At 70.9% G+C, this 54829-nt stretch carries 60 protein-coding genes (2 of these 60 only partly in view); 34 read left to right on the forward strand and 26 right to left on the reverse strand.

What is annotated here, in order from left to right; all coding sequences use genetic code 11:
• From AB0E94_RS26865 to AB0E94_RS26890, 6 genes are all read right to left on the reverse strand, one after another.
• Nucleotides 1-1082, reverse strand: the 5' portion of a protein-coding gene (locus AB0E94_RS26865) for an ABC transporter permease (protein WP_360331088.1). It extends 109 nt beyond the left edge of the window; 1082 of the gene's 1191 nt are visible here — the first part of the coding sequence; its start codon is at nucleotides 1080-1082; the stop codon falls past the left edge of the window.
• Nucleotides 1079-1762, reverse strand: a complete 684-nt coding sequence (locus AB0E94_RS26870) for an ABC transporter ATP-binding protein (protein WP_360331091.1) — start codon at nucleotides 1760-1762, stop codon at nucleotides 1079-1081. Before AB0E94_RS26870 ends, AB0E94_RS26865 begins: the two co-directional genes overlap by 4 nt.
• Entirely contained in the window at nucleotides 1759-2952 is a 1194-nt protein-coding gene (locus AB0E94_RS26875; RefSeq protein ID WP_360331094.1) for an efflux RND transporter periplasmic adaptor subunit, read from the reverse strand. The genes AB0E94_RS26870 and AB0E94_RS26875 overlap by 4 nt, the downstream gene beginning before the upstream one ends.
• A 6-nt stretch (nucleotides 2953-2958) precedes the next feature.
• A complete protein-coding gene (locus AB0E94_RS26880; RefSeq protein ID WP_360331096.1) occupies nucleotides 2959-3531 on the reverse strand; it encodes a hypothetical protein in 573 nt (190 codons plus the stop codon).
• Between the two features lie 115 nt (nucleotides 3532-3646).
• Nucleotides 3647-3973 carry a hypothetical protein gene (locus AB0E94_RS26885; RefSeq protein WP_360331098.1) on the reverse strand — a complete coding sequence of 109 codons (327 nt, stop codon included), beginning with the start codon at nucleotides 3971-3973 and terminating at the stop codon, nucleotides 3647-3649.
• 78 nt (nucleotides 3974-4051) lie between these two features.
• A complete protein-coding gene (locus AB0E94_RS26890) occupies nucleotides 4052-4492 on the reverse strand; it encodes a deaminase (protein ID WP_360331101.1) in 441 nt (146 codons plus the stop codon).
• A 97-nt stretch (nucleotides 4493-4589) separates the two neighbouring features.
• On the opposite strand from AB0E94_RS26890, the gene AB0E94_RS26895 reads away from it, so the two are divergent.
• Entirely contained in the window at nucleotides 4590-5549 is a 960-nt protein-coding gene (locus tag AB0E94_RS26895) for a serine hydrolase domain-containing protein (protein WP_360331103.1), read from the forward strand.
• Here the strand turns inward: AB0E94_RS26895 and AB0E94_RS26900 are convergent.
• Nucleotides 5538-6050: a DUF1990 domain-containing protein gene (locus AB0E94_RS26900; protein WP_360331106.1), complete on the reverse strand. Its 513-nt coding sequence runs from the start codon at nucleotides 6048-6050 to the stop codon at nucleotides 5538-5540. The genes AB0E94_RS26895 and AB0E94_RS26900 overlap by 12 nt on opposite strands.
• A gap of 143 nt (nucleotides 6051-6193) precedes the next feature.
• On the opposite strand from AB0E94_RS26900, the gene AB0E94_RS26905 reads away from it, so the two are divergent.
• Both AB0E94_RS26905 and AB0E94_RS26910 read left to right on the forward strand, forming a co-directional pair.
• A complete protein-coding gene (locus tag AB0E94_RS26905) occupies nucleotides 6194-7873 on the forward strand; it encodes a serine/threonine-protein kinase (protein ID WP_360331109.1) in 1680 nt (559 codons plus the stop codon).
• A 20-nt stretch (nucleotides 7874-7893) separates the two neighbouring features.
• Nucleotides 7894-8388, forward strand: coding sequence for a DUF6529 family protein (locus tag AB0E94_RS26910; protein ID WP_360331111.1), 495 nt, complete (start codon nucleotides 7894-7896; stop codon nucleotides 8386-8388).
• 1 nt (nucleotide 8389) lies between these two features.
• On the opposite strand, the gene AB0E94_RS26915 is transcribed toward AB0E94_RS26910, so the two are convergent.
• Nucleotides 8390-9175, reverse strand: coding sequence for a cyclase family protein (locus tag AB0E94_RS26915; RefSeq protein ID WP_360331114.1), 786 nt, complete (start codon nucleotides 9173-9175; stop codon nucleotides 8390-8392).
• Between the two features lie 77 nt (nucleotides 9176-9252).
• Here AB0E94_RS26915 and AB0E94_RS26920 point away from each other — a divergent pair, with 77 nt between their 5' ends.
• The 3 genes from AB0E94_RS26920 (at nucleotide 9253) to AB0E94_RS26930 (ending at nucleotide 12189) form a co-directional block, all read left to right on the forward strand.
• Entirely contained in the window at nucleotides 9253-9990 is a 738-nt protein-coding gene (locus AB0E94_RS26920; protein ID WP_360331117.1) for a hypothetical protein, read from the forward strand.
• Nucleotides 9991-10014: 24 nt separating this feature from the next.
• Complete coding sequence (locus AB0E94_RS26925) at nucleotides 10015-11295, forward strand: hypothetical protein (RefSeq protein ID WP_360331120.1); 1281 nt, start codon at nucleotides 10015-10017, stop codon at nucleotides 11293-11295.
• A gap of 99 nt (nucleotides 11296-11394) precedes the next feature.
• Nucleotides 11395-12189, forward strand: coding sequence for a hypothetical protein (locus AB0E94_RS26930; RefSeq protein ID WP_360331122.1), 795 nt, complete (start codon nucleotides 11395-11397; stop codon nucleotides 12187-12189).
• 76 nt (nucleotides 12190-12265) lie between these two features.
• Here the strand turns inward: AB0E94_RS26930 and AB0E94_RS26935 are convergent, their stop codons facing one another.
• Both AB0E94_RS26935 and AB0E94_RS26940 read right to left on the reverse strand, forming a co-directional pair.
• Nucleotides 12266-12880, reverse strand: a complete 615-nt coding sequence (locus AB0E94_RS26935) for an FMN reductase (RefSeq protein WP_360331125.1) — start codon at nucleotides 12878-12880, stop codon at nucleotides 12266-12268.
• Nucleotides 12877-13971 carry an LLM class flavin-dependent oxidoreductase gene (locus AB0E94_RS26940; protein WP_360331127.1) on the reverse strand — a complete coding sequence of 365 codons (1095 nt, stop codon included), beginning with the start codon at nucleotides 13969-13971 and terminating at the stop codon, nucleotides 12877-12879. The genes AB0E94_RS26935 and AB0E94_RS26940 overlap by 4 nt, the downstream gene beginning before the upstream one ends.
• A gap of 503 nt (nucleotides 13972-14474) precedes the next feature.
• Here AB0E94_RS26940 and AB0E94_RS26945 point away from each other — a divergent pair.
• Nucleotides 14475-14855: a hypothetical protein gene (locus tag AB0E94_RS26945; protein WP_360331130.1), complete on the forward strand. Its 381-nt coding sequence runs from the start codon at nucleotides 14475-14477 to the stop codon at nucleotides 14853-14855.
• A 1-nt stretch (nucleotide 14856) separates the two neighbouring features.
• Here the strand turns inward: AB0E94_RS26945 and AB0E94_RS26950 are convergent, their stop codons facing one another.
• The 3 genes from AB0E94_RS26950 to AB0E94_RS26960 form a co-directional block, all read right to left on the reverse strand.
• A complete protein-coding gene (locus AB0E94_RS26950) occupies nucleotides 14857-15291 on the reverse strand; it encodes a hypothetical protein (protein WP_360331132.1) in 435 nt (144 codons plus the stop codon).
• Between the two features lie 139 nt (nucleotides 15292-15430).
• Entirely contained in the window at nucleotides 15431-15790 is a 360-nt protein-coding gene (locus AB0E94_RS26955; protein ID WP_360331135.1) for a hypothetical protein, read from the reverse strand.
• A 118-nt stretch (nucleotides 15791-15908) separates the two neighbouring features.
• The gene (locus tag AB0E94_RS26960) at nucleotides 15909-16409 is read right to left on the reverse strand and encodes a hypothetical protein (RefSeq protein ID WP_360331138.1); all 501 of its coding nucleotides are present in this window, start codon (nucleotides 16407-16409) and stop codon (nucleotides 15909-15911) included.
• A gap of 278 nt (nucleotides 16410-16687) precedes the next feature.
• On the opposite strand from AB0E94_RS26960, the gene AB0E94_RS26965 reads away from it, so the two are divergent.
• The 4 genes from AB0E94_RS26965 to AB0E94_RS26980 all read left to right on the forward strand — a co-directional run bounded on the left by AB0E94_RS26965 (nucleotide 16688) and on the right by AB0E94_RS26980 (nucleotide 21227).
• Nucleotides 16688-16813: a hypothetical protein gene (locus tag AB0E94_RS26965; protein WP_360331141.1), complete on the forward strand. Its 126-nt coding sequence runs from the start codon at nucleotides 16688-16690 to the stop codon at nucleotides 16811-16813.
• 86 nt (nucleotides 16814-16899) lie between these two features.
• The gene (gene lanKC / locus AB0E94_RS26970; RefSeq protein ID WP_360331143.1) at nucleotides 16900-19473 is read left to right on the forward strand and encodes a class III lanthionine synthetase LanKC; all 2574 of its coding nucleotides are present in this window, start codon (nucleotides 16900-16902) and stop codon (nucleotides 19471-19473) included.
• Nucleotides 19463-20011 carry a flavoprotein gene (locus AB0E94_RS26975; RefSeq protein WP_360331146.1) on the forward strand — a complete coding sequence of 183 codons (549 nt, stop codon included), beginning with the start codon at nucleotides 19463-19465 and terminating at the stop codon, nucleotides 20009-20011. The genes lanKC and AB0E94_RS26975 overlap by 11 nt, the downstream gene beginning before the upstream one ends.
• Nucleotides 20004-21227 carry an MFS transporter gene (locus AB0E94_RS26980; protein ID WP_360331149.1) on the forward strand — a complete coding sequence of 408 codons (1224 nt, stop codon included), beginning with the start codon at nucleotides 20004-20006 and terminating at the stop codon, nucleotides 21225-21227. Before AB0E94_RS26975 ends, AB0E94_RS26980 begins: the two co-directional genes overlap by 8 nt.
• Nucleotides 21228-21277: 50 nt before the next feature.
• Here the strand turns inward: AB0E94_RS26980 and AB0E94_RS26985 are convergent, their stop codons facing one another.
• The 4 genes from AB0E94_RS26985 to AB0E94_RS27000 form a co-directional block, all read right to left on the reverse strand.
• Complete coding sequence (locus AB0E94_RS26985) at nucleotides 21278-22558, reverse strand: ThuA domain-containing protein (RefSeq protein ID WP_360331152.1); 1281 nt, start codon at nucleotides 22556-22558, stop codon at nucleotides 21278-21280.
• A gap of 108 nt (nucleotides 22559-22666) precedes the next feature.
• Nucleotides 22667-24220: a GAF domain-containing protein gene (locus AB0E94_RS26990; RefSeq protein ID WP_360331155.1), complete on the reverse strand. Its 1554-nt coding sequence runs from the start codon at nucleotides 24218-24220 to the stop codon at nucleotides 22667-22669.
• Between the two features lie 150 nt (nucleotides 24221-24370).
• Nucleotides 24371-24862 carry a transcriptional regulator gene (locus AB0E94_RS26995; RefSeq protein WP_360331157.1) on the reverse strand — a complete coding sequence of 164 codons (492 nt, stop codon included), beginning with the start codon at nucleotides 24860-24862 and terminating at the stop codon, nucleotides 24371-24373.
• Between the two features lie 149 nt (nucleotides 24863-25011).
• The gene (locus AB0E94_RS27000; RefSeq protein WP_360331159.1) at nucleotides 25012-25800 is read right to left on the reverse strand and encodes a hypothetical protein; all 789 of its coding nucleotides are present in this window, start codon (nucleotides 25798-25800) and stop codon (nucleotides 25012-25014) included.
• 121 nt (nucleotides 25801-25921) lie between these two features.
• On the opposite strand from AB0E94_RS27000, the gene AB0E94_RS27005 reads away from it, so the two are divergent.
• Nucleotides 25922-26380 (forward strand): hypothetical protein, encoded by a 459-nt coding sequence (locus AB0E94_RS27005; protein WP_360331162.1) that lies wholly within the window; start codon nucleotides 25922-25924, stop codon nucleotides 26378-26380.
• 286 nt (nucleotides 26381-26666) lie between these two features.
• Nucleotides 26667-26996 carry a hypothetical protein gene (locus AB0E94_RS27010; protein ID WP_360331163.1) on the forward strand — a complete coding sequence of 110 codons (330 nt, stop codon included), beginning with the start codon at nucleotides 26667-26669 and terminating at the stop codon, nucleotides 26994-26996.
• Between the two features lie 7 nt (nucleotides 26997-27003).
• Here the strand turns inward: AB0E94_RS27010 and AB0E94_RS27015 are convergent, their stop codons facing one another.
• From AB0E94_RS27015 to AB0E94_RS27035, 5 genes are all read right to left on the reverse strand, one after another.
• Complete coding sequence (locus tag AB0E94_RS27015; RefSeq protein WP_360331165.1) at nucleotides 27004-27429, reverse strand: cupin domain-containing protein; 426 nt, start codon at nucleotides 27427-27429, stop codon at nucleotides 27004-27006.
• A gap of 18 nt (nucleotides 27430-27447) precedes the next feature.
• The gene (locus AB0E94_RS27020) at nucleotides 27448-28818 is read right to left on the reverse strand and encodes an FAD-binding oxidoreductase (RefSeq protein ID WP_360331166.1); all 1371 of its coding nucleotides are present in this window, start codon (nucleotides 28816-28818) and stop codon (nucleotides 27448-27450) included.
• Nucleotides 28819-29158: 340 nt separating this feature from the next.
• Complete coding sequence (locus AB0E94_RS27025; RefSeq protein ID WP_360331169.1) at nucleotides 29159-29344, reverse strand: SPOR domain-containing protein; 186 nt, start codon at nucleotides 29342-29344, stop codon at nucleotides 29159-29161.
• A gap of 460 nt (nucleotides 29345-29804) precedes the next feature.
• Nucleotides 29805-30815, reverse strand: coding sequence for an LD-carboxypeptidase (locus AB0E94_RS27030; protein ID WP_360331171.1), 1011 nt, complete (start codon nucleotides 30813-30815; stop codon nucleotides 29805-29807).
• A gap of 121 nt (nucleotides 30816-30936) precedes the next feature.
• The gene (locus AB0E94_RS27035) at nucleotides 30937-31233 is read right to left on the reverse strand and encodes a hypothetical protein (RefSeq protein WP_360331174.1); all 297 of its coding nucleotides are present in this window, start codon (nucleotides 31231-31233) and stop codon (nucleotides 30937-30939) included.
• Between the two features lie 124 nt (nucleotides 31234-31357).
• Here AB0E94_RS27035 and AB0E94_RS27040 point away from each other — a divergent pair, with 124 nt between their 5' ends.
• Genes AB0E94_RS27040 through AB0E94_RS27055 form a run of 4 tightly spaced genes read left to right on the forward strand, consistent with a single transcriptional unit; the run spans nucleotide 31358 to nucleotide 35860 of the window.
• A complete protein-coding gene (locus AB0E94_RS27040) occupies nucleotides 31358-32683 on the forward strand; it encodes a hypothetical protein (protein ID WP_360331177.1) in 1326 nt (441 codons plus the stop codon).
• An 11-nt stretch (nucleotides 32684-32694) separates the two neighbouring features.
• Nucleotides 32695-33327, forward strand: coding sequence for a response regulator transcription factor (locus AB0E94_RS27045; protein WP_360331301.1), 633 nt, complete (start codon nucleotides 32695-32697; stop codon nucleotides 33325-33327).
• 47 nt (nucleotides 33328-33374) lie between these two features.
• Nucleotides 33375-33917, forward strand: a complete 543-nt coding sequence (locus AB0E94_RS27050) for a D-alanyl-D-alanine carboxypeptidase family protein (RefSeq protein WP_360331179.1) — start codon at nucleotides 33375-33377, stop codon at nucleotides 33915-33917.
• Nucleotides 33918-33928: 11 nt separating this feature from the next.
• Complete coding sequence (locus AB0E94_RS27055) at nucleotides 33929-35860, forward strand: ATP-binding protein (RefSeq protein ID WP_360331181.1); 1932 nt, start codon at nucleotides 33929-33931, stop codon at nucleotides 35858-35860.
• Here AB0E94_RS27055 and AB0E94_RS27060 read toward each other — a convergent pair.
• Nucleotides 35857-36309: a GNAT family N-acetyltransferase gene (locus AB0E94_RS27060; protein ID WP_360331183.1), complete on the reverse strand. Its 453-nt coding sequence runs from the start codon at nucleotides 36307-36309 to the stop codon at nucleotides 35857-35859. The two genes, AB0E94_RS27055 and AB0E94_RS27060, sit on opposite strands and share 4 nt — an antisense overlap.
• 106 nt (nucleotides 36310-36415) lie before the next feature.
• Between AB0E94_RS27060 and AB0E94_RS27065 the strand changes: the two genes are divergently transcribed.
• Together AB0E94_RS27065 and AB0E94_RS27070 are read left to right on the forward strand one after the other, a co-directional pair.
• Nucleotides 36416-36886 carry a hypothetical protein gene (locus AB0E94_RS27065; protein ID WP_360331185.1) on the forward strand — a complete coding sequence of 157 codons (471 nt, stop codon included), beginning with the start codon at nucleotides 36416-36418 and terminating at the stop codon, nucleotides 36884-36886.
• Nucleotides 36883-37200 carry a transcriptional regulator gene (locus AB0E94_RS27070; RefSeq protein WP_360331188.1) on the forward strand — a complete coding sequence of 106 codons (318 nt, stop codon included), beginning with the start codon at nucleotides 36883-36885 and terminating at the stop codon, nucleotides 37198-37200. The genes AB0E94_RS27065 and AB0E94_RS27070 overlap by 4 nt, the downstream gene beginning before the upstream one ends.
• Here AB0E94_RS27070 and AB0E94_RS27075 read toward each other — a convergent pair.
• Complete coding sequence (locus AB0E94_RS27075; protein ID WP_360331191.1) at nucleotides 37193-37522, reverse strand: hypothetical protein; 330 nt, start codon at nucleotides 37520-37522, stop codon at nucleotides 37193-37195. The genes AB0E94_RS27070 and AB0E94_RS27075 overlap by 8 nt on opposite strands.
• A gap of 73 nt (nucleotides 37523-37595) precedes the next feature.
• The gene (locus AB0E94_RS27080) at nucleotides 37596-38612 is read right to left on the reverse strand and encodes a hypothetical protein (protein ID WP_360331194.1); all 1017 of its coding nucleotides are present in this window, start codon (nucleotides 38610-38612) and stop codon (nucleotides 37596-37598) included.
• 126 nt (nucleotides 38613-38738) lie between these two features.
• On the opposite strand from AB0E94_RS27080, the gene AB0E94_RS27085 reads away from it, so the two are divergent.
• The 6 genes from AB0E94_RS27085 to AB0E94_RS27110 all read left to right on the forward strand — a co-directional run bounded on the left by AB0E94_RS27085 (nucleotide 38739) and on the right by AB0E94_RS27110 (nucleotide 44652).
• Nucleotides 38739-39116, forward strand: a complete 378-nt coding sequence (locus AB0E94_RS27085; protein ID WP_360331304.1) for a helix-turn-helix transcriptional regulator — start codon at nucleotides 38739-38741, stop codon at nucleotides 39114-39116.
• Nucleotides 39113-39529: a VOC family protein gene (locus AB0E94_RS27090; protein ID WP_360331197.1), complete on the forward strand. Its 417-nt coding sequence runs from the start codon at nucleotides 39113-39115 to the stop codon at nucleotides 39527-39529. Before AB0E94_RS27085 ends, AB0E94_RS27090 begins: the two co-directional genes overlap by 4 nt.
• Nucleotides 39530-39584: 55 nt before the next feature.
• On the forward strand, nucleotides 39585-39920 hold the full coding sequence (locus AB0E94_RS27095) for a VOC family protein (protein WP_360331200.1): 336 nt from the start codon (nucleotides 39585-39587) through the stop codon (nucleotides 39918-39920).
• Between the two features lie 25 nt (nucleotides 39921-39945).
• Nucleotides 39946-42288 carry an excinuclease ABC subunit UvrA gene (locus AB0E94_RS27100; RefSeq protein ID WP_360331203.1) on the forward strand — a complete coding sequence of 781 codons (2343 nt, stop codon included), beginning with the start codon at nucleotides 39946-39948 and terminating at the stop codon, nucleotides 42286-42288.
• Between the two features lie 19 nt (nucleotides 42289-42307).
• Nucleotides 42308-43258, forward strand: coding sequence for a hypothetical protein (locus AB0E94_RS27105; protein WP_360331206.1), 951 nt, complete (start codon nucleotides 42308-42310; stop codon nucleotides 43256-43258).
• A 101-nt stretch (nucleotides 43259-43359) separates the two neighbouring features.
• The gene (locus AB0E94_RS27110) at nucleotides 43360-44652 is read left to right on the forward strand and encodes a hypothetical protein (RefSeq protein WP_360331209.1); all 1293 of its coding nucleotides are present in this window, start codon (nucleotides 43360-43362) and stop codon (nucleotides 44650-44652) included.
• Between the two features lie 117 nt (nucleotides 44653-44769).
• Here AB0E94_RS27110 and AB0E94_RS27115 read toward each other — a convergent pair whose 3' ends face one another.
• Nucleotides 44770-45552, reverse strand: coding sequence for an MBL fold metallo-hydrolase (locus tag AB0E94_RS27115; protein WP_360331211.1), 783 nt, complete (start codon nucleotides 45550-45552; stop codon nucleotides 44770-44772).
• Between the two features lie 465 nt (nucleotides 45553-46017).
• On the opposite strand from AB0E94_RS27115, the gene AB0E94_RS27120 reads away from it, so the two are divergent.
• The 9 genes from AB0E94_RS27120 to AB0E94_RS27160 form a co-directional block, all read left to right on the forward strand.
• Nucleotides 46018-47481 (forward strand): APC family permease, encoded by a 1464-nt coding sequence (locus AB0E94_RS27120; protein WP_360331214.1) that lies wholly within the window; start codon nucleotides 46018-46020, stop codon nucleotides 47479-47481.
• A 25-nt stretch (nucleotides 47482-47506) separates the two neighbouring features.
• Nucleotides 47507-48460 (forward strand): hypothetical protein, encoded by a 954-nt coding sequence (locus AB0E94_RS27125; RefSeq protein WP_360331217.1) that lies wholly within the window; start codon nucleotides 47507-47509, stop codon nucleotides 48458-48460.
• Nucleotides 48461-48465: 5 nt separating this feature from the next.
• Nucleotides 48466-49731 carry a histidine decarboxylase gene (locus AB0E94_RS27130; RefSeq protein ID WP_360331220.1) on the forward strand — a complete coding sequence of 422 codons (1266 nt, stop codon included), beginning with the start codon at nucleotides 48466-48468 and terminating at the stop codon, nucleotides 49729-49731.
• Between the two features lie 31 nt (nucleotides 49732-49762).
• Nucleotides 49763-50296, forward strand: a complete 534-nt coding sequence (locus AB0E94_RS27135) for an AAA family ATPase (RefSeq protein WP_360331223.1) — start codon at nucleotides 49763-49765, stop codon at nucleotides 50294-50296.
• Between the two features lie 114 nt (nucleotides 50297-50410).
• Nucleotides 50411-51010 carry a lysophospholipid acyltransferase family protein gene (locus AB0E94_RS27140; protein ID WP_360331226.1) on the forward strand — a complete coding sequence of 200 codons (600 nt, stop codon included), beginning with the start codon at nucleotides 50411-50413 and terminating at the stop codon, nucleotides 51008-51010.
• A 163-nt stretch (nucleotides 51011-51173) separates the two neighbouring features.
• Nucleotides 51174-52712 (forward strand): ABC transporter substrate-binding protein, encoded by a 1539-nt coding sequence (locus tag AB0E94_RS27145; protein WP_360331228.1) that lies wholly within the window; start codon nucleotides 51174-51176, stop codon nucleotides 52710-52712.
• Nucleotides 52709-53674, forward strand: a complete 966-nt coding sequence (locus AB0E94_RS27150; protein WP_360331231.1) for an ABC transporter permease — start codon at nucleotides 52709-52711, stop codon at nucleotides 53672-53674. Before AB0E94_RS27145 ends, AB0E94_RS27150 begins: the two co-directional genes overlap by 4 nt.
• Before the next feature lie 238 nt (nucleotides 53675-53912).
• A complete protein-coding gene (locus AB0E94_RS27155; protein WP_360331233.1) occupies nucleotides 53913-54767 on the forward strand; it encodes an ABC transporter permease in 855 nt (284 codons plus the stop codon).
• On the forward strand, nucleotides 54764-54829 hold the beginning of the coding sequence (locus tag AB0E94_RS27160) for an ABC transporter ATP-binding protein (RefSeq protein ID WP_360331236.1). It continues 1164 nt past the right edge of the window; 66 of the gene's 1230 nt are visible here — the first part of the coding sequence; the start codon lies at nucleotides 54764-54766; its stop codon lies off the right edge, out of view. Before AB0E94_RS27155 ends, AB0E94_RS27160 begins: the two co-directional genes overlap by 4 nt.

Below are 54829 nucleotides of genomic sequence, written 5' to 3' on the forward strand. Positions count from 1 at the left end.
GCGGCCGGCGGGATGACCAGCGGCCAGTCCTGTAGGGCGGCGTAGCCGGCGACGGCCAGCGCGCCGATCAGTACTCCGGCTCCTCCGCCGAGGGTCGACAGCACGATCGACTCGGTGACGAACTGGATCCGGATCTGGCCGCGGTGGGCGCCCAGGGCTCGGCGCAGGCCGATCTCGCGTCGTCGTTCCAGCACCGAGATGTACATCGTGTTGGCCACGCCGATCCCGCCGACCAGCAACGCGACGCCGGCCAGCCCGAGCAGCAGGGAACTGAACGTCTGCTGGACGGCCTGCTTGGCGGCCAGTGCGTCGGAGGGCCGGCTGACCAGCACGTCGCCGGGATGTCGCGGGTTGGCGGTGGCGGCCAGCACCGAACGGACCGCGGCCACCTGGGTGTCGGTGGTCTGCACGTAGATCCGGGTGGGCCGCCCGTCGAAGCGCAGCCACCGGGTCGCCGCCTCCCAGCCGATCATCGCCGACCGGTCGATCTCGGGTGACAACGGCACCGGCTCGAGGATGCCGATCACGGTGAATCGGTGCCGGCCCAGATGCACCTGGAGGGGCCGGGACAGGTCGACGTCGTCGAAGCCGAGCCGTTGGGCGGCGGTCGAGCCGAGCACCACGGTCGGCAGGCGTTCCATCGCCGGATCGAGGAACCGGCCGGTACGGACACGGCCGTCCAATGCCGCCAGCAGGTTCGACTTGGTGGCGACCACCGCGATGGCGTTGAACTCGCCCGCCGCGGTCCGGTCGGAGCGGGTGACGTTGAGCCCGAAGTCGCCGGTCGCGCTGGCCACCGTCACCGGAGCGATCCGCGACACCATGTCGAGCGCCTCGACGGGCAGTTCGACCGGCGGCTCGTGGTTGGGTGCCGGCGTCACCTGCAACCGGTTGGTGCCCAGAGCGGCCAGCCTCTCGTCGAGTGCCCGCCGGCTGGACGCGGGGATGCCGGTGACGAGCACCAATGTGGCGATGCCGATGGCGATGCCGAGCGCGGAAAGGGCCGCGCGGGTCCGGCGGGCGCGGAGGCCGACGAGTCCGAGGGCGACGATGTCGGCGGGTGACAGGCGGGCGGCCCTCATGAGGGGCACCGGCCGGTGTCGGTGATGACGCGGCCGTCGCGAAGCTCGACGCGGCGGGGCAGAGCGGCGGCGATGTCCCGGTCGTGGGTGATCACGGCGATCGTGGTGCCTTCGGCGTTGAGCTGGACCAGCAGGTCGAGCACGGCCCGGCCGGTGGCGGTGTCGAGCGCCCCGGTCGGTTCGTCGGCCAGCACCAGCGCGGGCCGGTTGACCAGAGCCCGGGCGATCGCCACCCGCTGGCGTTCGCCGCCGGACAGTTGATGCGGGTGGTGGCGTGCGCGGTGGGCCAGACCGACCCGGTCCAGTGCGGCCAGCGCCCGCGCGTGGCGGTGCCTGCGATGCACACCGGCGTAGAGCAGGCCGGTGGCGACGTTCTCGGTGGCGGTCAGCCCGTCGGTCAGGTGGAACTGCTGAAACACGAAGCCCAGCCACCGCCCCCGCAGCGCCGACAGGTGCCGGTCGGACATCGAGGTGACCTCGTGCCCGCCGATCCACACCTGCCCCTCGGTCGGCCGGTCCAGCGTGCCCATGATGTTGAGCAGGGTGGACTTGCCCGACCCGGAGGGGCCGAGGATCGCCACGAACTCACCCTCGTCGATCCGCAGCGATACGTCGCACAGGGCCGTCACGTCCTGCCCGTAACGCCGTGTCGCGTTCCGGGTCTCCAGTACCGCGGTCACGAGGTGGTCACCACCCGCATGCCGGCGTCGAGGCCGGTGCCGGTGATCTCGACCATCCCGTCGGCGAACAGGCCCACCGTCACCGCAGTCAGGGAACCACCGGATATCTGTACGCCGTACCCGCCGCCGCTGAGGGCCAGCAGCGCACCGACCGGGACGGCGAGCACGTCGCTCCGGGCGGTGCCGGCGAACCGGACCTCGACGTCGGCCGAGCTGATGGTCTTGATCGTCGACGCCTTGTCGACCGCGATGACGACCTGAACCTTGGGGCTGTCCAGGCCCGCGCCGTCGCCGGACGGGGTCTGCACGTTGCCGCTCACCGAGGTGACGGCGCCACCTGTGGTCGTGCTGTCCGGCAACACGATCCGCACCTTCTGACCGGCTCGGAGGTCACCGGCCCGGCTCGCGTCGATGTCTACTGTCACCACTTTGGCCTGGTCACTGACCGCCATCAGATTGCCCGTCGCGTCGTCGCCGAGCTGGGCCGCGGCCGCGCCGACCCGCACCGCGCCGGAGAGCACCACGACATCGCCGAGGGTCAGCGTGCCGTCGGCCGGCCGTACGCCCCGGGCCGTCTGCCAGCGTTTCACGGCGTCCTTGAGGGTTGCGGTGAAGACCGCGTCCCGCGCGGTCACGACGGTTCGGTACGACGACGCCGGCAGCCCGGACGACGACGCCTCCGGCGCGGAGGCGCCCGGCTCGGGGATGTCGTCGGCTCCGCCTGGAGCGGGCGACCCCTGGACGGTGACCGTGGTGCCCGGCGCGGGCTGCTCGCCGATCCGGTAGCCCAGCGCCCGCAGGTTGTCGGCCAGCACCCGAATGTCGCGGCCGAGCATGCCCACCGTGTCGATGTCGCGGAACATCGGCGACGACCCGTACAACAGCATTACCGGCCGGTCACCGACCCGGTAGAGCACTTCACCCCGGGCGACTGTCCGGCCCGGTTTCGGTAGCCAGGTGAGCACGCCGGGGGCGACCCCGCGCAGGGTGCGTTGTCTGCGGTAGCCGACTGTGCCGGTCTCGGTCCAGTAGTCGGACAGGTCGGTGCGCACGATCTCGGCGGTGGCTGCCGTCGCCGGCGACGGCCGGACCGCATCCGGTTCATTCCCGGCCCGCGACCGTACGGTGTAGGCCGCCCCGCCCAGTGCCATCACCCCGGTGGTGACGATGATGAGTATCCTCTTCCGCACGGCGTGCTACTTCTGCGTGAAGGCGGAGATCTCGCACTGACGCTGGAACTCCATGCCCTCGTCGCTGTTCGCTTTCGCGATGTTGGCCTTCGTGTCGACAGCCCAGAGACTGGCGTCGTCGCCCGTGCCCCGGATCTCCATCTTGATGCCGTGACTCTCGATGCACGCCTTCTCCTCGCGGAGGTCGTCGGCGTAGTTCGCGTTCTGCTGCGGGTCGAGTTCCGGCGCGTTCAGCGGCTCCTGGTCGGCGCAGGCGTCCACAGCCGGCTGATACTTCTTCGAGTCGATCTTGTAGCTCAGCAGGGGCCCGCCGTCGCTCCCGTCCGGCATCGTCTTCGACGGCACGCCGTTGCGTGTCCAGCAGGCGTAGTAGGCGTCGTAGGCCCGGTCGATCTCCTCCTTCGTCGCACCGAGCGGGAGCTGGCGTACCGCCGCGTTGTTCGCACTGGTGGTGCCGGGCGTCGCGGACGTGGCCGCGCCCGGGATCGCCGCCACCTGTGGCTCCGGCTGATCCGGCTGGTCACCGCACGCGGCGAGGGACAGCAGCAGCGTCGCCGGGATGATCGTTTTCATGCTCATCGTTCGCATGACGCCAGCCTGATCATCGCGTGTTAGGCATTTGTTAGCGGTCCACCCGGCCCGGAGACTCGGGTCGGTGCCGGTGATCCATCCGCCGGAAGATCACCGTGAGTGATCAGAGGGTGGCGCGGAACTCCGGCCAGTGGCCCCAGAAACGCTCGACCTCCTCGATCACCGACTGGAGCCCGGCGGCGATCTCGCGGGGGACCGGGGTGCCGTCGTCGAACTTCGGCGCGGATGGCAGATAGTAGAGACCACCGCGTACACCAGGCTCGACGCCCAGGGTCAGGATGCGTCCGTCCATCTCGAACTGGGTCGCGAACCGGCGGCTGCGAACGATCGCGCCGGTGTGGTGACGCGCCTCGCGGGGCTGCAACGCCTGGACCGTCATGATCTCCTCCTCACGAACCAGGACCTGGCCCTGGTAACAGTGAGTACGCATGGAGCGGTTGAGACGTTCAGCCCTCGGCGTCCCATTTTCTGTTCGGTGTCTGCGGTCGGGGGCCCCTGGCCGTACCCGCTAAAGGGCTAAATGGGCGTTGGCCGCCCGCGCTGCCGCAGCGTGCCCGGGCAGCTCGACCACCTCGACGCCCGCTGCGATCAGCAGCGCGACGCCTTCGCAGGTGACGAAGAGGTCGGGTTCGCGCCAGGCGATGACGACCCGCGGAATGCCGGCCGCGATGATCAGGCCGGTGCAGGTGGCGTGCGGGCGGCTGGCGCGTTTGGAGCAGGGTTCGAGCGTGCTGTACATGGTGGCGGTGCGCAGCCGGGTGCGGCCGTCGGCGCGCTGGAGGGCCGACTCCTCGGCGTGGACCTGCGGGTCGGAGTCGCGGGACCAGCCGTTGGCGAGCTCGATGCCGTCACCGTCGACGATGACCGCGCCGACCGAGAACGCCGACGTGGACGCCGGGCAGCGGTTGGCCAGCTCGATCGCGCGGCGCATCCACCGATGGTCGTCCAATGCTGCTCCCCGTCGTGCGACCCTTGGCTCGAAATCAGCACACTACTCCCGGCGACCCGCCCGCCCGGCGTTGTGCCCGCCTCCCAGAATGGACGCCGTGACTGATCTTGCCGAGCTGACCCGCCAGGCCGTCCAGAAGCTGGAACCGAACCGTCACGGGGTGGTCGTCGCCGCGCTGGCCGGTGACCGCACCGAGGTTCAGGCGTCCGGCCGGCTGACCACCGGGTCACGGCTGGAGATCGGCTCGGTGAGCAAGGTGTTCACCAGCCTGGTCCTGGCCCGCCTGGTCGAGGCCGGCGAGGTGCGGCTGGACCAGCCGCTGAACGACTTCCTGCCGGCGCCGGCCGGGATCACCCTGCGGCATCTGGCCACCCACACGTCGGGGCTGCCACGGCTGCCGAAGGGGATGCTGCTCAAGGCGCTGCTACGGCCGAACACTCCGGATCCGTACGCCGGCTGCACCGCCGACTACCTGATCGAGAACCTGTCCCGGATCCGCCCGGCCACCCCGGGCACCCGGTTCCGGTATTCGAACCTGGGCGCCGGCCTGCTCGGGCTGGCGCTGTCCCGGCACGCCGGTCTGTCCTACGGCGACCTGGTGGCCCGCGAGATCACCACCCCGCTCGGGCTGACGAGCACGGCGGTCGGCGGCCCGGTCGAGCCGGAGCACGACGCGAAACAGCGCCCGGTGCAGCCGTGGAACCTGGCCGACCTGGCCGGGGCGGGCGGCCTGCGCTCGACCACGACCGACCTGATCGCGTTCGCCCGCGCGCATGTCGAGGAGTCACCGATCACCGCGGCGGTGGGGCTGGCGCTCGACGTCGAGCACCGGGTCAACCCGTTCCTGACCGTGCGGCTGGGCTGGATGGCGCAGCGGCTGCACGACAAGCTCGGCGGCCACCTGCAGATCTACCACAACGGGCAGACCGGAGGGGCGTTCGCGTTCGTCGGGTTCGACCCGGAGAAGAAGGTGGGGGTGGTGGTGCTCAGCGACACCGCCCGGATCGTCGACGGCCCGGCCCGGGAACTGCTGCGCGAGCTTCAGTCAGGGGCGTGACAGCCGGCGCATCGACCTGACGTACCGCTGGGTGGCGATCTCCTGAGCCAGTGTGGTCAGCGGGCCGCCGAGCCGGGCCAGGGCGCTCGCCGGCCGGGAGAACGCGGTGATCCGGAACCGGATCCGCCCGGCCCCGGTCAGGTGCAGCACGAACGCCTCCTCACCGCGCTCCGGGTGCCCGTCCAGGGTGCCGTAGGCGAAACCCTGCCGGTCGGGCTGGTCGATCCGGTACACGACCCGGCACGGCGCGGTCAGCCGCAACGGCCCGGCCCCGATCCGGATCACCACCGGCAGACCGGGCACGGCCGGCGCGCGGGTGCCGACGGTCAGCCCGGCGCCCCGGTGCATCCCGAACGTCAGCAGCGCCTCGGCGGCCCGCTCGAACACGTCCCGCCCGGCGCCGACCTCGACGTCACGCAGCACGTGCCGGTACCCGGACGGCAGCGGGGCGTCCCGGGTCGCGCCGACCTCGGCATACGTGAACGGGCCGTCCAACAGCACCACCTCACCCTAGAGAACCCTCGCCATTGATCAGCGTCTTATAGAAGAATGCAATTCGCGAGTGGAGCGCTGAACCGCAGAAAGATCGACATGGTTATGACAGTCGGTGGGGCTTAGCTGATCTATTGGCAAGGGGTACGGGGATGGCCGCTCACGAACCGCTCGGCAGGGAGTACCTGCTGCACGAGGAGATCGGCCGCGGCGCCGTTTCGGTGGTGCGGCGCGCGACCAGCAGGCACGGCGGACCGCCGCTGGCAGCCAAACTGCTGCGCCCGGAGCTGGCCGGTGACCACCGGGTCCGTGAGCTGTTCCTCCGCGAGGAGGCGGCCCTGCGTGCCCTGAGCCACCCGGCGATCGTGCGCCAGCGTGACCTGATCGTCGAGGGCGGCACCCTGGCCCTGGTCATGGAGTACGTGGACGGTCCCAACCTGCGCCGCTACCTGTCGATGCGGGGCGGCCGGCTCACCCCGCCGGAGGTCGTGGTGGTGGCCGCGCAGACCGCCGCCGCGCTGGCGTTCGCCCACGAGCGGGGTGTCGTCCACCTCGACCTCAAACCGGAGAACCTGCTGATCGTGCGCGGGTCCACCCCGCCGGAGATCCGGATCACCGACTTCGGCGTGGCCGTGCTGCTCGGCGGCGCACACCACTCGGTGGCCGGTGGCACGCCCGGCTACACGGCGCCGGAGATCTTCCAGGGCGGCCCGCCGACCCCGGCCGCCGACGTGTGGTCGCTCGGCGTGCTGCTGCTGGAGCTGACCACCGGCCGGCCCGACGGCGATCCGTCAGCGCTGCCCGGCCCGCTCGGCCCGGTGGCCCGCGACTGCCTCGCCGCCGACCCGCGCCGCCGTCCGCCGGCCGCCCGGGTGGCCGCCTACCTGCGGCAGTTCGCGGTGCAGGCGCAGGGCCTCCCGCCGGTCGTGCCGGTGTCCGGGCATCCGATGGTTGACCAGGAGCCGGTCACGCTGGCACTCGGCTTCCCGCCGCCGCAGCTGCCGCAGCCCACGTACCCGCCGCCGGCGCCGCCGCAGCCGCCCAGGGTCGCGTTTGTGGGGCCGCGGGACACCATCGGGACTTGGGCCGGGCAGCTGCCCCCACATGAAAGCAGGCCGCCGAAACGGGCCCGCTGGCGCCGCGGGCCGCTGATCACCCTGGCCGCCGCGATCGCGGTCGCCGCCGTGGTGACCGGGCTCAACCTGACCACCCAGGCCGACGCGCGCACCGGCAACCTGGTCACCCAGGTCAGCATCCCGCCCGCGGTCACCCCGCTCGACAAGGGGACCGAGACACTGCCGCCCACCAACGACGTGGCGCTGCCGCCGCTGAACACGCCGGCCGCCGAACGGCTGCGGGTCACGATGGCCGGCAAGGTCGACGACGGGGCGGGCACCCTGGCCATCTCGATCCGCGACGGGCAGGCGATCGCGTACATCTGCGACGGCGACCGCCTGGAGGCCTGGCTGAAAGGTACCGCGAAGAACGGGCTGCTCAGCCTCACCGGCAAGAACAACACGAAGATCTCCGGCCTGTTCGACGCCCGCCGCGCGGCCGGTGAGGTGACGTTCGAGGGCAAGGCGCACCGGTTCGAGATCGGCGTGGTCCGCAAGCCGTCCGGGCTGTACCGGCTGAGCAGCCAGGTCGGCGGGGCCAAGGTCAACGGCTCGTGGATCGTGCTGCCGGACGGCCGCCAGGTGGGTGTGCTGCTGCGCGGCGAGACCCCGGGCCCGGCGCCGGTGCTGGACCTGACCGGGCGCAGCACCACGATCGACGGCGCCACGGTCACCGGCGCGACCACCATCGACGTGGACACCGGGGAGGGATTCTGAGGCCCCGGGTCTGGTTGCCCGTGGTCGCCGGCGTCGGGGTCGCGGTGGGCCTCGGCGTGTACGGGCGGCTGCACGACCCGGTCGGCACGTCCGACGTGGAGACGTTCCTGCGGATCCAGACCCTGAAAGCGTGGCTGGCCACCGGGGTGGCGGCGTTCCTGGCGGTGCAGCTGCTGACGGCGCTGGCGATCTACGGTGTGGTGCCGGGCGCGGCGTGGGTGGGGGCGGTGCACCGCTGGTCCGGCCGGATCGCCCTGCTGCTGTCGATGCCGGTGGCGGTGCACTGCCTCTACACGTTCGGCCTGCGGTCGGACACGCCCCGGGTGCTGGCGCATTCGCTGCTCGGCTGTCTGCTCTACGGCGTGTTCGTGACGAAGATGCTGCTGCTCAGCCGGCCCGGCGACGGTCGTGGGTGGGGTCTGCCGGTGGCCGGTGGGCTGGTGCTGACCGCGGTGGCCGGGTTGTGGCTGACGTCGGCGCTGTGGTTTTTCACCACGATCGGGTTGAGCTGGTGAATCACCAGGTGGCCAGCACCCGGGCCTGCCCTCCGGAACCGCCTTCGTAGGGGATCAAACCCACGAAGATCGTTGCTCCGGTACGGGGAAGCCGGTCCAGTCCGGCCAGGTTCTCCAGCCCGTACCGGTCGGCGCCGGTCAGGGCCAGGTGCGTGTCGAAGGTCTCCGAGACGCCCGGGTCGATGCTGAGCGTGTCGACGCCGAGACTACGGATCCGGCGGCGGGACAGCAGCCACTCGCAGGCGTCCGTGCCGAACCCGGGAAAGTGGAGGGTGCCTGCCGCGTCGGTGCCCCGGTAGGCGTCCGCGTCCCCGATCCGCGAACCCCACCCGGAGTACATCAGGACCGCTGCGCCGTCCGGGATCCGCCCGTGCCGCCGCTCGAACTCCCGCAGGTCGTCGACGGTCACCTCGGTGTCCGGGTCGCGGGCCGCCCGCCGGGCGATGTCGACGACCACGGCCGGCAGGATCAGCTCGTCGGGCCGCAGCTCGGTGGCGACCCGCCCGCCCGCGGTGAAGTGGCCCGGCGCGTCGACGTGGGTGCCGATGTGCTCGATGATCCGCCACTCCTGCATGTAGTAGCCGTCGTCCTCGACGGTCGTGACGGTCCGCCGGAACGCCTCCTCACCCGGACTGAACGCCGGGAACGTCTCGGACAGCGGATAGGTGAGATCCCGCAGCCCACGGCCGGAGCGGGCGGCGGCGGGCTCAGCGGTCACGGCGGTGGCGGCGAGCCCGGCGATTCCGGCGAGCGCGGCCCGCCGGGTGACTTTGTGTTGAGTGCACATGAGCACATCGTGCCGGATGAGAATCGCTCGGGTGACGGCGTTTTGACCCCCGGACCGTCGGTTGTCACGGTGTTGCGGTGTCCCTTCTGCTCACGTTGTTGCTGGCGCTCGTCCCGGCCGAGGCGGCCCGCCCGAACGCCGACTCCGTCCAGGTGACGGCCGACGCCGTCTACATCGGCGCCCGGCTTCTGCCGTCCGAGGACCGGGTGTGGGCGGTCAGTAGGGACGCCGGCGCGACCTGGACGGCCGCCGCGGAGCCGGACCCGGCGGCGGTCGAGCCCATCAGCTCCCCGGAGTGCTCGCTCGGGCGGGTCTGCTACCGGACGGTGTGGCGCAGTGGGCTCCACGTGTTCAGCAGTTTCCACGGCCGGCCGTGGGCCGAGGCCTGGGGTGTCGGCGAGGAACAGCGGCGCCTGCTCTACCGGGACTACGCCGACGCCCGGCACCTCGGCGAGCTCGACTCGGGGGCACTGGGCGTTCAGGACGTGCCGGGCGGTCACGTGGTGGTGGTCGCCAACGGGCGGGACGGGTTCGCCGTCCGGGATCCGACCGGCCGGTGGGCGCGAGTCGGGTTCCCGGCGCTGTTCGACGACGCCGCGCCGCTGCCGCTGCGCCCCGGACCGGATCCGGCGCGGCGGGCGATCCTGGTCACCCTGCTGGCGTTGCACGCCGGTCTGGTGATGGCCGTGGCGGTGACCGGCGGCATCCGGCCCGGCGGTGCCTCGCGGCCCGGACTGTCGCCTGCGTCGCCGGGTAGCCCGGGTGCTCTTCGTGGCCGTACATCCAAAGGTTTTGATCCCGGGATCTCACCGTGACCCACCGCTGACAGTGTGTCGAATGTGAACGCTGCTCGGGGGAAGGCGCTCGCCTGGCTGTGTCATCCGGTGACGGTGACCGCGCTGGCGCTGCTCGTCATCAATGATCATCTACTGAAGTCCGCCTGGCCGGGATGGGTGACCGGCAAACTCAGCGACGTCGCCGGCATGGTGCTCGCGCCGCCGCTGCTCGCGGCCCTGGCGGGCCTCATCGCGCCGCGAGCGCCGTTCCGGCCGGTTGCGGTCGCCTCGATCGTCACGGTGGGTGGCGGGTTCCTGTTCGTCAAGCTCTGGGTGTACGGGGCACAGCTCGCGTCCGCGGCCTGGAGCCTGTTGACGCCCTCGCTCGTCCGGGCCGACCCGTCCGACCTGCTGGCCCTGCCGGCGCTGTGGCTGGCCTGGTGGACCGCCCGGCGGCCGCTGACCGGGGTGCCGGCCCGGCGCTGGTCGCGCGCGTTGCGGCTGGCCGTGGTCCTGCCGGTGGCGCTGTTCGGGGTGGCCGCGACCAGCAACACCGAGCCGGAGACCCCGGTCGCCGAGCAGGTGGCGGTCGGCGACGACGGCGCGATCTACCTGAACTACTTCCATGACTACCCGGAGAAGCCGGAGGCGGTCAGCACGGACGGCGGCCGCACGTGGCAGCGCATCGAGGAGCCGGAGCCGGTTCCGTGGACCTCGTTGGTGCGGCCGGCTTTGTCCGGGCAGCCCGCGCCGCCCGCACCTTCGCCCTCGGTCTCCTGGCCGGCCGCGGCCCCGCCCTGTTCCGGTTCGGTCCCGGTGGTCTGCTACCGGGTGGTGCCCGGGCAGCTCGCGGTGCAGAGCGACACGGGTGACGCCAGCTGGCCGGAGAGCTGGCGGATCGACGGGCCGTTCCGGGCCGGGCTGCTCCAGCGGTACGACGTGCGGAGCCTGGCCTCGACGATGCTCGCGGTGGCGGACGTGCCGGGCGGCCACGTGGTGGTGGTCGCGAACGGCTTGGACGGGTTCGCGATGCGCGACGCCGGCGGCGTGTGGACGCGGATCGGCTTCCCCGGCTACGCGCCGGCCCAGGCGCTCACGGCTGCGGAGCCGCCTCTCGACTTCACCGGCCTCTCGATCGGGATCCTGATCGTCGGTCTGTCCCTGACCGCTCTCCTGATCTGGCGGCTCAGTCGCGTCTGGGGATGGTTGTTCGCCCCGCAGGCGGCAGTCGCCGGTCTGCTGCTGACCGACGTCGATTCCGGCGCCGTCGTGGTCTCGGTCCTGGCCGTGGTGGCCGGCTGCGTGGTGATCGCCTGCGCCGCCCGCAACTATGACCGGCCTTGAACGACGAATGGTCGCCGCCTGGTTCGGCGATAGCGGACGGTCGCTACGATCGGCGCCACTACGCGGCCGACCGTCGCCGCCCGTGACCGAGGGGCCGCCGTGGACGACACCGCCGTCACCCTGCTCGCCATAGCCGCGGCGCCCGGCGCCATCGCCGCCGTCTTCGGCGCGACCGCCGCACGCCGGCAGAGCCTGAGCCGGCGGTTGCGGCAAGCCGTGCCGATGACCTGCCGGGAACTGGCCGCCACCGACCGGGCGCCGAAACTGGTTCTGATGGCCGGACGGCTCCAGCCCGGCCCGACCGGGCAGCTGACCTCACCCGTCACCCAGCGACGATGCCTGTGGTGGCGGGTCGACGAGACGCATACCTACGAGCAGGAACTCCGTACGTACACGACGAGTCCGGTGACCCACCGCAGCCAGGCGGTCGTGGAGATGCACGACGAGACCGGCTCGGTGCTTCTCGACGGTCAGCTGTTCGACCGGTTCCTGGAGGTGTACGACATCGACAACCCGACCGGGTTCCGGCTCGCGACCCACGACATCGTGGAGGGCAACCGCGGCGGTCGCGGAAAACTCCTCCTCCGCCTCGGTGAGCTCGGCATCTGCGACTTCGCCGACAACCCGCCGCCGAAGTTCACCTTTCACGAGATGCGGGTCGACCAGTACAGCCGGATCACCGTGCTCGGCGCGCCGGTCCGCGACGGCGACAGTTGGCGGCTGACCGCGCGGCACGGCGGAGGCAGCTCCACCCAGAGCCTGGAGACCCTGCTCGCCGAGGCCGACCGTGAGGCCGGGGGTCTGTTCCGCTTCGTCCGGGTGTTCACCCTGATCGCCGCCACGCTGGCCGCACTCGCCGGGCTCGCCCAGCTCGCCGCGATCCTCGGGCAATGATGGCGCGACGTGTTGCAATCAGATCGGCGCGGGTATCCGGAATCTTCCGGTGGCCCGCGCCGATCGTCGCTGGTGTTCAGAGGTTCTTCAGCATGTCCTCGAAGTTCGCGGTCAGGGCGAACGGGTCGGTGACCACGGCGGGTTCGCGGCGCTCGACCTCGCGGGCGAGTTCGGCGGCGGCCCGGTCGATGCGGGCGCGCAGTGGGCCTTCGACCGAGTTGGCGCCCCAGTCGTCGCTGGCGGCGAAGACCGAGGTGGGGATGATCGCCGCCCGCAGGTAGGAGAAGAGCGGCCGCAGGGCGTGCTCCAGCACCAGCGAGTGACGGGCCGTGCCGGCGGTGGCGGCGAGCAGGACCGGCTTGTCAGCCAGGGCGTCCTTGTCGAGGACGTCGAAGAACGACTTGAACAGTCCGCTGTAGCTGGCCGAGAACACCGGGGTGACGGTGATCAGGGCGTCGGCGGCGGTGACCGCTTCCTGGGCCTGTTTGAGCGCGGTGCCCGGGAAGCCGGTGAGCATGTTGTCGGTGATCTCGTGGGCCAGGTCGCGCAGTTCGATGAACTGGACGTCGAGGGTGACGCCGAGCCGGGCGGCCGCGCCGACGGCCGCTGCCGACAGTTGGTCGGCGAGCAGGCGGGTCGACGACGGCTGGCTCAGGCCCGCGCTGATGACGACGAGCTTGCGCTGTTTCATGCGGTCACTTCTTCCTTGGCCTTACGGGCCGCGAGAAGGGAGGCGTGGGTGGGGGCGTCCGGCACATGGGCCGGCTTCCGTGCGGCGAACTCCTTGCGCAGCACCGGGACCACCTCGCCGCCGAGCAGGTCGAGCTGCTCGAGGACGGTCTTGACCGGCAGGCCGGCGTGGTCGAGCAGGAACAGCTGGCGCTGGTAGTCGCCGACGTACTCGCGGAAGCCGAGGGTCTTGTCGATGACCTGCTGCGGGCTGCCGACGGTCAGCGGCGTCTCGCGGGTGAAGTCCTCCAGCGACGGGCCGTGGCCGTACACCGGGGCGTTGTCGAAGTAGGGCCGGAACTCCTTGACCGCGTCCTGGCTGTTCTTACGCATGAACACCTGCCCGCCGAGGCCGACGATGGCCTGGTCGGCGGCGCCGTGCCCGTAGTGCTCGAAGCGCTGCCGGTAGAGCTGGACCATCCGCTGGGTGTGCGACGCCGGCCAGAAGATGTGGTTGGCGAAGAACCCGTCGCCGTAATAGGCGGCCTGCTCGGCGATCTCCGGGCTGCGGATCGAGCCGTGCCAGACGAACGGCGGGATCTCGTCGAGCGGGCGCGGGGTGGAGGTGAAGCCCTGCAGCGGGGTGCGGAACTTGCCCTGCCAGTCGACGACGTGCTCGCGCCACAGCTTGTGCAGCAGGCTGTAGTTCTCGATGGCGAGCGGGATGCCGGCGCGGATGTCCTTGCCGAACCACGGGTAGACCGGGCCGGTGTTGCCGCGGCCGAGCATCAGGTCGACGCGGCCGTCGGCGAGGTGCTGGAGCATCGCGAAGTCCTCGGCGATCTTCACCGGGTCGTTGGTGGTGATCAGCGTGGTCGCGGTGGACAGCTGCAACGTCGAGGTCTGCGCGGCGATGTAGGCCAGCGTGGTGGTCGGCGACGAGGAGAAGAACGGCTCGTTGTGGTGCTCGCCGAGCGCGAAGACGTCGAGGCCGACCTCCTCCGCGTGCTTGGCGATGGTGACGATGTCCTTGATGCGCTCGGCCTCGGTCGGGGTCCGGCCGGTGGTCGGGTCCGTCGTGATGTCGCTGACGCTGAAGATTCCGAACTGCATGACCGGCTCCTGGACTGATCGGCCGGGAAACCTGCTTCCCGGACTGCCCCGCACAACGCGTTTGACTCGGCAACTATTTCAGATTCAAACAAGTTGGGCTGCGGCGGGGGTCACACCCGGCGGCGTTCAAGCCGCCGAGCCGGCCGAATCTGGACAGACTCGCGGCTGTGATGCGGTGTCGCCCTGCACGTTGCCGAGGCCGCTGCGGCGGGCGACCAGGTCCAGCCGGGATCTCGCCGCTTTCGAGCAGGCGGCAGGCGAGGGTGACTCGCTCGCCGGTCAGCCAGGCCAAGGATGTCGTGCCCAACCCGGCCCGGAACCGCCGGTTCATCGAGGGCCTCGCACACGCCGGCCTGAGGGGGTAGATGGAACTCTGGTGGAACACCGAAAGGGCATGAAAACTTCTTTCCGCGTACGTCTCCTGGGTGCGCTCACCGCGCTGGTGACCACCGGCAGCCTCCTGACCGGCACGGCGGGCCCGGCCGCTGCCGTGGCTCCCCCCCTTGGTGCACAAGTGCAACTACGACAACGAGACGTTCAACGCGTGCCTGACCCTGATCCGGCCCGACTACTTCTACACCTGGGTCAACATCGTCGCTGGCCTGGACATGATCATGGACGGCGGCCGGGCCCAGGAGATCGTCAACCGCTGCGGCGGCGAGATCGAGGCGTCGCTTTGGTACGGCAACGTGCGCAAGCGGTGGATGCTACGGCGCGGGGACTGGCCGGCGGCCGGCTCGGGCGGGCTCGGCCTGGAGATGTACACCGACGTGGTCCCGGACGAGGACCTGGAACGGTACGACGTCTACGCCGTCATCGGCTACAAGGACTGCCTGCAGGGCCGGAACGGCGTGTGGGTATACAAACGGACCGGCATCGCGTAGCTCACGGCTTCGGGAGACAGACGCAGTAGCGGCCGGTCCGCACCCGTCGGTGCAGATGCTCCCGGAGGAGCGGGTCGGACCGGCCGATGCTGCAGATCGCCCGGCGGATCGCCTTGCCTACCGCCACCCGAGCCCGCTCCTCGTCGGTGACGAAACCCTTCACCCGGCCACCGAAGCCGGATGCGGCGGCCAACTCCTGCTCCTGGGCCAGCTTTTCGCTGCGGGCGGCGTCCCCGGCCGCGTCGCTGGCCTCGATCTGCGCGGTCAACTCCGACAGCCGGCGCCGGTACTCGCGGCGGGCGGCCTCGTCGAGAACCGGCTGCGGGACCCGCGGCTGCGCACCGCGGTCCCACTCGCCGGGAAGCAGATGTGCAGGCCGGACAGGTGCCGGTTCAGCAGCCGCCAGCCGACGACGTTGCTGTACGCGGCGAATCACCTACCGGACACCGGGTCGTGGTGCCCCTGGTCGGATTCGAACCGACGACCGTCCGCTTTAGAGGCGGCTGCTCTGCCATTGAGCTACAGGGGCTACGCGGTGACCACGGCCCGCCGGGTCGTGGTCACCATTGTTTACATCAGTGCCGGGCGCCGGCGGAAAGGCACCCGGTGTGACCGCGCCAGTCGTGCAGCCGCACGATCAGAGCCTGCAGCCGGTACACCTGGGCATCGACGTCCTGCGCGGTGAAGCCGGCACCCACCTCGGTCAGGTACTTGACGGCGGTGATCCCAGCCGGGGCGGGCAGTCCCCAGCCGTTGCGCAGCAGCCCCGCGGCGGCGTGCATCTGCCGGGACAGCTTGCTCATCCGGCGGGCGGGTCCGCCGGTGACGGTCCCGGCGACGGTTTCGGTGTGAGTGGCCAGGCTGGTGAGAATGCCGGCGGTCTCCAGGCAGGCCGGGTCGACGGTACGGGACCCGGTGGTGGCGATCCTGGTCATGGTGGTCTTCTCCTCGGACAGAGTGTGGTCCAGCGGCGCGGATACGGGCCGTGGACGAAACGAAAGCGGGGAACGTTGTTGTGAGAAGGGAGCGTCTGGGCGACTCTGGGCCCGGCCGTTACGGCGGCTCACGTCCGCGGACCATCAGATGTGCGGCACGCACACGCACACGACGGTCGGCGGGATTCCCGAGGTCGGCGGCCTCGTCCCACAACTGCGCACCGGTGATCCCAGAGCGGACGGTGTCCGCGGCGAGCTTCGCAAGCCACCGCCGGCGCGGACCGCACACGGCTGCGGCGGGGACCGCGGCGAGCAGAGGAAGACGCTGCAGGCCCGCGGCATCGCCGGTGGTCGCGACGGCGGTCGGTTCCCACAACAGATCCGGTTCGGCGAACCAGGCGGTGCCGGTGATGGTTCCCGACGCGGCGGGATGACCTCCGTGCGAGCGGATGACCTCGATCAGGTCACCGACGCCGATGGTGTGGAGAACGAAGGTGGTCGCGTCCCAGCGGTGATCAGGCAGGGCGGCAGCGATCAGCGCGGTGACGTGGCTGCTTTGAACGGCAGCGGCAACCGGGTCGAGGTCGGAGCTGACGGCGACACGGAGCAGTCCGCTCAACGTGTCGAGACCGGCTGGAACCTAGTAATCGTGGGTCATGGGACGGATGGTACCGGCCGGGTGCAACCGGGCAAGGGGCCTACCGCCCGCCGACGCGGCGCCCACCGGGCGGAACCAAGAGTCCCGCCGTCACCGGCGAACGGTCGGCGCCGAGAGTGAGGGCGCGGCGCCCGCGCCGGCGGGCGCTATTCCCGGCGGAGGCGGGTCGGCCGCCCTCCTCCTGGGACACCCGTGCCACCAAGACTGGAGGCCGGAACGAAGGGAGGTGACCAACCATGATGAACACGGTTCTTTCGCTGGTGAGCCTGGCGAACGACGACGACGAGTCCGGCTTCCTCAACATCATCTCCGGCAACAGCGGCGACTCGTACGGATGTGGCAGCGGCGACAGCCGCGGCTGCTGATCCACCCCACCTGACCTCCGGGCCGGCTGCTGCCGGCCCGGAGGTGCTTTTCCCGCCACGATCGACAGCGCCCCGGGGGTTCTCTCATGCGCCGGTTCACCGACTACCGCACCTACACCGTCGCCGACAGCCGCTTCTACGAGGAGTTCGGGCGGGCCGACCTGCCGTACGACCTCGAACGCGACATGCGCGCGATGGCCTCACCCGACGACGAGGTCGTCGTCAACGGCGTCTGGGTCGTCTGCCGTCCGGCGGGCCTGCCGCCGCTGCGCGAGCACGGCTGGAAGATCCACGTGTCCGTCGTGCCGGACCAGGCCCGGCGGGCGATCCAGCTGCTGGCCGGCGAGTACCGCCGCCAGCCGTTCCATGTCAAGTGGCTGCGGGACCACGAGATGGTGGTCGCGGCGACCTCCCGGGCGTGGCCCACCGGACAGGTCGGCAAGATCGTCACCATCTATCCACGGGACGCCGAGGCCACCCGGGAGCTGCTGGCGCGCCTCGCGTCGCTGCTCGACGGGATCGAAGGGCCCTACATCCTGACCGACCGGCGTTACGGGGGATCGTCGTGCCTGTACTACCGGTACGGCCAGCACGCCGGCGGCAGGGGCACGCGCCCCGACGGGTCGCGGTCGGCGGTGCTGCGAGGGCCCGCGGGCGAGGAGTGGGAGGACACTCGCGAGCCGGTCTACCGGACGCCGCCCTGGGTGGACGAGTTGTTCGACGCCCCCGCAGCGCCGGCGGAGGACGACGGCCCGGTCATCAACGGCTACCGGATCACCAAGATGCTCAGCCACGGCGGCGCCGGCGGCGTGTACCTGGCCGAGCGGCTCGCCGACGGGACCTCGGCGGTGCTCAAGGAGTCACGCCCGCACACCGCGTTCGCATTGGACGGCTCGGACCGGCACACCCGGCTGCGGCGCGAGTTCGACGCCCTCACGTTGCTCGCGGACACCGGGGTGGCGCCGCGCCCGTACGGGCTGTTCACCGCGTGGGAGCACCTGTTCCTGGCGCAGGAGTTCATCGACGCGGTGCCGCTGGGCCGGTTCATCGCGGCCAACCGTCCGCGGTCGCACGACGACGAGACCGCCGTCGCGGCCTACAACGATCTGATCGACAAGGTGGTCGCCGGGGTGCGCGCGGCGGTGCGGACCTGCCACGAGCACGGCATCGGCTTCGGCGACCTGTCGCCCAGCAACATCTTCGTCCACCCGGAGACGTACGAGGTGCGGCTGATCGACTTCGAGTCCAGCCGGTCGCTGAGCGACTGGGGCTCGGGGCTGCCGGTGACGCCCGGGTTCGTCCCTCCGCAGAAGTCCGCCGCGTGGCAGGACGGGCGCGCGTTCGACGCCGTCGGCGTCGCCTCGGTCGAGATCGCGATGATCTCCAACCGCAACCTGCTGCGGGCCCTCGACGACGGCGCCCTCGTCCGGTCCACCGTGTACGCCGCGACCCTGATGCGCCGGCCACTGGGCGACCTGTTCGACCGGCTGGAGATGAACGCGGACGACACCGGCCCGCTCCCGATCGACGTGGTGGTCAAGGAATCGGTGCGCTTCATCGAGAACGTCATGACGACCGAGCGCAGCGACCGGGTGTTCCCCGCGGACCCGTCGGTCTTCACCACCAACGCCTGGTCGGTGGCGTACGGCGTGGCCGGCGTGGCCCGGGCGCTGCACCGGCTCACCGGGGCGCTCCCGCCCGCCCTGGAGCAGTGGCTCGACCGCGCCGACGGTGTGGCCGCGCTGCCGCCCGGTCTCTGCTACGGCCTGGCCGGGGTGGGCTGGACCCTGCTCGACGTCGGCCGCCCGGACCAGGGGCGGGACCTCCTGGACCGGGCGCTGACGGCGGACCCGGCGACACTGCCGGCCGACGTGGCCACCGGCGTCGCCGGGCTGGGGACCGCGGCACTCGCCGGCTGGCTGCGCACCGGCGACCGGGCGTACGTGGACCGGGCAGCAGGCCTCGGCGACCACCTGATCGACACCGCCCGCGACTCCGGGACCGGGCTGTACTGGCCGCAGCCCGGGGTCCGGCGCCATCCCAACGGCTACGCGTTCGGGTCGTCCGGCGTGGCGGTGTTCCTGCTCTACCTGCACCGGGCCACCGGAGAGTCCCGGTACCTGCACGCGGCACGCCGCGCGCTGTCCTACGAGGTCGCTCAGCTCGCACCTCGCGCGGACGGCGGGGTGTGGCTGCCCGGCCGGGCCGGCAGTTCGGTCTTCGAGCCGTACTGGGAGTTCGGTGGCTCCGGCTTCGGCGGCGCCCTGGCCCGCTTCTGCGCGGCGACCGGCGACGAACGGCTGCGCGCGAAGCTGGACCTGCTGGTCCGCAGCATCGTGACCGGGCTGGCGGTCAACGGCGGGCTCTACCTCGGCATGGCCGGCATGGCCAACTTCGCACTCGACTGCGACCATCTGCTCGGCAGCACACGGGAGAACCCGTACCGGGAGCTGGCATCGCAGATCACCCCGCCGATCCTCGCCCTCGCCTGTGAGCAGCCCGAGGGGATCGCCTTCCCGGGTAACGGTCTGCTCCGCTTCAGCACCGACTTCGCCACCGGCAGCGCCGGCATCGCGCTGGTGCTCGACCGGGTGCGGCGCGGCGGTCCGGACGTCAACTACACCCTCGACGAACTCCTGGAGCCCGCCGATGAGGGATGACGCGCTTTCGGTGATCGTCTGCGGCGCCAGCGCCGCGATGGACGCTCCGGACTACCTGATCGAGCTGCGGCGCCGGACGCCCGGACCGCTGCGGGTCCTGCTGACCGCCGGCGCCGAGCGGTTCGTCACCCGGCAGGTCGTCGACTGGCTGGCCGACGAGGCGTACGGCAGCGACGCGGTCGACCTCAACCCCACCGAGTTCGCGCTGCGGTCCCGGGCGGTGATCGTGCTGCCGTGCACCGCCAACATGCTGGCGAGCGCGGCGCTGGGCCTGGCCGCCACACCGGCGCAGACGGTCGTGCTGACGGCCCGCTCACCGGTGCTGTTCTTCCCGAACGTGCACGAGCGGATGTGGGCGCGGGCGAGCACCCGCAGACACGTCGCCACCCTGCGCGGCGACGGCCACGTGGTGGTCGATCCGGCCGAGCGCGAGGCGTACCTGATGTGGAGTCGCCAGTGGGGCCCGGCCCGGGTCCTGCCGTCGCCGCGTGACGTCGCCAAGATCGTCCTCGATCATCTGAGCGACGACGATGGCTGATCAACAGGTACAGCGGTGGACCCTGCTGCGGTACCCGGACTACGGACGACTGTGGCTGGGGCACGGCCTGTCCCTGCTCGGCGGTCACATGAGCACGCTGGCGCTGCCGTTGCTGGTACTGGACCAGACCGGCTCGGCGACGGCCGCCGGGCTGGTCGGCACCGTTCGGATGCTGGCGTACCTGGTCAGCAGCCTGCCGGCCGGGGCGCTCGCCGACCGGCTGCCACGCCGAGCCGTGCTGGTGCTGGCCGACGCCGTACGGGCGGCCGTCATGCTGGCGGTCGGGGTGGCACTGTGGTCCGGCTCGCCGCCTCCCATGGTCCTGCTGATCGGCGCCGGCGTGGTCGACACGGTCGTCTCGGCGGTCGCCGGCCCCGCGGGCACCGCGACCCTGCGCCACCTGGTCCCGGCCGCGGACCTGGCCCGGGCGGTGGCCCTGGACACCGGCCGCGGCCTCGCCCTCGGCCTGATCGGACCGCTGCTCGGCGGCGTCCTCTATCAGCTGGCGCCGGCGTTGCCGTTCCTGCTCGACGCGGTCACATACGGATTCTCACTGGTGTTGATCCTCGCCATCCGGCGAGATCTCGGCGGCGGCCGGTCCGACGGGGCGACGCTGCGGTCGGACATCGTGGACGGTGTCCGTTTCGTGGCCCGCTCACGCTTCATCGTGTTCTACATGGTGTGGGCGGCGCTGATGAACTTCGCCACCGCCGGCATCACGTTCGGTCTCGTGGTGGTGATCGGCCCGGCGGATGCGGCGGGGCTCGGCGCGGCGATGACCGTGCTGGCCCTCGGCGGCATCGCGGGCACGGCGATCGCCCCGCGACTGTCCGGTTGGGATCAGCAGACGCTGGTCCGGCTGTCCACCGCCTCTTCGGTGCTGGTCGGGGTGGTGATCACGCTGGTGCCGCATCCGGTGGTGATCGTGGCGTGTATCGCGGCCCGGTCGCTGCTCGCCCCGGCTGCCGGGATCCACTTCAACGCACGGGTGTTCGCCCTGGTGGCGGACGCGATGACCGCCCGGGTGCAGAGCACGATGTATCTCATCGGGGGAGCCTTCTACCCGTTCGCCACGCTGGTCAGCGGTTGGCTGTGCGAGTGGCGCTCGCCGTCGTTCGCCTTCGCGGTCTTCACCGTGCTGCTGGGCGGGGTCATGGCACTCACGCTGCTGCCGTCCCTGCAGGCGCAGGCGGTGACGCCGCCGCGATCTTGTTGATTTCAACCGGACCAGGTGTGCCGGAAGTCAACAAGATCGCGGGGAGGGCGTCAGCCGAGGCGGAAGCTCTGGGCTGCTGTTCCGTTGCAGGTGTACTGGACGAGCTGGACGCTGTCGGCGGTGCTCGCCGCCGGGACGTCCAGGCACTTGCCGCTGTTGCGGTTGACGAAGTGGTAGTAGCCGCCGCCCTCGGCGACCGGCTGCCATTGCTGGTTGCTGCCTCCGCCGTACGCCCAAGTCTGGATCTTGGCATTGTCGGCCGTGGAAACGCCCGTCACGTCGATGACCTGGGCCGAGTTGCCGCGGTTGTTGATCCGGACGTATCCGCTGCCGGCGCTGGCGAACTGGTACTGCTGCGCGTTCGAGCCGTTGCAGGTGTACTGCTGGATGGCGGTGCCGTTGATGGTGCCGGCCGCGCGGGCGTCGACGCACTTGCCGCTGTTCTTGCTGATCACCGGGTACCAGGCGGCCGGGTCGATCGGGCTGTCAGTGGGTGGCGGGGTGGTCGGGGTGCCGCCGCCCAGCCACTGCAGGCCCTGGATCAGCCACTGGTTCTGCTGCGCGCTGTCGAACGTCGACGACGTACGCGTGTTGGTCTCGTAGTTCATGCCGTTGTGGCCGAAGTTGGCGTACAGCATCTTGTAGTTCTTGTTGGTCCACAGGATCGGGTAGTAGCCGCTGCGCCACTGCTGGTTGGGGTCGGTGCCGACCGGGAAGGTGGACGCGTCGAGCGAGGCCAGGATGTCGATGTTCGGGTTCTGGCGCAGGTCGTTGCTCCACGAGTACCACTCGCTGACCGACGACTGGATGGTCGCGGGCAGCCCGGCCGTGGACGGGTGGTTCCGGTTGTCGATCCGCAGGGTCTCGGCGGTCGGGCCCCACGTGTTGGTGGCGAAGTTCCCCGAGCCCAGGAACGTGTTGTAGTACCAGCTCCACGAGCTCGCGCTGGTGGTGAAGGCGCTCACGTGGAAGCCGAGGAACCCGCCGCCGTTCTGCATGTAGGTCTGGAACGCGGCCCGGCGCTCAGCGGGCGGCCCGTCGTCCAGGAACATGATCACCTGGTAGCCGGCCAGGCCGGTGGCGCTCAGCCGGCTCCAGTCGGTGGTGGCCTCCCAGGTGAAGCCGTGCTGGGCGCCGGCTTTCGGGAACCAGTCCCGGGCTTCCTTGTCGAAGTCGATGTGCGCGGCGTCCCAGGTGCCGTTGTAGAAGGCGAGCACCTTGAACGGGGCCGCGGCGACGGCCTGGACGGAGTTCACGACCAGGCCCGTCGCGATCGCGGTGAGCAGGGCCAACGACGCCACCAGGGCGCGTTTGAGCAGCTTTGTGGCCAACGTGGATACCTCGGGGATTCAAAGGGGAGCTTGATTTCCATCCTCAGGTATCGATGCCCGGCCTCGCAAGGTTAACAGTCCTAATAGTTAAAACATCTTCCTAACGGCTCAGTTCAGGATCGCGCCGGTCACCGCGACCTGCTCCTTGAGAACCCCGCTGATCAGCCGCTGGGTCTGGTTGATCTCGTCGACCGCCTGGTGGATCTGCGCCAGCGAGGAGGTGACCGCGTCGACCTTCTCCTGAATCGCGTTCACCTTGGCACTGACCTCGTCGGTCGCCCGCTCGGTCTCGGTCGACAGCTCCTTCACCTCACCCGCGACCACGGCGAACCCCTTGCCCGACTCGCCGGCCCGGGCCGCCTCGATCGTGGCGTTCAGGGCGAGCAGCTTGGTCTGCGCCGCGATCGTCTGAATCGCCCGCACCACGTTGTTGATCTCGGTGCTGGCCTGGCCGAGCGCCGCCACCTGCTCGTTCGCCGACGCCGCCAGGCTCTCGCTGTTCTCCGCCACCGCCGACGCCGAGCTGACGTTACGTTCCACCTCGGCGATCGAGTCGAGCAGCTCCCGGCCCGCCTGGTGCAACTGCTCGGTCGACGCGAACCGCTCCAGCGCCTGCCCGACCAGGAACGCCGTGTTGCGCAGGGCGCTCTCCCGTCCCGGGTACATGATCAGGGTCCGGGTGGCGAAGAAGTCCATCGTGCCGACGATCCGGCCGCCGACCCGGATCGGCAGGCACACCCCGGACTTCACCCCGACCGCCTGCGCCGCCGGGCGCCGCACGCAGTCGGTCAGCTCACCGAGGTCCTCGACGAACACCAGATCACCACGGTCCCAGGCCCGGCCGGACAGGCCGACCCCCCGGGCGAACGACGCGGTCATCGTCACCTGCCGGAACTCCGCGCCGGCGTCACCCGACTCCAGGGCGAACCGCAGCACATCCGCGCTCTCGTCGAGCGCCCAGAACGAGCCGTACTGCCAGTCGAAGTCCTTGCGGATGGTGTCCAGCGCCGACCGCAGCGCCTCCTCACGGCTGCCGGCCTGGGTCATCTGGCGGATCACCGTGGAGAGCGCCTCCACGTCCTGCGCGGTCTTCTCCTGCTGAACCAGCTCGTGCAGGCGGACCAGCGTGCCCGACGCCAGCACGCCGATCGCCCGCAGCGCCGACAGCCGGCCGGCCGACGGCTCCAGCTCCTCGGTGGTGAAGAAGTCCATGGTGCCGACCACCTTGCCGGCCTCGATGATCGGGAAGCAGATGCCGCTGCGCACTCCGGCCCGCAACGCCTCGGGGGCACGCACGCAGTCCGTCACCTCGGCGAGATTACGGACGAAGACCAGGTCGCGGGTACGCCATGCGCGCCCCGACAGGCCCACCCCTTCAGCGAACGACGCGGCCAGCGTGACTTTCCGGAACTCCTCGTTGACCGTCCCGCAGTCCTGCGCGAACCGCAGCACCCGGGAGTTGTGGTCGAGCTGCCAGTAGGAGCCGTACGCCCATCCGAACCGCTCCCGCACCAGCCGCAGGATGGCCCCGATCGCCTCGTCCGGCGAACCCACCTTCTCCATCGCCTGCACGATCTCGGTGACCGCTTCGACATCGGCCGCCGCCTCGGCGAGCTCCGACTGGAGCCGGTTGATGGCGTGCGGCTTACGCGGTCCGAACATGCAGTCTCCCCCAGATGAAGAGCGGCCCGGCGCCGCCCAGCTTCACCTTCGGGCCACGGCCGCCGCTCATGAGCGCGACGCCCCAACCCGGAAAAGGTCAGGGCAACGGCCCTGCAACGTTGCGGCGGGCCGGTCACCGCATGAGGGCGGTCAGGCGGGCGGGCCGGCGATGATCAGGGCGGAGATCGCGAGCCAGCCGATGTGCCAGGCCTGGTCCAGCTCGAACAGGCCGGTGCCGGGTCCGCTCGTGGCGGGCCCGGCCGGCCGGACCACACCGACGTGGTCGAGGTAGCCGCCACGGCCCAGACGACGGCCGAGACGGATCAGCGGGGTGCGCAGGTCGGCGATGAAGTGGGTGACCGCGTTCACCGCGATCCCCACGACGAGCCAGCCCGGCTCCAGCGGCAGCCGCAGCCACCAGGCGGCGCCGAGCAGGAAGATCGACGTGGTCGCGGTCCACGACATGACGTGTTTCGCGCAGTGCCAGAGCGCCACCGACCGTACGCAGCCTTCGTTGTCGAGGCCTTTGCCGTACGCCTGACCGCTGGTCTGCACCCAGTGGTCGCCGATGTAGTGCCCGGCCAGCATCACCCCGAACGCCACCGCAGCGGTGACCGCCCTGACCAGATCTTCGTGCTCCATGCCGCGATCCGCCTCCGCCGAGAGTGCCGTCCCATAACCCACTCCAGCACTACGACGCGGCTGGAACCCGCAAACGTGTCCGCGCACACTGCGTCACGTCCGTCACCCCACAAACCTTAAAACCTTCAAAACCCCCATGTGGTACGGGATCAGGCGCCCTGCCACCCGCGGACCCGGTGGACCCGAGCCGTTTTCGGGTAGCGGCCGCCCGGAGACCGTCCGCCGGTCTCGAAGATGTCGACCATCAGGATCATCGGATAGTCCGGGGCCTGCGCGAACCTTCCGACCACCATTCCTTCGCAGCCGATCACCGTGCCGCCGGAACCCCAGATCGCGGTCCACGTGTGCGGGCGAGCCGCGCCGACGGGCACCCGCACCTCGGTCATGTCGGTGCGCAGCCGGTCGTCGTGGTGCGCCTTGATCCCGGTCCGTGCGGTCGTGGCGTGTTCACCGACCGCCTCGGCGTCGATCTCGAAGACGCAGATCTCGCCGCTGTCGCGTGGGCCGAGGTGTTCGCTGCCGACCAGCCACACGGCGAGCATGGTGCCCGGGGCGACGGCGGCGCGCACCGTCACGTCGACCCGGCCGGCCGACGGCGTCCAGAGCAGGCGGGTGGTGTCGGCGGTGCGCACGGTGAGCCCGTCCGGCCGGTGCCGGTGGGTGCCGTGGACGGTTCCGGCCGTACCCGCGAAATTGCCTGTCTGGATGTTGGAGACCCGCAGCGGAGCGTCCTCGGGCCGCCAGTCCGGCTGGTCGTCGTCGATCCGCAGCAGCAGGCCGTCGCCGTCGAGCTCGTAGCGGGCCCGGGACCGCTCGGGGGTGCTCCAGTGCGGCAGGTAGTGATCGATCCAGAAGTCCTCGCGCAGGCTCGGGCCGGTGAAGTCGTCGGCGAGGTCCGGAGCGCGGGACGGCGGCGCGGGCAGCGCGTCGAAGGTCACGTCACATCCCACCACACCTGCCGTTCAGTGACGGTGCGTGACTCCCAGAATGCAGACGACTGCGTCACATCCGGATGGGGGCGGACCGGGTTCGCGGTAAGGGGCAGGTAGCCTCCCGGTCATGCGACCAATGACCACCGCGGCCGTCGTCACCAGCACCCTTCTGGCGATGTCCGGCTGCGCCACCAGCGGACAGTCCGTCGATCCGGCCGCCACCGCGGCCCCGGCGGTGACCATCAGCGGCCTGGACGAGGCGACCGCGACCGTCTGCGGCATCGCCAACCAGGCCACGCTCGGTGAGGGCGGTTACGACTTCGACGTCGCCACCGCCAACCAGATCGTGACTGTCGGCAATACGTCGAAGAGCACCGTGATCACCTCGGCGGCCAACGTGCTGTCGGTCTCGACCCGGCAGGCGCAGGCCTCGGCCGGGCAGCCGGAGGAGGCCGCTCACCTGGCCGAGCTGCGCACCGCGATCCTGAAGTTCCAGACCATCTGCCAGGACGTGGATGCGCTGGTCGGCAGCATCGAGCAGAGCGAACACGCGGTCGACGACGACTCGGTCAAGTCGACCCGCTGACCGCCCGATCGTGAACCCCCGGCCCACACCACGGCCCGGGGGTTTTCCTGTTCCGGCGGCCTTTCGGCCGGCGACTGTCCACTGTCGATCGATGCCGGTCATCACGATCGACCGGCGCGCCCTACCTGACATGGCCCCCGACGTGCTGATACGGTTCCGGGCGCTCACCCGGAAGGAGTCGTTTGTTCGATGAGGATGATCGGCTGTCCGGCCCATGTGAGCGGAACCGGTGTGGCGGTAATTTCACCGTCCACACGTCACCTGGCCTTGGGGGAGTGCCTTGCAGGTGAACGACCCGGCCCGGGACGCGTTACAGCAGGTGGAGAGCGCCGCACACCTGTACGCGGCGGGCGAGGACGAGATAGCGGCGTTCCGCGAGATCCTGTCCCGGCAACATCCGAACGACCGTGGCACCTACGCGTGCGCCGCCCTGGACCGGGTGATCACCGACATCGCCTTCGACCACCGGACCGAGTGCGACGGCGGACCCGACTGCCGGACCTGCGCGGGCATGCGTGACGCGCTGACGATCGCGGTGGCCAGCGTCCGGTCGATGATCGCCGACGAGATGACCTGGCGGAACCGGCGGAACCGGCGCTGGTTCTGGAACCGCTGACCGGCCGTCACTGCATGCGGAAGTCGGCGAAGTCGAACCCGGGCGCGACCACGCAGCTGACCAGGACCGGTTCCGTTCCGGTCGGCTCGGCGGCCTGCCAGACGCCCGGCGGGATCAGCACCTGCGGCTCCTGACCGGCGGCGATGTCCGGCCCGAGCAGCACCTCGTCACCGTCCGCGGGCTGCTCACCGGCGCCGCCCCGGCGCAGCAGCAGCGGCCCGCCGGAGTGCCAGAACCACAGCTCGGCCGAACGCACCACATGCCAGGCCGACCGCTCGCCCGGGTGCAGCAGGAAGTAGATGGCCGTGGCGGCGTGCCGGGGACCGCCGTAACCCTCCGGCTCGAACGTGACGGGTGAACGCCAGGTCTCCCGGTACCAGCCGCCCTCGGGGTGCGGTTCCAGACCGAGGCGTTCGACAAGATCAGACGGCATGGACCGGATCCTATGCCTTCAGAGGGTGTACGGTGTACGGAACAGCCCATTCGGGTCGACGACGGCCTGGAGGCGGCGCAGCCGTTCGACGTGCGGGCCGTGATAGCGGGCCGGATCGGCCGGCCCCGGCTCCAGGTAGTTGACGTAGCGGCCGGACGACCACGACGCCACCGCGCGATGCCCGGAGTCGATCCACGTGTAGCCGTCGGCCACCGAGGCCGGACTCGCGGCCGGCAGGTCGACCAGCCACTGCAGCATGCAGCTCGCGCCGTGCCACGGGAACGCGTTGGCGTCGGCCGCGACCCGGGCCGGCGCGCCGGTCATCCGTTTGAGCTTGGCCAGGCCCGGCCGGCGGCTCGCGGCCCGCGCCTGCACTACGGCGATCAGCGCGTCCACTCCGGCGGGTGGCACCGTGCCGGTGAAGATCTCGCTGCCGATCACATGCGTGCCCCGTGCGGCTCCGGCCGCCCGGTCCTGGAGCAGCCGTACATGCGGCTTGCTCTCGAAAGCCGTCGTGGCGGGCTCCCGGCCGATCGCCCGGACCAGTTCGGCCGCCTCGGCCGGGGCGTCGCCGTCGAGGACGTACCCGCCGATGCGCACCGACAGCGTCCCCGTCGCGTCGGAGACGAACTGGCACGCCGACCAGCAGTTGTCCGGCGCCGCCGCGTTCCTGGCCTGCCAGCCGGCGGCGACCGCGGCGGCGTCCGCCCACGCGAAGGTGAGCAGATAGGTGCCGGTGGTCCCGGCCGGATGGGTGCGCATCCGCCACGATGTGACCACCCCGAACCGCCCGCCGCCGCCACCGCACAGCGCCCAGAACAGCTCCGGTTCCCGCTCGGCGTCCACCGTCCGGGAGTTGCCGTCGGCGGTCACCACGTCTGCGGCCACCACGTTGTCGCAGGTCAGGCCATAGGCTGAGGCGGCCGCTCCGATGCCGCCGCCACACGTCAGCCCGCTGATGCCGACACTCCCGCAGGTGCCCGCCGGCACCGACACCCCGTGCACGCCGAGCCCGGTGTACACATCGATCAGCGGCGCGCCGCCACCGATCGTCGCGGTTCCGGTGGCCGCGTCGTACTCCACGCCCTTCATCGCCCGCGTGTCGAGAACCATCCCGGCCGCGGTCGTCGACGCCCCGACATAGGAGTGCCCGCCACCTCGCGGAACGATCGGCAGCCCCATCCGGACCGCGAACCCCACCCCCGCGACCACGTCGGCCGGCCCGGCACACCGCAGCACCGCCGGCGGCAGCACCGTGTCGAACCGTGGCGAGAACAACCGCCGTGCCTCGTCATACCCCGCGCCGCCGGGCAGTTCGAGGCTCCCCTCGAGCCCGTCGGCGAGTGCCTGCCAGTCGGCGGCGGTGGGTTCGGGCCCCGGCCTGCCCATACCCGCCCGTGCATCCGTCGGCGCGGCCCCGCCGGCCTTCGCGGGAGCCCACTCTTGGGCGGCCCACTCGACTTTCGGCGCGGCCAGACCGACAAGCCCAGCCCGAAACAGCCCACGACGGGACAACGGCATGCAAACATCCTGACATAACTCGTTATTCCCGTCCCAGCTTTCCCCTCGACCCGCCCGCGACCCGTCCGCGCTCCGCCCGCGCCCCGTCCGCGGTCCGCCTGCGCTCCGCCCGCGCCCCGTCCGCGGTCCGCCTGCGCTCCGTCCGCGTTCCGTCCGCGGTCCGCACGCTGCTCCCGTGCCGTCCGTGTGCCGCCCGCGAGCCGCTCAGTCAGCCGAGGCCGCCGTCCGGCAGGCGCTCGCCGGTGGCGGCCGCCACCCAGTAGAGCTGCTTGTGCCCACGGGCTTCCATCTCAGCCGCCACCTCTTCGGCCTCCACCCGGGACGCCCGCCGAGTCACCACGAACCGATTCCCGTTGTCATCCTGCCGCCACACCACCCAGCCCACATCAGTCACAGCCCCATCCTGCCGCCCACCCGCCAGCCGTCGCTCACGTCGGTATCGGGGTGCCGATGACCATGGTGGGCGACGGCTGAGCCCGCGAGCCGTCGCTCACGTCGGTTTTGGGGTGCGGATGACCATGGTGGGCGACGGCTGAGCCCGCGAGCCGTCGCTCACGTCGGTTTTGGGGTGCGGTTGGCCGTGGTGGGCGACGGCTGAGGCTGCGAGCCGTCGTTGACGTGGGTTTTGGGGTGCGGATGGCCGTGGTGGGCGACGGCTGAGGCTGCGGGCCGTCGCTGACGTGGGTTTTGGGGTGCCGGTGGCCGTGGTGGGCGACGGCTGAGGCTGCGAGCCGTCGTTCACGTCGGTTTTGGAGTGCGGATGACCATCGTGGGCGACGGCTGAGGCCGCGAGCCGTCGCTTACGTCGGTATTGGGGTGCCGATGACCATGGTGGGCGACGGCTGGGGTGGGAGTCAGTGGACTGCGGGCTCGACGGTGAGGGTTCCGGTGTCGGCGTTCAGGTGGGCGGGGACTCCCAAGGGGACTGCCATCTGGGTTCGGCCGTGGCCGATCGGCAGGTTGGCCAGGACCGGGATGCCACTGCTGTTCAGGTGTTCGGCCAGGACCTGGTCGGCGCCCGGGCAGGCGGTGAACGAGCCGACGGCCACTCCGGCCAGGCCTTCGAACCAGCCGGAGCGTTTCAGCTGGACGATCATCCGGTCCACTCGGTAGGCGGCCTCGTTCACCTCTTCGATCAGCAGGATCGCGCCGGTGAGGTCGGGCTGGTGGCGGGTTCCCGTGGTTGCGGCCAGCAGGGTCAGGTTGCCGCCGAGCAGTGTTCCGTGTGCCTGGCCGGGATGGTGGACGTTCATCGGTGCGTCGTCGGTGGCGGGGAGCGGTGGAGTGGCGGTCCGGCTCGGGTCGGGGGCCGCGGTGAGTGTCCGCGAGGTGTCGATGGGCGTCGGCGGGGCGGCGGTGAGTGTCCGCGAGGTGTCGATGGGCGGGGGTGCGGTGAGGGTCAGTGGGGTGGTGGTTGTCAGGGACTGGCGGGCGGCGGCTGTGGTCGGTGGGTCGTTCAGCAGGGTGCTTCCGGTTGGGCCGTGGACTGTGGCCAGGCCCGCCTCGTGCCACAGGGCCAGGTGCAGGGCGGTGATGTCGGAGAAGCCGATCACCAGTTTCGGGTCGGCTCGGACCGCGTCGTAGTCGAGGTGGTCGACGATTCGCTGGGTGCCGTAGCCGCCCCGGAGGCACAGGATTCCGCGGACCTCCGGGTTGCGGAAGGCTGCTTCCAGGTCGGAACGGCGCTCGTCGTCCGTACCGGAAAGGAAAGATCGCCTGCCTAGAGCGTGCGGGCCGCGGTGAGTTCGCAGCCCCCAGGTTTTCAGGATCTCGGCCGCGTCGGTGGCCTGGGATTCGGTGACCGGACCGGCTGGGGCGACCAGGGCGACCAGGTCGCCCGGTGCGAGACGGCGCGGCCGGATCATCGGGCCGGCGGGGGAGAAAGCGGCCGGATCATCGGGCCGACGAGGGAGAAGGCGACCGACCCAGAGGTGGCCGCCGGCAGAAAGAAAGCGGCGGCCGCCGGCGGGGGAGACGGCGGCGGGTTCAGCGGCGGTCGGCGGCGGCGTAGGAGACGGCGGCGGTGACGGCGGAGACCGCGATCACCGACGGCCACGAGCCGATCCGGCGGGCCAGCGGGTGGGAGACCGCGAACGCGCCGACATACGTCGCGACCAGGGCGCCGGTGGTGACCGGGCCGGTGCGGCGGGCCCACTGACGGCCGGCCAGGATGCCGCCGGCGGCGAGCACCGCGCCGCCGAGCGGGCGGATGCCGGTGCGGCGGGCGATCTGCCAGCCGCCGATCAGGGAGCCGGCGGTGATGACCGCGGTCGGTACGCGCATGATCCTGACCGTACACCGGGAGCCGGCGGGTGGATCGAGGGCCGGCCGGCAGCGGGGCGGTAAGTGAGGGGGGCGAGCGAACACGGGGCGGCGCGGCGGCCGCCGGTCCGACATGATCACCGGCATGAATCAGTGGCGGTCCGTGCTGGCCGGCGCCGGTGGGGCGATGGTCGTTGTCGTCACCGGCAGCGCCTTCTTCGTCAACGAGCTCCTGCCGTCGATCTCTCAGCATGCGATCAACCCGTCCGGCCCGATCTACGCCCTGGCCCTGCTCGTGATCACGGTCGGCGCGCTGCTCCTGCTGCGCTGGTGGCCGTACCTGCTGCTGGCCGCCGCCCTGCTCGGGGTCCTGATCGTCGTCCTGGGCCTGCCCGACGACCTGGGCGTGTACTACCCCGTCCCGTATCCGCTGCTGGCTGTGCTCCACTACGTCCCGTACCCGCTGGCGCTGGTCGGCACGCTCGGCTGCGCGCAGAGCCTGCGTGACCGGGGCGCCGTGGTGGCGGGGCTGACCGGCGGGGCGATCGTGTTCGCCACCGCGGTGACCGGTTCGATCCGGTGGCTGCACGGTCCGATCACCGCGCCGTGGTACACCGGGCTGATCACTTTCGGCCTGCTTGCGGTGCTGCCGGCGGTGTGGACGCTGCGTCGCGGTGACGCCGCGGCGGCCCTGCCTGCCGGCCGGCCGGGCACCTGGCAGCTCGTCGCGACCGGGCTGGTGTTGTCGCTGACCATCGTGGCCGGCTGGATCGGCGGGCAGATGACCGCGCTGCACATCATTCCGTGGGACGACCCGTGGCTGGAGAGGCTCGTGCTCGGTACGGCCACCGTGGTCGTGGCCACCTGGCTGACCGCGCTCGGCGGACCGTGGACGTTGGCCGGCACCCTGACCGGCGCCGCGATCCTGGTGTCGGTGGTGCAGCCGCTGTACATCGCGGTCGGGAGCCTGCGGGAGGCCGGGCCGGCCGGATGGGTGGCGGTCGCGGCCGGGCTGGCGCTCGGCTCGGCGGTCGCGGTGACCCGATGGCGGGTGTACGGCGCGGTCGCCCTGACCGTGGCGGCTGCGGTCACCCTGGTGCTGACCCGTGACCTGATCCGGCTCGGTCTGCACAGCGGCGAGCGGGACTCGCGGGTGTACCCGCTGCTGGTGCTCTGTGTCGCCGCGACCGTCGCGGTGTTCGGGGCGGTCGCGCCGGCCCTGGCCCCGCACGGCGCGGTCCCGGCGGCGCTGGGGCCGCTGGCCGCGACGGTCGCGGTCGGCGGGGCCAACACGATCAACGGCTTGGACCGGTGGTCGTCCGGCGCCGAGGACGGCGAATTCGTCGTGTCGGCGGTGCTCGCCCTGGTCGCCGGCCTGGGTGTGGCGGGCCTCGGCCTGGCCCGGCACCTGATCGGGAGGCGTACGCGCGGTGCCGGCCCGGTGCCCGCCGAGACTACTGTGGCGCCGTGACTGTGCGCGTGATGGTCGTCGACGACCACCCGATGTGGCGGGACGGGGTGGCCCGCGACCTGACCGAGGCCGGCTACCTGGTCACCGCCGCGGTGAGTGAGGGTGTGCAGGCGCTGCGGGTCGCCCCGGCCGCCGCCCCGGACGTGGTCGTCCTCGACCTGCAACTGCCCGACCTGTCCGGGGTCGAGGTGATCCGTGGGTTGCTGGCGACGCTTCCGGGCGTGCGGATCCTGATGCTCTCGGCCAGTGGCGAGCAGCAGGACGTGCTGGACGCGGTGAAGGCCGGCGCCAACGGCTACCTGATCAAGTCGGCCGGGCGGGACGAGTTCCTGGACGCGGTGCGGCGTACCGCCGACGGCGACGCCGTGTTCACCGCCGGGCTGGCCGGTCTGGTGCTGGGCGAGTACCGGCGGCTGGCCGCCACCCCGGCCGCCGACGACCGTCCGCAGCTGACCGACCGGGAGACCGAGGTGCTGCGGCTGGTGGCGAAGGGCCTCACCTACAAGCAGGTCGCCGACCGGCTGGTCGTCTCGCACCGCACGGTTCAGAACCATGTGCAGAACACGCTGGGCAAACTCCAGTTGCACAACCGGGTCGAGCTGGTCCGCTACGCGCTGGAGAACGGAATACTCAGCACGGATTGAGTACGGGTACTCATGCCCCGGCATCCATCTTCGGCGATCTTCTTCTCATGTCTGAAGAACGTCGCCGGGATCCGGTCTACCGCACTGTCACCCGGGTCACCGCCTACCTGCTGTCGCCTGTCGCCGTCCTGGTCGCGCCGGGCCGGGCCCGGGTCACCGCCTGCCGATGGGCGCTGTCGCTGCGGTTTCCGGCGGAGAACCTGGACGGGTTGCGGCCGGAGGTGCGGGCGGCGTTCGAGGCGGCGCGGACCCGGGCGCTGTGGCGGCACGGTGAGCTGATCGGCCTGACCTCCGGGTTCCGGACGGCGGCCCGGCAGGCCACGCTCTACGCCGAGGAGGTGCGGCGCAGTGGGTCGGTGGCGGCGGCGCGGCGGTGGGTGCTGCCTCCGGGTGAGTCGCGGCACGTCGCCGGGACGGCCATGGATGTACGGCCGACCGAAGGCGCCCGATGGCTGGAGGAGCACGGCGGCCGGCACGGTCTCTACCGGATGTACGACAACGAGTGGTGGCATTTCGAGTACTGCCCGGACGGCCCGCCGGTGCGTCTGCCGCATCCGGGGGCGGGCGACACGGTCGACGCCGATCGGTAATGATCACGTTCATGAGTGAGCGGTGGCGGTCGATTCTTGCGGGCGCCGGTGGTGCGATGGTCATCGGCGCGGCGTCGAGCCTGTCCCGGTCCGGGCTGATCCCGGTCACCGTCATGCACAGCGATGCCCTTCCGCGCGGGCTGGCCGGGGCGGTGGCCTGTGCTCCAGTGGTGGCGGGACTCCTGGCGCTGGTGCTGGTCCGCTGGTGGCCGTACCTGCTACTGGCCGCCGGCGGGTGCACCGCGATCACCGCACTGGCGGGGCAGGTGCCCTGGCAGTTCCGGGAGATCGTCTACATCGTGAGCGACGTCGGCTTGCCGGTGGCCTTGATCGGGACTCTCGGCTGCGTGCAGAGCCTGGTGCGGGAGCGCCGGGCCGGCGCCGGTTCGGTGGTGGCCGGGTCGGCCGGCGGGGCCTACGTCTTCGGGTCGGTGCTTCTCGGCGATTTCTGGATCGCCGGCAGCGCAGGTGCGCGGCCCTGGCGGCTGGTCCTGCTCGTGGCCGGATGCGCCGCGGTCGTCCCGGCCGTGCTCCGGTGGTGGCGCGGCGACGCCGCGGCGGCCGGGCCGGCGACCGGCCCGTGGTGGCAGTGGCGCCGGCTGCGGCTGGTGCTGGCCGCGGGCGTGGCGACGGTGCTTCCCCTGCCGCTGGCCCGGCTCGGCGCCGATCAGGTCGGCGACCTGATCGGGGTGAGCGCCTTCACGCTGGAACGGCATGGCAACGCGCAGATCGCGGTGGTCGGCGCGATCACCCTGGTGCTGGTGGCGCTGCTCGCGGCGGCAGCCGGCCGGTGGAGCCTGGCCGGTGCGCTGACCGCGGCCACCATGCTGGTCGCGATCTCGGCGCCGGTGCTGCTGGGGATCGCCGCGGTCCGCCTGGACCAGCCGTCCGGGTGGGTGGCCACCCTGGCCGGGCTGGCGGCCGGCGCGGTCGTCGCGGGCACCCGCTGGCGGGTGGCGGGCGCGGTGGTGCTGACCGTGGGCGCCGCGACCACGGTGTTCATCGCCTGGTCGGCGACCTCCGGTGAGCCGGAGAAGCTGGCCGTGCAGCATCACGTGGTGCCCGGCCTGGTGCTGCTGGTGACGATGACCGCCGCCGCCACGGCCGTGTTCGGGGCGATCACGCCGGCCCTGGCCCGGGTGGGCGCGGTGCCGGCGGTGCTCGGGCCGTTCACGATGGTGCTGTTCGCGGCGGGCGCGCGGACCGTCCAGGTGACCTATGTGGAGGCGGACGGGCTGCCCGGGTCGTCCTCGCTGAATCCGGTCGGTCACCTCGACTCGGCCGGGTTCCTGCTGCTCGTGGCCGGAGCCGGGGTGGCCGGGATCGGCGCGGCGCACTATCTGGCCGAGCGCTGGGCGGAACGCAAGCGGGCCGAGCAGATCCGGCGGGAGGCGGCCGCGGCCGAACGGGACCGGCTGGCCCGGCCCATCCACGACGGGGTGCTCCAGGTGCTGGCCATGGTGCAGCGCGGGGAGGCCGGCGCGGAGCTCGCGGTGCTCGCCGGTGAGCAGGAGACGGCGCTGCGGAACCTTCTGCGTGGTGGGGGGTCGTCCGGCCGTACCGGCAAAGATCTTGATGTGAACGCTGCGCTCGCCCTGCCGGGAGTGGAGTTGTCGGCGCCGGCCACGCCGGTGATGCTGGCGGCGAAGCCGGCCGGCGAGCTGATCGCGGCCGTCCAGGCCGCCCTCGACAACGTCCGCAGACATGCCGGGCCCGGCGCCCGGGTGTGGATCCTTCTGGAGGACGAGACCGATGGGGTACGCGTGACCGTCCGTGACGACGGAGCCGGGATCGCCCCCGGCCGGCTGGCGGAGGCCGCGCGCACCGGGCGTCTCGGTGTCGCCCAGTCGATGCGTGGCCGGATCACCGATCTGGGTGGCGTAACCACCATCCACAGCGCACCCGGTGAGGGCACCGAGGTCGAGTTCTGGGTGCCGCGTTAGCCCAGTTTCAGCACCACGAACTCGTCCGGACCGTCGCGGACGACCTCCAGCTCGTCGAACCCGCAGCGTTTCAGCGCCCGGATCGACGGCACGTTGTGGACGGCGGCCTCGGCGTAGAGCGGCCGGGTCTCCTCCTGCCCGGCCCCGAGGAACTCCGACAGCGCCCGGGTGCCGAGCCCGCGCCCCCAGAACTCGCGGCCCATCCAGAATCCGACGAGCCGCCGCCCGTCCTGCCACCAGGCCACGATGTTGCCGGCCACGGCGCCGTCCACGGTGATCGCGCGGGCCCGCGAGGTCGGGTCGCCGAGCACTCTTTTCTCCCAGTGCTCGACGAAGGCCTGCCGCTCCCGGGCCGGGAAACTCGCCTGCCGCTGAGCCTCGGGGTCACTCTGCTGCGCGAAGAAGACCTCGATGTCCCCGGCCTCGACCGGCCGGAGCCGAACCGACATGTCCACTCGTCGACTCTATTCCTATTCTGCTCGGGAAAGCACTTGCCTATCCGGAAAGTGGTCGAGTACTTTCCTGGTAGGAAAGTTGATGCCTGAGGAGGAAGTGATGGACATTCCACCCGTCGACGCCGAGCTCGCCCTGGCCGAGATGCAGGCGCGCCGCGAGCAGGTCGTCGACACCAACCTGGTGCCACGGTGGTTCTGGCCGGCCGTCGGCGGCCTGATGCTGCTGTTCGTCGGCGCGATCGAGACCGGCGTCGGCTCGGTGATCGCGGTGGGCACGATCGGCTACGCCCTGGGGCTGGGCGCCGTGATCCTGGCGGTGGTCCGCAAGGCCCGGGTGCAGGTCCGGTTCGACCTGCTCGGTGCCCGTGGGCTCGGCGCGATCGTCGGGTTCGCGGTCGGCCTGACCGCTCTCGGCGTCGGCCTGGGTCTCCTGCTGGAGGCGCTGTCCGCCCCGGCCCCGGCGTTCCTGGCGGTGATCCCGGTGGCCCTCGGCCTGACCCTGGGCGGTCCGCGGCTGATGTCGTACCTGCGCGGTCTCATGCTCTCCCGCCCGCTGGCGGGGTCCCGGTGACGCCGCGTTTCGACGAGCTGATCCACGCGCCGACGCGGCTCTCCCTGGTGAGCCTGCTGGCGGCGACCGACTGGGCCGACTTCAAGTTCCTCCGCGACAGCCTCGGGATGTCCGACTCGGCGCTGTCGAAGCAGCTCACCACGCTGGAGGAGGCCGGTTACGTGGAGATCCGCAAGTCGTTCGTCGCGAAACGCCCGCGCACGTCGGTGAAGCTGAGCGACCGGGGCCACGACGCGTTCGCCGGCCACGTGGCGGCGTTGCAGGAGATCGTCGCCCGGGCCGGCCTCGCGGTCCTGCCCGACCAGGTCAGCTGAGCGGCAGCTCCACCCGGCGACCCAGCCCCCACTCGGCGGCCTCGTCGTCGGTGACCATCGCGAAGGCCCCGTCCGGCACGTCGTCGAGCGACACCGCCCGGGACGCGGTGGCGAGCAGCTCCGCCTCGGCGGCGCCGGCGATGAAGAAGACGTAGACGTCCCCGAACTGCTCCCCGTCGTCGGTGACCTCGACCGTCCCGTCCTCCTCCAGCTCGGTGAGGAACTCCTCGATCTGGTCGATCCACGGATAGGGGTAGGCGCCCCGGTCGAGCCCGGCGACGGGGGTCAGCGGCACGTGGATCTCGACGACGACTTCAGCCATACCCCCATGCTCAGTCACCCCGCCGCCGCCCGCAGCCTGTTCACGGCTTCGGGCGGCGGCGTTCTGCGCTCGCTCAGTCGGTGACCGCGGGCAGGCTCTGGGCGGCCTTCAGGGCGGCCGCGGCGGCCAGGTACGGGTTGTAGGTGTAGCTGCGCGACAGTGTCCCGGTGCCGCTGAAGTAGGAGGCGGCGAGCTTGGCCGGGTCGGTGGCGATCTCGCCGCGCCCGGGCACGTCGTTGCCGTCGTCCCAGCCCCACGGCGCGTTGGCCGAGTTGGTGCCGCAGGAGAAGGTGCCGGTCCCGCAGCCACCCGTGGTGTCACCGGCGAACGTGCCGAGCGACGCGAACAGGCTGGTGTTGTTGCGCTGCGCCCACAGCCCGCCGTCGGCGAAGAGGTCGATCAGCCGGTACCGGACGTCCCGGTCGTTCGCGCTGCTCGGCGACTCGGAAACGCTCAGCGACGGGAAGTAGACGACACCGTCGCCGTCGATGTTGTACTGCGGCCACGCCTTGAGCCCGTGCCCACCCCGCTCCTGCGCGGTCACCGGGTGCTGGAACGAGTCGTGCGGCGACGACTGCAACTGGAGGGTGCCGTCGATGGTCTCGGCCCCGTTGGCCCACCCGCTGGACGCCGGCTTGTACGAGTAGAAGTCGCTGTGCGCCACGGTGACCGCGCCTTTGAGGCTGCCGTACTCCGAGCCGTCCTTCTCGACGATCTCCAGCACGCCTTCCCCGTCGTTCTCGTGCTCGGTCTCGAAGAACGGGTGGTCGATCCAGTCGCGCGGGTGGAAGAACAGGTACGTCAGGTAGTAGTGGGTGCTGGTCTCCAGCACCGAGTAGTAGACGGCCGCGTCAGTGTTCGTCCCGGCGTTGTCCCAGTTGTCCCGGCCGTTCAGGTTCCCGTCGAAGTCGTACCGCGTGATGTAGTCGCTCTTTCCGGCGAGCGCGTGCGAGCCGGTCGTGTCGACGTCCTGGTAGTGGATCGGGGCCCAGCGGAGCGCGATCTCGGCCCGGCTGGGCGCCGCTTGCGCGGGGGTGGCCAGAGCCGCCGCGACCAGGGCGCCGGCCGCCAGTGAGCGGATGATGAGCACACGTCCTCCTAGTATCGGTGGACGTGAATTTAAAAGATTCTTCACATTTTCCGGTAGCGCTCCGGCGAAGGGCGGACGAACTACTCTGGGCCGGTGACCGACGCCCGGCTGCGCGAGCTCGTGCTGATGCGCCGTGTCCGCGACCGGATCGACCGCGACTACGCCCAGCCGCTCGACGTCGAGGCGCTGGCCCGGCACGTGCACCTGTCCGCCGGGCACCTGAGCCGGCAGTTCAAGGCGGCGTTCGGCGAGTCGCCGTACAGCTATCTGATGACCCGCCGGATCGAGCGGGCGATGACCCTGCTGCGCCGGGGTGATCTGAGCGTCACCGAGGTCTGCTTCGCGGTCGGCTGCTCGTCACTCGGCACGTTCACCACCAGGTTCACCGAGCTGGTGGGCATCTCCCCGGGGGCGTACCGTCGGATGCCGTCCGGTCCGGTCGAAGGCCTGCCGGGCTGTGTGGTGAAACAGGCGACCCGACCGGTCAGGAGCCGTCCAGCATGAGCCTCGTCATCCATTCCGCGTTCCTGCCCACCGACGACCACGAGAAGTCCCTGGAGTTCTACCGCGACGGCCTCGGCTTCGAGGTGCGCAACGACGTGGGTTATGGCGACATGCGCTGGATCACCGTCGGCCCGCCCGGCCAGCCGCAGACCTCGATCGTGCTCACCCCGCCGGCCGCCGACCCCGGCATCACCGACGCCGAGCGCCGCACCATCGCCGAGCTGATGGCCAAGGGCAGCTACGCCGGGATCGTGCTCGGCGCGACCGACCTGGCGGAGACCTTCGACAGGTTGCAGGCCACCGGGGCCGAGGTGGTCCAGGAGCCGGCCGACCAGCCGTACGGGGTGCGTGACTGCGCGTTCCGTGACCCCGCGGGGAACATGGTCCGGATCAACCAGCTGACCTCCAACTGATCCTGATCAGGAATCAAGAAGCGCGGCCGGTCGGCGACCACATAGCGTGACTGGCATGACGAACGAAGGCATCAAGACCGTCCTGCACCCGGTCACCGACCTGGAGAAGGCGAAAGCCGTCTACACCGCGCTGCTGGACACCCCGCCGAGCGCCGACAGCCCCTACTACGTCGGCTACGACGTCGCCGGTCAGCACATCGGCCTGGTGCCGGGCGGCCCGAAGCAGACGGTGGCCTACTGGCACGTGTCCGACATCGATGCCAAGCTTGCCGAGCTGACCGCGGCCGGCGCGACCGTCGCCGAGGCTCCGAAGGAGGTCGGCCCCGGGCGCCGGGTGGCGACCGTGACCGATCCCGACGGCAACGTGCTCGGCCTGCTCCAGGACAGCTGAGTTTTCTCAGGGGGGAGAACAACTGTTGAGCGCCCATCGCTCGATCCGGGTGCACGGCGCCCGGGTCAACAACCTCAAGGACGTCAGTGTCGAGATCCCGAAACACCAGCTCACCGTCTTCACCGGGGTGTCCGGCTCGGGGAAGAGCTCGCTGGTCTTCGGCACGATCGCGGCCGAGTCGCAGCGGCTGATCAACGAGACGTACAGCGCTTTCGTGCAGGGGTTCATGCCCAGCCTGGCCCGGCCGGACGTGGACGTGCTGGAGGGCCTGACCACGGCGATCATCGTCGACCAGGAACGGATGGGGTCCGACCCGCGTTCCACGGTCGGCACCGCCACCGACGCCAACGCGATGCTGCGCATCCTGTTCAGCCGGCTGGGTGACCCGCACATCGGTTCCCCGCAGGCGTACTCGTTCAACGTCGCCTCGATCTCCGGCGCCGGGGCGGTGACCATCGAGAAGGCCGGCACCACCGTCAAGGAGCGGCGCAGTTTCAGCATCACCGGCGGCATGTGCCCCCGATGCGAGGGCCGGGGCAACGTCAACGACTTCGACCTCACCCAGCTGTACGACGAGACGAAGTCCATAAACGAGGGCGCCATCGCGATCCCCGGCTACAGCATGGAAGGGTGGATGGGCCGGATCTTCCGGGGCTGCGGCTTCTTCGACGTGGACAAGCCGATCGGCAAGTTCACCAAGCGTGAGCTGCACGACCTGCTCCACAAGGAGCCCACCAAGATCAAGGTGGACGGGATCAACCTGACCTACCAGGGTCTGATCCCCGGCATCCAGAAGTCGTTCCTGTCCAAGGACGTCGACGCGATGCAGCCGCACATCAGGGCCTTCGTGGAACGGGTGATCACTTTCACCACCTGTCCGGAGTGCGACGGCAGCCGGCTGGCCGAGCACGCCCGCAACTCCAAGATCAAGGGCGTGAGCATCGCCGACGCCTGCGCGATGCAGATCAGCGACCTGGCCGGCTGGGTGCGCGGCCTGGACGAGCCGTCGGTCGCCCCGCTGCTGGAGAAGTTGCAGGCCACCCTCGACTCGTTCGTCGAGATCGGCCTCGGCTACCTCTCCCTGGAACGGCCGGCCGGCACACTCTCCGGCGGCGAGGCCCAGCGCACCAAGATGATCAGGCACCTCGGATCGGCGCTGACCGACGTCACCTACGTCTTCGACGAGCCGACCATCGGGCTGCACCCGCACGACATCCAGCGGATGAACGAGCTGCTCCTGCGCCTGCGCGACAAGGGCAACACGGTGCTCGTGGTCGAGCACAAACCCGAGGCCATCGCCATCGCGGACCGGGTGGTCGACATCGGTCCGGGCGCCGGCACGGCCGGCGGCGAGATCTGCTTCGAGGGTACGGTCGAGGGCCTCCGGTCCAGCGGCACGATCACCGGCCGTCACCTGGACGACCGGTCGAAGCTGAAGCCGTCGGTCCGCACCTCCACGGAGGCCCTGGAGATCCGCGGCGCCTCCACCCACAACCTGCAGGGCGTCGACGTCGACATCCCGCTCGGCGTGCTGGTCGTGGTGACCGGGGTGGCCGGGTCCGGCAAGAGCTCGCTGATCCACGGCTCGGTCGCCAAGCGCGACGGCGTGGTGGCGATCGACCAGACCGGCATCCGCGGGTCGCGGCGGAGCAACCCGGCCACGTACACCGGCCTGCTCGAACCGATCCGCAAAGCCTTCGCCAAGGTCAACGGGGTGAAACCGGCCCTGTTCAGCGCCAACTCCGAGGGCGCCTGCCCGACCTGCAAGGGCGCCGGGGTGACCTACACCGACCTGGGCATGATGGCCGGGGTGGCCAGCCCGTGCGAGGAGTGCGAGGGCAAGCGGTTCGCGGCCGAGGTGCTCGACTACAAGCTCGGCGGCAAGGACATCAGCGAGGTACTGGCCATGCCGGTGACCGAGGCCGAGCCGTTCTTCGCCGCGGGGGAGGCCCGGATCCCGGCCGCACACGCCATCCTGAAACGCCTGGTCGACGTGGGTCTCGGCTACCTCACCCTGGGCCAGCCGCTGACCACGCTGTCCGGCGGTGAGCGGCAGCGGATCAAGCTGGCCACCCACATGGGCGACAAGGGCGGTGTCTACGTGCTCGACGAGCCGACCACCGGCCTGCACCTGGCCGACGTGGAACAGCTGCTCGGCCTGCTGGACCGGCTGGTCGAGGCGGGCAAGTCGGTGATCGTCATCGAGCACCACCAGGCGGTCATGGCGCACGCCGACTGGATCATCGACCTGGGCCCCGGCGCCGGCCACGACGGCGGCCTGGTCGTCTTCGAGGGCACCCCGGCCGACCTGGTGAAATCCCGTTCCACGCTGACCGGCGAGCACCTGGCGGACTACGTCGGCGCCTGAGATGGATTAGCCTGCCTCGATGGGGAGCCTCTCGGAGAGACGGCAGGAACGGTTCGCTGAGCAGACGGCCCGGATCACCCGGGAGATCCACGGCAGCGGCCTGCGTGTCTTCGCGCTGGCCGCCGCCGTGGAACCGGCCGACGCCCTCTTCGGCAACCTCGAGGAGAGCGACGGCGAGATCACCGCGGTCCGGGTGGAGTATCCGGGTCCGGCGTGGGTCCAGGTCGAATCCGCGCGCGGCCACTCGGCGCCGCTGCGCCTGCTGCTGGAACAGCTCGTCGGGCGAGACGGGGTCCGGTTCGCCGACCTCGCCTGGACGTCGCCGCCGGCGACGATCCTGGTCGACGGCTGGCCGCAGCGGGCCGAGACGTTGCGGGCCGGCGACCGGTGGCAGGCGACGAGATGCCAGACCCATGATGGGGTACGGATCACCGTGCTCAGCCGCGACTGGGACGCCGATCCGGTGGCCGTGGTGACGCTGACCGACCCGGCGCCGATGCTCGACCGGCTGGCCACCGTGCCCCCGGTGGAACTCCCGCCCTACAATCCCGAGCCCATTCCTGCGGGCGAACCGCATCGTGTTCTGATCGAGACCATTCTGTGTCGTGATATTGAGCACTTGAAATGGCTCGCCGAGGGTGGCCCGATGCCGGTTTCGCCGGTTTACGCGGGCGAATTGCGGCAGGCCGCGCTACTACGGCAAATGGATCTCAGTGACGATCGGGATGCGGAGCGTGCGGAGCGGGCGATAGGCGACATGGAGCATCTCGTGTCCAGCCTCCAGCACGCGGCGGCCTGGTTCCGAGACGACGCTGACCTGCGAGAACAGGCGATCTCCGAGATCCTCCTGCGGGTCACCGGCCTGGCTCCGGACGTGCCCAGCGCAACCGCCCAGGAGGCCTGGCGGCACCGGTCGGAAGGCCGGGATTGGCGCGCCGCATGGAGCGACTGGGCCGCCGGACGACCCTGATCGGTGGAATTGACGCGCATCGAGTTGGCGGGTGCTCGTACACTGCCAATTCGCGGCACCGGGGGAGTGCCGTCTGACCTCTCGAATGGAGATCTCTGCGCATGAAGCGCTTTGTGGCCGGCGCGGTCGCCGGCATCGCCGCCCTGACCCTCACGGTCGGGTGCGCGAAGCAGATCCAGCAGCTGGAGCCGAAGCTCGAGCTGAAGAAGGCCGCGGAGGACCTCGGCGCCGCGGAGAAGGTCGGCTTCACCATCAAGGCGGGCGGCAGCGTCGACGACCTGATCGCCGTCGCGAAGAAGGAGTCCACCGCTGAGGAGGGCTTCACCGACGAGGACGCCGACATCCTGCGCAAGCTCTACAACTCGTCGTTCACCGTCGCCTGGGACAAGGCCGGTGAGGGTGTCACCGACGACAAGGCGCTGATCAACGCCACCATCGACGGCGTCACCGGCGCCGAGATCCGGGTCGTCGACCAGGTCGCGTACATCAAGATCCCGGTCAAGGACCTGGCGACCAAGTTCGGCGCCACCGCGGCCGAGGTCGACGAGATCGCCGCCGAGGCGAGCGCCGAGGTTCCCGGTGTCGACAAGCTGATCAACGGCGGCTGGGTGTCGATCGCCGCGTCCGACGTCGAGAAGTTCACCCAGGAAGCCGGCTTCGGCATCACGCCCAGCGCGACCAGCCAGGCCGACAACGACAAGGTCGCCGCCGAGCTGAAGACCAGCGCGGAGAACCTGCTCGAGGGCGCCGACGTGGTCCGGGACGCGGCCGACGAGACGCACCTGACCGTCACCACGACCACCACCAAGGCGTATGCCGAGGTCAAGCGCTTCGTCGAGGCGCTCGAGAAGATCGCCACCAAGGAGCAGGCCTCGATCCTGGACGAGGCGCTCGAGGGTGAGCTCGACAGCCCGCCGGCCGAGAAGCCGATCGTGCTGGACCTGTGGATCGACAACGGCAAGTTCAAGGCGTTCGAGGTCAACTTCCTCCAGTTCGTCGAGGGCGCCACCGGCCGCGCCTCGGTCCGCGTGGAGATCTCCACCGGCGCCGAGATCACCGCCCCGGCCGACGCGACCAAGCTCGACCTGGCCCCGATCTTCGAGGCGCTCGGCGGCCTCGGCGGCGCCGGTCTCGGCACGGGTGGCACCGGCGGCAGCGACGCCAAGGTGTGGGCGGAACTGGTCGGCCAGCAGGCCGTGCTCTCCGCGCTCGCCGAGGGTGGCAAGCCCGCCAAGTACCTGAAGCAGGCCGCCGACGAGACCGCCTTCGGCGACATCAAGATCAAGGTGGTGCGCACCGGCGTCGCCCAGGTCAACTCGGGCACCAGCGTCGCCTGCGTGACCGTCCCGGCCACCACGAGCGGCAAGCCGAAGGTCGTCGAGGCAGCCTGCTGACGCCCTGACCGCATCGAACCGGAGCCCGGCCCGCCACACGGCAGGCCGGGCTCCGCCCTTTCCGCGTGGTGACCTGTGGCGCGATCCGCGCCGCAGCGTGGCACGCACGGGGTGCGGCTAGGTGGCGCGGGCTCGGTGGAGCAGCTCCGGGTCGTGGGCGTTGATGATCGTCAGGTCGGGGGTGGCGGTGGACCAGAGTTCGGCCAGGCGGGCGTGGTTGGCCCGGACCAGGGCGCGGTCGTAGGCGATCATCCGTTCCGAGGCGACCAGCATTCGGGGGCTGGGTGTGGCCCCGTCGACCTGGCCACGGTGGTAGAAGGCGTCCCCGGCGTGCAGGATCCAGCGGTCCCCGGCGTCGACCGCCACCGCCGCGTGCCCCCGGGTGTGCCCGGCCAGGCCGATCAGCACGACACCGGGCCGTACCTCGATGGCCGAGGCGAAACCACGCCACCCGTCACCCGACGCCGGATCATGTTCGACCAGCTGGGGGCGGTGCGAGCGTTGCGCGGCCGGATAGCGGTACCGCTCGTTGGCGGTGCGCGGGCGCTGTGCGGCGTCCGACTCGGCGGCGGTCAGGTGCACCCGTGCGTGCGGGAAGTCGGCCAGCCCGCCCGCGTGGTCGACGTCGAAGTGGGTGAGCACGATGTCGCGTACCGCTGCGGGATCGTGACCGAGACGCTCCACCTGCCGCAACGCCGTCTCGGAGACGTCCAGGACCGGTTTGATGAGGTGGCGTGCCACGCCGATCCGGCGTGCCGGGTCGGCCGCGTCCTGGAGGCCGAAGCCGGAGTCGACGAGCAGCAGGCCGTCGCCGGTCTCGACGAGCAGGACGTGGCAGACCAGCCCGCCCGGTGTCAGTGCCGGCCGCATGGTGCCGCAGTTGAGGTGGTGGACCCGCATCGGCGGCCTCCGGTCATTCATTCATCAGTTGAATTCACCGACACATGAGTTTCGGTCCGGAAATCCTATGCGCTGAGATGCAAAAGTGATGTCACGGTCTGTGGTCGACGATTCTTTCAGCGCTGAAAATCGGTTTCCATCGCCCACGCAGGCGCTGTCGACGGATTCCTGCTAGTGGTGCCTGGTGCCGGATCCGGATTCCTGCGCGCAACGGAGAGTGTGCAGGCCGGGTGCGAGGTTACCGGCCGGGAACGTAACCCAAGGTGATCAGCGTGCACGGAGTGCATTGAACGTCACTGATAGCCATACCCGTTCTTCACCACGTAAGGTTCTTCCGGCTCAGTTGATCAACTGTGGGCACGACCCTCGCGAAGGAGGCTGAACAGGACCAACTACTCTTCTGGCTTCGTCCACAAAGGACAACTCTCCTGCTGACTCCTTCCCCCCTCAAGGAGATAGACAAATATGGCTACAGTAGCCGCGGCCATGGCCCGCCGCACGGTCACCGCGGGCGCTGCCTGGGCACTGGGCGCCACCACGTCCGCCCCGATGGTCGTCCTCGTCGGCGGTATCGTCGCCACCTACGCCAACTCCGAGGTGACCGCGCTTCCCCTCCTCTTCGCCCTGGTCGGCGGCGTGGTCACCCTGCTGCTCGTCGGATACACCGCCATGGTCCGCGCAGTGCCGCACTCGGCCCCCTACTACGCCATCACCGCCCGCGGGCTCGGCGCGACGAGCGGCGTCGCGGCCGGCTTCGTCGCCCTGCTCGCGTACAACGCTCTGCAGATCAGCCTCTACGGACTGTTCGGCTCGATCATGTCCGGGATCACCGGCGTCGGGGCGTGGTGGCTGTTCGCCGCCGTGGCGATCGGTGTCGTGACGGTCCTGGGCACCCGCCGGATCGTCCTGTCGACCCAGATCGTGATGGGCGTGCTGGTGCTCTCGCTCCTGGTCGTCGGCCTGTTCATCGTCTTCGGGTTCGTCGACGCGCAGAACGGCATCCCGACCGCCGCCTTCGACCCGGCCGGCCTGAGCGTCCCCGGCCTCGGTCTCGCCGTCGCCCTCACCCTGGCCGCCTACACCGGCCCCGAGGGCATGGCCGCGTTCATCGAGGAGGAGGACAGCGGCGAGGGCAAGCGCGGCCGGGCGATCAGCCGCGGCATGATGATCTGCGCGCTCAGCCTCATCGCGGTCTACACCGCCGCGGCGTGGGCGATGCAGGCCGCGACCGGCACCGGCGAGGTGGCCGGCGCCGCCAAGGCCGACGCGAACCTGCCGGTGACGCTGCTGTCCGACCGGGTGCACCCGGTCTTCGGCATCCTCGGCCTGGTCATCCTGGTCCTGGCCATCCTCACCTCGCTGATCAGCTTCCACAACATCATCAATCGGTACGCCTTCGCGATGAGCCGCGAGCAGGTCCTGCACCAGTTCCTGTACCGCACCGGCGCCGGCACCGCGGCCGACGCCCCGGTCGGCGCGAGCCGGGCCCAGAACGCGCTCGCCGCCGTCGTGGTGCTGGTGTGGGCGATTTCCGGCGCCGACCCGGCCACCACCCTGTTCAGCTGGGCCAGCACCGTCGGCGCGATGGGCCTGCTCGCTCTGCTGATCGTCTCGGCGGCGGCGGCCCTGCGCTACTTCGCCCGTAACTCCGACTCCGGCGAGAGCGGCTGGGCCACCACCGTCGCGCCGCTGTTCGGGCTGGCCTTCGGCATCGCCATCCTGGTCACCATGCTCCTTCAGCTCGACGCCCTGGCCGGCGCCGAGCCCGGCTCACTGGCGCCGTACACCATGCCCGCCCTCCTCGTCGCCGCCGCGATCGCCGGCGTCTTCCGGGCAATCCTCCTGCGCCGCTCCCGGCCACAGGTCTACGAGGGCATCAGTCACGGCGTGCCCAGCGTGTACGCGGTTCCCGACCGCATCGACCTCTGAGCCAGCGAAGGGAAACCGAGACCCCATGTCGTACAACTTCCCCGGCCGACATGCTCAGCCCTCCTGGGACGACAGCTCCTCGACCCCACCCTGGGGGCCGTCCGTCCCACCGCAGCAGCAGTCCCAGCAGTACCCGACCCAGCAGTACCCGACCCAGCAGTACCCGCAGCAGCAGCCACCGGCTTGGCACCAGCACGCGACTCCGCAGCCGCCGCCGCAGCAGTGGCAGCAGCCGCAGAACGGCCCGTCCCCGGAGGACCGGCGCTGGGCGTACCTGCGGCACAGCGCCGGCACCAGCCTGCGCGGGATCAACGCCATCCACGTCACCCGGGCGCTGGAGCGGCTGCACTCCCGGGACCAGCCGCTGGCCCCGCACGGCGTGACTCTCTTCTTCATCACCGAGGCGCCCTCGCAGCACCTGGGCTACCAGGTGCTCAGCGCCTCCCGGTGGGGTTACGCCGGCCCCGAGTACGACAACCTGGTCGCGTTCCTGACCGGCCTGAACGCCACCGCGCAGACCTTCATCACCCAGCACGAGAAGGCCGACCGGGTGTGGGATCCGCGTGACCCCGACTATCTGATGGTCAACGTCGGCGACATACAGCGCCCGTCGACACCGACCCGCTACGTCGGGATCGGCATGGAAACCCTCAACACCGACACCCGGCAGTGGTACGACGTGGTGCCGGTCCTGCTCAGCTCGGGCATCAGCAGTCTCCAGGCGATGAGTTACGTACCCGGTGAGGGGGCGGCGCTGCTCGTCGACGGTTCGGAGATAAGGGTGGTCCGCGACGACAACAAACGCGGCCGGGGTAACGACCTGATCTGCAACAACCCGCTCGACGCGACGCAGGTCTACTCCACCACCCAGAACGTGCCGGAACGCTTCGGCGGTCAGCTGCGCCAGGCGTGGCCGGCGTTCCAGGAGTTGGCGAAGACCCTCGCCGACCACCTGAACCCACACGGCCAGGTCTGGTGAATCCGGTGGACGCGCCTGCGATATGGCCGGGGGACTGGTCCGAAGCCTTGCGGCTGGACCGGGCCCCCGGCCTGGCCGATGTCGACGCCGTGATGACGATGCTGATCGCCCGCGCGGATCAGGCGCAGCGCCGGACCATCGGGTTCCCGGCGGCCACCGACATCGACTGGAGCCGGACCCAGGGGTTGTTCACCCGGCTCTTCAACAACGTCGGTGATCCCGGGACGGCCCCGTCGGGGGCGGCGCACACCAACGCGCTGGAGGTCGAGGTCATCAGGTGGTTCGCCGACGTCGTCGGACTGCCGCAGAACGACCGCTGGGGGTACGTGACCTCGGGCGGCACCGAGAGCAACATCGCCGCGCTCCGGGTCGCCCGTGACCGCTACCCGGACGCGGTGCTCTACCTGACGCACGCCAGCCACTACTCGATCCGTAAGACCGCCGCGCTGCTCGGCATCCACCCGCACGACGTCGCCCTGGTCCGCGACAGCTGGTACGGCGAGATGGACTACGGCCACTTCGAGCAGCTGGTGGCCCGGCACTCGGGGCGTCCCGCGATCGTGGTGGCCACCGCCGGCACCACCCTGTGGGAGGCGGTCGACCAGCCGGACCGGATCGAGCGGATCCTCGACGAGTACGGCGTGACCCGCCGCCACGTGCACGTCGACGCCGCCCTGTCGGGCATCCCGCTGGCGCTCGACGGGATGCTCGGCCTGGGCGCCGGCAGCCCGGTCGACAGCGTCGCCATCTCCGGCCACAAGTTCCTCGGCACGCCGATTCCGTGCGGTGTCGTGGTGATGCGCGACAGCGTCCGGGTGGAGCGGGGCGAGCACATCAGCTACACCGCCACCCTGGACAGCACCGTCCTCGGTTCCCGCTGCGGGCAGGCGGCGGCCCTGCTGTGGACGGCCATCGCCGTCTACGGGCGTAACGGGCACCAGGCGCGGGCGCTGCGGGCCCGGCGGATCGCCGCCTACGCGGTGGAGCGGATCAGTTCGATCGGCTGGCCGGTCTACCGTCACCCGGACGCGTTCACCGTGGTGCTGCAGACCCCGCCGGCCGCGCTGACCGCCGAGTTCGGCTGGGTGCTGTCGGTCGACGGCGACTTCTGCCACATCATCTGCATGCCCGGCGTGACCAAGGAGGTCGTCGACGAGTTCGTCGCCGACCTGGGCCGGGTCGTCGCCCGCTGGGCGGTGATGGCCGAGTGCCGCAGCCGGCCGGTGTGGCGGGGCCTGGACGCGGGGGAGGACCGCATCCTGTCCGCGTGATCACTGCCCGGAGCGGCGCCCGGGTGACAACATGCAGTCTGTGGCGCACCGGCTGATACTGATCAACGGGCTTCCCGGCTCGGGCAAGAGCACTCTCGCCGGGCGGCTGGCGTCCGCGCTGCGCGTACCGCTGATCGGTAAGGACGCCTTGAAAGAGGCGATGGCCGGCGCCGTGCCAGGGGTGCCGCCGGGTGTTCTCGGCCCGCTCGCCGCGCAGCTGATGTGGGAGCTGGCGGCCGCCACACCCGGGGTGGTCATCCTGGAGAGCTGGTGGTTCCGGCCGCGGGACCTGGGGTATGTGGCCGAGGGGGTGGCCCGGTCCGGCGCACGCAGCACGGTCGAGATCTGGTGTTCGGTGCCGCCCGAGGTGGCCGCCGAACGCTACCGGAATCGGGGCCGGCACGCCGTACATCAGGATGATCGTCGTTTTTCTGAGGACTGGCCGCGGTGGGCCGCGGAGGCCGAGCCGCTCGGTCTCGGCCCGACCATCGTGGTGCAGACCGATCGGCAGGTGATCGCGACCCACCTCATCCAGGCGATCACCGAGGCCATCGGTGGCGTGTAGCAGTTGGTAAGGCGTACGACCCCCCACGGTTGTACGAGCCGACGAGAATGACATGGGTCAGCGGGGTTCACGGAGAGGGCGGACGTGTACGAACTGGTCAAGAGGGTCGTTCGAATGCGGGTGGAGGGGGCGGAGCACGTGCCGGCCGACGGGCCGTTGCTGCTGGCCTCCAACCACCTTTCCATCACGGACTCGACGTTCCTGCCGATGGCGGTGGCCCGGCACGTCACCTTCATGGCGAAAGCCGAATACTTCACCGGGAAGGGGCCGTTCGGGCGGTTCGTGTCCTGGTTCATGTCGCGGGACGGGCAGGTCGCGGTGGACCGGGACGACAAGCGGGCCGCGGTCGCCTCGCTCGACACCTGTCTCGACGTGCTCAACCGGGGGAACGCGTTCGCGATCTACCCGGAGGGCACCCGTTCGCCGGACGGGCGGCTCTACCGCGGCCGCACCGGGGTGGCGTGGCTGGCGTTGAAGTCGGGGGCGCCGGTGGTGCCGGTGGCGATGTTCGGCACCGACCGGGTGCTGCCGCCGGGCTCGGTGGTCCCGCGGCCGGCCCGGGTCCGGGTCGTCTTCGGCAAGCCGGTGCAGCTCGCGGCGATCGCGACCGACCCGGAGAACGCCCGTGAGCGGCGCGCCGCCACCGAGGCGATCATGGCGGCGATCGGCAAGATCTCCGGCCAGGAGTACGTGCCGAGGTACGCCCGGGCCTGAACACGCAAAGGGGCGTCCCGGCTGCTGGATCATCGCGGCGGGACGCCCCTTTTCGCTGCGTTCTTCCGCCCATCCTTCAGTAGTTGCCACAAAGTTGCAATAGAACCGTCGGACTGATCACCTTCTTATTGCCGACAATGTGCAACTAATCAAGGATGGCGACATGCTTCGTCTCCTGGGGATCACCGCCGCCGCCGTGCTGGCCCTGACCGCCTGCTCCAACCCGGACAGCACCGGCTCCACCTCGGCCGGTGACACCTTCGTGGTCGCCACCTCCGGCGAGCCGGACACCCTCAACCCGGTGCTGGGCTACGGCACCGACGGCGCCTCCCTCATCTTCGACGGCCTGGTCGCCCGGGACGCGGGCAACACCCTCACCCCGGCCCTCGCCGCCGAGCTGCCCACCGTCTCCGCCGACGGGCGGACCGTCACCGCGAAGCTGCGCACCGGTGTCACCTTCCACGACGGCAGCCCGCTCACCGCCGACGACGTCGTCTTCACCTACACCTCGGTGCTCGACCCCGCCGTCGACTCGACGCTCCGCTCCGACCTGGACATGCTCACCGGCGTCACCGCCCCGGACCCGTCCACCGTGGTCTTCACGCTGAAATACGCCTACGCCCCGTTCCTGCAGCGGCTCGCCCTCGGCATCGTCCCGGCCAAGGCGCTGCGCGGCCAGGACGTGAACAAGTCCGGCTTCAACCAGAAACCGGTCGGCACCGGGCCGTACCAGGTCACCTCGTGGACTCCCGGGGACCGGCTGGTGCTGGCCGCCAACGACGCGTGGTGGGGCGGCAAGCCTGCCAACCGCAGCGTGATCGTCGCGTTCGTCGCCGACGACAACGTCCGCGCGCAGCGGGCCCGGGCCGGCGAGTTCGACGCCGTCGAGCTGGCGCCCAAACTGGCCACCGGCTTCGCCGGTTTCACCGTGCACAAGGTACCGACCGCCGACTACCGCGGTGTCATGCTCCCGATGGGCGACCCGGTCACCGGGGACGTCACGATCCGCAAGGCGCTCAACGCGGCAGTGGACCGCAAGGCCATGGTCACCGGCGTGCTCGCCGGGGCCGGCGAACCCGCCTACGGGCCGGTGCCGCCCACCTCACCGTTCCACGTGGCGTCCGAACCCGCCCCGGTCGACCTCGACGCCGCCGGATGGGTCGCCGGCGCCGACGGCATCCGCGCGAAGAACGGGCAGCGTGCCGAGTTCACCCTGATGTACCCGGCCACCGACAGTCTCCGCAAGGAACTCGCCCTGGCGGTCACCGCCGACGCCAAGAAGGCCGGCATCGAGGTCAAGCCGGAGGGCCTGACCTGGGACGCCATCGAGCCGCGGATGAAGGACGACGCCCTGATCATGGGCTGGGGCACGCCGTACGACCCGGACTTCGTCTCCTACAAGCTGTTCGGCGGGCAGTTCGCCGGGCAGGGCTTCTTCAACCCGGGCTCGTACAAGTCCGACGTCACCGACCGGGCACTCCAGGACGGCCGCGACAACGCCGACCCGGAGAAGCGCAAAGCCGCCTACGCCACTTTCCAGCAGCAGCTCGCCGCTGACGCGCCGTGGGTGTTCCTCACCTACCTCCAGCACACCTACCTGGTCCGCGACGACGTCGCCGGGGTCACCCCGCGGGTCGAGGCCCACGAGCACGACGTCGCCAACAGCCTGTGGTGGAACATCCACACCTGGACCCGCAAGTGATCAAGGTGATCCGGCGGCGGCTCGCGTTCGCGCTGCCGGTGCTGTTCCTCACCAGCGCCGGCATGTTCCTGCTCGGAGCGGCGTCCCCGGTGGACCCGGCCAAGCAGTACGCGGGCGCCGCCGCCTTCACCATGAGCGAGGAGAACCTCCAGCAGATCCGGGAGAACTGGGGTGTCGACGATCCGCTGCCGGTCCAGTACGTCCGCTGGCTCGGCAACCTGCTTCAGGGCGACCTGGGCTGGTCCACCTCTCGGCATCAGGCGGTGACCGAGGTGCTCGCCGCGCGGGCCGGCTGGACGCTGCTGCTGATCGGGATCACGCTCGCCGTGGTGCTGGCCGGCAGCCTGCTGCTCGGCACGATCGCGGCCCACCGGCCGGGCGGACTGCTTGACCGTGGGGTGCGCGCGGCCGCGTACGCCGTCGAGTCGATGCCGGTCTTCTGGCTCGCGCTCGCCGCCATCGCGGTGTTCTCGCTGGCCCTCGGCTGGTTCCCGGCCGGCGGCCTGACCGACGTGACCGCCACCTCGACGTCGTTCGCCGACGTCGCGCACCATCTGGTGCTGCCGGTGACGGTGCTGGCGATCTCCCAGGCCCCGTGGTTCCTGCTGTTCGTCCGCGACTCGGTCGCCGAAAGCCTGCGCGAGGACCACGTGCTCGCCGCCCGGGCCCGCGGCCTCACCGGCCGGACCGTGCTGTTCGGGCACGCCCTGCGGACCGGCCTGCTGCCGTTCCTCACCCTGGTCGGCACCCATCTGCCCGAACTCGTCGGCGGTTCGGTCCTGGTCGAGACGGTGTTCTCGCTGCCGGGTCTGGGTGCGGTCAGCGTGCAGGCGGCCCTCGGCAGCGACTTCCCGCTGCTGGCCGCGATCACCCTGATCACCACAGCGGTGGTGCTCACCGCCAACCTCGTCACCGACCTGGCCTATACGGCCGCCGATCCCCGGGTGCGCATCGATGGCTGACCTGGCTCCGGAAACCGAGTCCCCCGTCCAGCAGCCCCGGCCCCCTGCCCGCCCCGGGTTGTCGCGCTGGTCTGGGGCGTTCCGCTGGTCTGGGTTGTTCCGCCGGTCTGGGGCGCCACGCTGGCCTGGGTTGTCGCGCTGGTCTGGGGCGTCCCGCTGGTCTGGGTTGTCCCGCTGGTCTGGGGCGCCACGCTGGCCCAGGTTGCCTCGCCGGCCCAGGGCGTCCAGCCGGACCAGGGTGTCCAGCCAGCGCGGGCCGGCCCGCCGGCTGCGGCTGAGGGCCGGCACCCTGATCGCTGCCCTGGTACTCGGCCTGGCCGTCGGCGCGGCGCTTCTCGTGCCGCTGATCGCCCCGCTCGACCAGAGCGCCGTCGCCCTCGACCGGGTCGCCCTGCCGCCGTCGCTCACCCATCCCGGCGGCACCGACGATCTCGGCCGCGACGTCCTGCACCGCAGCATCTACGGTCTGCGGGTCTCGTTGCTGGTGGGTGTCGTCGCGGCCCTCGCCGCCACCCTGATCGGCGGACTCGTCGGCGGGCTAGCCGGTCTGCTCGGCGGCTGGGCCGACCGGACGCTGATGCGGGTCGTCGACACCATCGCCGCTCTGCCGCATCTGCTGCTCGGCATCTTCATCGTGGCGATGCTCCGGCCCAGCCTGGGCGCGGTGATCCTGTCGATCGGCCTCACCCACTGGCTGTCCACCGCCCGGATCGTCCGGTCCGAACTGCTGTCGCTGCGCACCCGCCCGTTCATCGACGCCGCCATCGCCGGCGGAGCCAGCCGGGCCCGGGTCCTCACCCGGCACCTGCTGCCGCATGTGCTTCCCCGGATCGCCCTGGCCACCACCCTGATGATCCCGCACGCGGTGTGGCACGAGACGTCCCTGAGCTTCCTCGGCCTGGGCCTGCCACCACACCTGGCGTCCCTCGGCAACATGATCAACGACGGTCAGCGATCACTGTTGACCGGCGCCTGGTGGGCGAGCATCGTCCCCGGCGCGGTCATCGTCGTGGTCACCCTGGCCATCGCGGCGCTGGCCGCCCGCTGGCGTGATCATCTGGATCCCCGAGTCCGGGCGGAGCTGAACCTATGACCAACTTGCTGACCATTTCCGGTCTGACGGTCCGCTTCCACCTCCGCGATGCGGTGGTCAGG

The sequence above is a fragment of the Actinoplanes sp. NPDC026670 genome, assembly GCF_040638175.1.
GTDB lineage: Bacteria > Actinomycetota > Actinomycetes > Mycobacteriales > Micromonosporaceae > Actinoplanes.

What these genes read in the sequence shown, in the direction of transcription:
- AB0E94_RS26880 (WP_360331096.1), bottom strand. Translation starts at nt 3,531, where the DNA reads ATGAGCATGAAAACGATCATCCCGGCGACGCTGCTGCTGTCCCTCGCC.
- AB0E94_RS26885 (WP_360331098.1), bottom strand. Translation starts at nt 3,973, where the DNA reads ATGCGTACTCACTGTTACCAGGGCCAGGTCCTGGTTCGTGAGGAGGAG.
- AB0E94_RS26905 (WP_360331109.1), top strand. Translation starts at nt 6,194, where the DNA reads ATGGCCGCTCACGAACCGCTCGGCAGGGAGTACCTGCTGCACGAGGAG.
- AB0E94_RS26915 (WP_360331114.1), bottom strand. Translation starts at nt 9,175, where the DNA reads ATGTGCACTCAACACAAAGTCACCCGGCGGGCCGCGCTCGCCGGAATC.
- AB0E94_RS26935 (WP_360331125.1), bottom strand. Translation starts at nt 12,880, where the DNA reads ATGAAACAGCGCAAGCTCGTCGTCATCAGCGCGGGCCTGAGCCAGCCG.
- AB0E94_RS26940 (WP_360331127.1), bottom strand. Translation starts at nt 13,971, where the DNA reads ATGCAGTTCGGAATCTTCAGCGTCAGCGACATCACGACGGACCCGACC.
- AB0E94_RS26955 (WP_360331135.1), bottom strand. Translation starts at nt 15,790, where the DNA reads ATGACCAGGATCGCCACCACCGGGTCCCGTACCGTCGACCCGGCCTGC.
- AB0E94_RS26965 (WP_360331141.1), top strand. Translation starts at nt 16,688, where the DNA reads ATGAACACGGTTCTTTCGCTGGTGAGCCTGGCGAACGACGACGACGAG.
- lanKC (WP_360331143.1), top strand. Translation starts at nt 16,900, where the DNA reads ATGCGCCGGTTCACCGACTACCGCACCTACACCGTCGCCGACAGCCGC.
- AB0E94_RS26975 (WP_360331146.1), top strand. Translation starts at nt 19,463, where the DNA reads ATGAGGGATGACGCGCTTTCGGTGATCGTCTGCGGCGCCAGCGCCGCG.
- AB0E94_RS26980 (WP_360331149.1), top strand. Translation starts at nt 20,004, where the DNA reads ATGGCTGATCAACAGGTACAGCGGTGGACCCTGCTGCGGTACCCGGAC.
- AB0E94_RS26990 (WP_360331155.1), bottom strand. Translation starts at nt 24,220, where the DNA reads ATGTTCGGACCGCGTAAGCCGCACGCCATCAACCGGCTCCAGTCGGAG.
- AB0E94_RS26995 (WP_360331157.1), bottom strand. Translation starts at nt 24,862, where the DNA reads ATGGAGCACGAAGATCTGGTCAGGGCGGTCACCGCTGCGGTGGCGTTC.
- AB0E94_RS27005 (WP_360331162.1), top strand. Translation starts at nt 25,922, where the DNA reads ATGCGACCAATGACCACCGCGGCCGTCGTCACCAGCACCCTTCTGGCG.
- AB0E94_RS27015 (WP_360331165.1), bottom strand. Translation starts at nt 27,429, where the DNA reads ATGCCGTCTGATCTTGTCGAACGCCTCGGTCTGGAACCGCACCCCGAG.
- AB0E94_RS27020 (WP_360331166.1), bottom strand. Translation starts at nt 28,818, where the DNA reads ATGGGCAGGCCGGGGCCCGAACCCACCGCCGCCGACTGGCAGGCACTC.
- AB0E94_RS27030 (WP_360331171.1), bottom strand. Translation starts at nt 30,815, where the DNA reads ATGATCCGGCCGCGCCGTCTCGCACCGGGCGACCTGGTCGCCCTGGTC.
- AB0E94_RS27035 (WP_360331174.1), bottom strand. Translation starts at nt 31,233, where the DNA reads ATGCGCGTACCGACCGCGGTCATCACCGCCGGCTCCCTGATCGGCGGC.
- AB0E94_RS27040 (WP_360331177.1), top strand. Translation starts at nt 31,358, where the DNA reads ATGAATCAGTGGCGGTCCGTGCTGGCCGGCGCCGGTGGGGCGATGGTC.
- AB0E94_RS27045 (WP_360331301.1), top strand. Translation starts at nt 32,695, where the DNA reads ATGGTCGTCGACGACCACCCGATGTGGCGGGACGGGGTGGCCCGCGAC.
- AB0E94_RS27050 (WP_360331179.1), top strand. Translation starts at nt 33,375, where the DNA reads ATGTCTGAAGAACGTCGCCGGGATCCGGTCTACCGCACTGTCACCCGG.
- AB0E94_RS27055 (WP_360331181.1), top strand. Translation starts at nt 33,929, where the DNA reads ATGAGTGAGCGGTGGCGGTCGATTCTTGCGGGCGCCGGTGGTGCGATG.
- AB0E94_RS27060 (WP_360331183.1), bottom strand. Translation starts at nt 36,309, where the DNA reads ATGTCGGTTCGGCTCCGGCCGGTCGAGGCCGGGGACATCGAGGTCTTC.
- AB0E94_RS27065 (WP_360331185.1), top strand. Translation starts at nt 36,416, where the DNA reads ATGGACATTCCACCCGTCGACGCCGAGCTCGCCCTGGCCGAGATGCAG.
- AB0E94_RS27075 (WP_360331191.1), bottom strand. Translation starts at nt 37,522, where the DNA reads ATGGCTGAAGTCGTCGTCGAGATCCACGTGCCGCTGACCCCCGTCGCC.
- AB0E94_RS27085 (WP_360331304.1), top strand. Translation starts at nt 38,739, where the DNA reads ATGCGCCGTGTCCGCGACCGGATCGACCGCGACTACGCCCAGCCGCTC.
- AB0E94_RS27090 (WP_360331197.1), top strand. Translation starts at nt 39,113, where the DNA reads ATGAGCCTCGTCATCCATTCCGCGTTCCTGCCCACCGACGACCACGAG.
- AB0E94_RS27095 (WP_360331200.1), top strand. Translation starts at nt 39,585, where the DNA reads ATGACGAACGAAGGCATCAAGACCGTCCTGCACCCGGTCACCGACCTG.
- AB0E94_RS27105 (WP_360331206.1), top strand. Translation starts at nt 42,308, where the DNA reads ATGGGGAGCCTCTCGGAGAGACGGCAGGAACGGTTCGCTGAGCAGACG.
- AB0E94_RS27110 (WP_360331209.1), top strand. Translation starts at nt 43,360, where the DNA reads ATGAAGCGCTTTGTGGCCGGCGCGGTCGCCGGCATCGCCGCCCTGACC.
- AB0E94_RS27115 (WP_360331211.1), bottom strand. Translation starts at nt 45,552, where the DNA reads ATGCGGGTCCACCACCTCAACTGCGGCACCATGCGGCCGGCACTGACA.
- AB0E94_RS27120 (WP_360331214.1), top strand. Translation starts at nt 46,018, where the DNA reads ATGGCTACAGTAGCCGCGGCCATGGCCCGCCGCACGGTCACCGCGGGC.
- AB0E94_RS27125 (WP_360331217.1), top strand. Translation starts at nt 47,507, where the DNA reads ATGTCGTACAACTTCCCCGGCCGACATGCTCAGCCCTCCTGGGACGAC.
- AB0E94_RS27135 (WP_360331223.1), top strand. Translation starts at nt 49,763, where the DNA reads ATGCAGTCTGTGGCGCACCGGCTGATACTGATCAACGGGCTTCCCGGC.
- AB0E94_RS27140 (WP_360331226.1), top strand. Translation starts at nt 50,411, where the DNA reads ATGCGGGTGGAGGGGGCGGAGCACGTGCCGGCCGACGGGCCGTTGCTG.
- AB0E94_RS27145 (WP_360331228.1), top strand. Translation starts at nt 51,174, where the DNA reads ATGCTTCGTCTCCTGGGGATCACCGCCGCCGCCGTGCTGGCCCTGACC.